Raw genomic sequence first — 53,780 nt, 5'->3', positions numbered from 1 at the left:
GAGCAGCGGCCGCGCCATGGAGCGGCGGCGCGTGGAGCAGCTGCTGGAGCTGGGCCGGAGCTGGGGCCGACGGCTGGGGAGCCGGCCACTGGTGATCGCCGAATGCGTGCCTGGCGGCACCACCACGGCCCAGGCGGTGCTGACGGGGCTGGGGGTGGCCGCTGAAGGCCTGGTGAGCGGCAGCCTGCACCAGCCTGCCCATGCGCTCAAGACACATCTGGTCGCCCAGGGACTGTCCCGAGCCGGACTGGGGCAAGGGCCGAGCGATCCGGTGAGCGTTCTGGCTGCGGTGGGGGATCCAATGCAGCCGCTGGCGGCGGGCCTGCTGCTGGGGCAGCTGGAGGACGTGGGGCAGGTGGGGCAGGGCCTGGGCGAGGTATCCCCATCCCATCCAGCCCATCCTCCGGTGCTGCTGGCCGGAGGCAGCCAGATGGCGGCAGTGCTGGCCATCGCCCTGGCGCTCACACCGGCCGATCAGCGCAGCCGCCTGGTGGGCCGGGTGGCTCTGGGCACCACCGCCTGGGTGGCAGCGGAGGCAGACAGCGATCTGCAGGAGCTTCTGAACCGCATCGGGGCGCGGTGGCAGGTGCAACCCCTGGCCTTCGCCTCAGAGCTGCGGTTCCACAATTGCCACCAGCGCGCCCTGCAGGACTACGAGCACGGCTACGTCAAGGAAGGGGTGGGGGCCGGCGGCCTGGCCATGCTCTGGTCGCTGAGCGGCGGCCATCTGGAGGATCTGGCGGCCGCCTGCGACCAGGCCTGTGGCCTTCTTCTGGAGGAGGGGCGCCTCTAGGGTCGCCGGAATGGGCAACGCAGCAGAACCAACCCCGGCTGCACGGGCTTCCTCGTCGGCCTCCGGCTGGAGCCGGCGCCAGGTGCTTCAGGGAGCCGGCCGGGGGGCCCGCACCCTGGCAGCGGTCTCGCTTCTGGCACCGCTGCTGGCCTCCTGCCAGCGGGGTGATGGACCGCTGCTCCTGTCCGGCCGCGGCGAGCTGCCCGCCGCCTGGTTGAAACACCTGCAGGCCCCCTGGCGCTCGCATCTTCTGGAGGATCCCGCCGCCGTGCTCGCCGCCCTTTCCAAGGCGGCCCTGGTGCAGCTGACCGATGGCTGGGCCACCAGCCTGCCCCCCTCCCGCTGGCAGCCCCTGGCGGCTCCAGCCCTGCTGGCCCGGCTCACACCGGAAGCGGCCCTCGTGAGTCGCCTGTTCCAGGCGAAAGGGGCACCGGCCCTGGCCTATCCCTGGGCCTTCACCCCCTGGGTGCTGGTGCTGCGCAGCCGGCCCGATCTGGCGGCCCGCAGCCGCGAGGGCTGGTCGCTGCTGTTCGATCCCAGCCTGCGGGGCAAGCTGGTGCTCCCCTCCAGCCCGCGGCTGGTGATGCAACTGGCGGCAGGCGGGCCGGAGGCCATCGCCGTGGATCTGGATCGCCTGCGGGAGCTGCGTCGTCAGGCTCTCGCCCACGACGACCGCGACGGCCTCAACCTGCTGCTGGCTGGGGAGGCCGAGGCGGCGGTGCTGCCCGCCCAGCGGCTGATTCCCCTGCTGCGCCGCGATCCACGGCTGCGGATCCTGCTGCCGGCCAGCGGAGCGCCCCTGGCCTGGAACCTGCTGCTGCGCCCCGCCGGCCATCCGGTGGCGCCGCCACTGGAATGGCTGGCGGCGATTCTCGAGCAGCCCCTGCTGCAGAGCCTGCTCATCGCCGGCTGGGTGCCGCCGCTGCCCCGAGCGGCCCTGGAGCCCCTGCTGGCCAAGCTGCCGCGCCCGACCGCTGAGCTGCTTTTGCCTCCGCCGGAGCTGCTGCGCCGCTGCTGGTCCTTGCCGCCCCTGGATGTCCGCCAGAGGCTGATGCTGCAGAACCTCTGGGACGCGTCAGCCCCCTAAGTCGGGCGGCCCCGGACAGAGGAAGCCCCTGAAGCCCTTCAAAGCAACCCTGCGCAACCCTGCGAGGCAGCAGCCTGATGCTGTACCCGGACTCAGGGGATCTTCAACCCCAGAGGCGTCGCCGCGGTGCCGCCGCCAGGCGGCGATGGGTATCCGCCAGCAGATCGGGAATCGGCAGGCCGTGGGGGCAGCGCGGCAGGCAGGCGCCGCACTGGCGGCAGGCCTCGGCGTTGAGGGTTTCCCACCAGTGGCCGGCCCGGCCGATCAGGTTGTAGCGCTCGCTGGCATGGGCGACCATGCCGTGCCCCACCGCCAGGTTGCGCAGCCGCAGCAGTTCCGGGATCGGCACGGCGCTGGGGCAGGGCAGACAGGCCCGGCACTGGCCGCACCGCTCCTCGCCCAGCCGCTGGGCCGCTGAAGCCCGCAGCCGCTCCACAGCCAGATCGACCGGAGTGGGCCCTGAAACGGAACCTGAACCTGGACCTGGATCTGGCGCTGGTTCGGGCCCTGGCTCGGCCTCGTCTGGGCTGAGCTGGCCTCGCGGGCCTGCGGCGGCCGTCAGGCGGCGGGCCCAGACCAGATCCCCGGGCTGGGAGGCCCCCAGGCTCAGGGTGGAGATCCCCTGCTCAAGCAGGACGCGATAGGCCAGTTCGAGCGGTTGGAACGGCGCGCAATCGGCCAGCAGTTCGGGCGGCGGGTCGTAGAGGCGGCCGCCCTTGTCGGCTGGGGAGATCGCCAGCACACCCAGCCCGGCCTCCAGGGCGGCGCGGGCCAGCGGCAACCGCTGCGGATCGAACAGGTGCAGATGCAGGCAGCAGAAGCCGAAACGGCCTGACTCCAGGGCCGCGGCGATCAGATCGTTGCTGCCGTGGCTGGAGAAGCCCACCTGGACCGCCAGCCCTTCCCCCTCGGCCCAGGCGAGCAGCTCGGCCCCAGGCCCGTTCAGGGCCCAGGCCAGATGGTCGGCGGTGTTGAGGCCATGCACGGCCAGGTTGTCGAGCCGGGCGACCCCGAGCCGCTTCAGGCAGGCGCGCAGCTGGGCCTGGGCCGTCGACAGGTCGGGGCCGGGCAGCAGCTTGCTGGTGAGCACCAGGTGGGCGCGAGCCTGGCGATCACGTCGTTCCAGGGCGGCCAGGGCCTGGCCCAGGAAGGTTTCCGCCGGCCCGTAGGCCGGGGCGGTTTCGATGTGATTGATACCGGCCGCCACGGCCGCCAGCAGCACCGTCTCCATCTGGGTAGGGCTGTCCAGGGCCCGCATCGTGCCCAGGGTGAAGGGCGACACCGGCCGCGCCCGCCCGAAGGGCCGCAGGCTGCTTCCACCGGACTCCAGGGACCGGTCAGCGGTGTCAGCCGGCAGAGGGGGCACCGGATCCGCCGGGATCTGTGGTGTCGTCATCGTTCGACCCTCCACCCTCCCCAAGCTGTTGGCCATTGGGGAGGTCGGGCTGGGCGCGGCGGCGCTGCCGCACCAGTTCGGCCGGGCTGGTGGTTTCCAGGAAGCGGCGGAAGTCCTCCTGGTCTTCGGCGTCGGCTTCGGCATCGACCGGAATCGAGGCGTCGGCCACCACTTCCTCCAGCATCCAGATGCCGCTGCCGGTGCGCAGGGCCAGGGCGATGGCGTCGCTCGGACGGGCATCGAGCTCGCTGGCCTCGCCCTCGCTGTCCTGCAGCTTGAGCACGGCCCGGAAGGTGTTGTCTTCGATGGTGTGGATGATCACCCGCTCCAGGCTGAGGCCAGCCACCGCCATCAGGTTGGCCATCAGGTCGTGGCTGAGCGGACGGGGAGGACGCTGCTGGTTGAGGCCCGCCATGATGTTCTGGGCCTGGGCCTGATCGATCCAGATCGGCACCTGGCGGCGGCCGGAGGGATCGCGCAACAGCACGATCGGGCTCCGACTGGCCGCATCCAGGGCGATCCCGGCGATGCGCATCTCCACCATGCGGATGCTTCTCCTGGGAGGATCCTCTGCCTGGGTGATTATGGCCAGCAGAACCGGAGCGGCGATGTTCACCGGACTGGTCCAGGCCGTGGGTCGGCTGCAGCGCTGCCCCCAGGGAGTGCAGGTGAGCTGGCTGATGCAGGCCGGCGCGCCGCTGGGGTCGGTGGCCCTCGGCGACAGCATCGCCGTGGATGGGGTGTGCCTGACCGCGGCCGAACTGTTCGCCGATGGATTCCGCGCCGATGTCAGTGCGGAGACCCTGGCACGAACCGGCCTGGCCGCCAAGGCCGACCAACAGGCCCACGTCAACCTCGAACCGGCCCTGCGCCTGGCCGATCGCCTCGGCGGCCACCTGGTCAGCGGTCATGTCGATGGCGGTGGGCGGGTGCGGGGCATCAGCCGCGAACCCGCCTCCTGGCGCCTGGAACTGGCCTGGGACGACCCGGCCTACGGCCGCTATATCTGTGAGAAGGCCAGCGTGGCCGTTGATGGCATCAGCCTCACGGTGGCGGGCTGCGATCCCGGCGGTGACCGCTTCTGGATCGCCGTGATCCCTCACACCTGGGCCTCCACCACCCTGGCGGAGCGGCGGCTCGGCGACCGGGTCAACCTGGAGGCGGATCTGCTGGCCAAGTACACCGAGCGGCTCCTGCTGGAGGGGGGCAGACCAGCCGCTGCAGCGCCGGCGCAGGATCTCAGCGCCAGCTGGTTGGCGGAGCATGGCTGGGGCTAGGAGCCGGGGACAGAGGCCCTGTCTAAGGTCCGGGAATCTCTTCTGACTCTTCGCCGATGGCGGTCGTTGACCCCCTGCTCTCCGTCGACCGCGGCCTGCGCAGCTTTGCGCTGGCCGAAGGCATCCTGATGCTGGTGCTGGGGCTGCTGGCCCTGTTCTTTCCGGTTGTGGCCTCGATCTGGGTGACCGCCATGGTGGCGGTGGCCTTTCTGGTGGGCGGGCTGGTCGGCTGGATCACCAACCTGTTGCGGGCGCGCCAACTGCGCCGCTGGCTCACCTTCTCCCGCCTGCTGGTCTCCACCCTGTTCGTGGTGACGGGCTTCTGGATGCTCCATCAGATGGGAGCAGGCCCCGAGCGTGCGGCTGCCCCTGTGGCGTCCCTGGCCCTGGCGGTGGGTCTGGTGTTCCTGGTGGAGGGGGCCGTGGGCATCGTGGCCTCCCTGGCCCATCAGCGCCTGATGGGCTGGGGCTGGGGGCTGGTGAACGGCGTGGTGACCCTGGTGCTGGGGTTGCTGATCCTCACGATGAAGTTCTGGAACCTGAGCTGGGTGCTTGGGGTGCTCGTGGGCGTGAGTTTCCTGTTCAGCGGCCTCGATCTGATCACCTTCAGCGCCAGCTTCCACGACGGCGAAGCAGGCTCTGACGTCGGCGGCTGAGGACGGGATCAGGACTCGTCCTGGGCCTGATCAGGGTCATGGGTCTGATCGGATTTCTCCTGCGACTGATCAGCCTGGTCCTCACTGCCATCAAGGGCGACGAGCCAGATCGATCCGGTTTCGGCATGGAGCTGGATGCGGAATTCCTGGCCGGGCACCAGGCCGAGGCGTCGGGTGTAAGCCTGGCCGATCAGAAGATTTCCGTTGCCATGCACCCGGGTGCGGAATTCGGCCTGGCGTCCCTTGCTGCCACCGCCAGCACCACCGCCGCCACCTGGCGTTTCCGGCAGGCGATAACCCTTGGCTTCAACCAGGGCGCGATAAAAACTTTTCTTCAGGACCCGGCCACTGGGCCCCACGTAGCCGCAGGCACGGGCGATCTGCTCTTCCGGACGGTTGCTCAACGAGCGAGCTCGCTCCAGCAGTTCCTTTCCCTTGAGCATGTCCTGGCTCTGGGCGGGTCGTGCGTCCGTTGTGCGGGCCGAGGTAGTTCCGTTCCTGTAGGACATCGGGGCGGGCTTGGTACGGACTGGAGGGCTTCGGCCTGCGCCGATTGTGCCCAGACGGGTGCCCTACCAGCAAGCGCAGGTGAGGCTCAGAGCACGTAGAGCAGACCGAAGAGCACCAGCCAGATCACATCGACGAAGTGCCAGTAGAGCTCTGCTGCTTCGAGCCCAAAGGGTTCGCTGGTGCTCACCCGACCCCGATCGCGGGTCTGGAACCAGACCACAAGAATGCAGATCACTCCCAGGGTCACGTGCAGGCCATGGAAACCGGTCAGCGCGTAAAAGGTGCTGGCGAAGAGGTTCTCGGTGAGCCCGAAGGGCAGGGAGAAGTACTCCACCATCTGGCCGGCCAGGAAGGCACTGCCGAGGGCTGCCGTGAGCAGCAGCCAGGGGCGGCAGCCGCTGCGGTTTCCGGCCAGCAGCTGCTTGCCACCGCGATGGAACGTGAAACTGCTCACCACCAGCAGAACGGTGTTGAGACTGGGCAGCAGCAGTTCCAGTTCGTAGTTCGATCCCGGTGGGAGCGGATTCACCGCACGGAAGGTGAGGTAAGCAGCGAAAAATCCCGCAAAGGTCATGCCGTCCGCCACCAGGAACAGCAGCAGCCCGAACATGCGGAAATCCCCATGACCATGCTCCACCGCATCAGCAGGAGGAGCCAGGCTCGTGGCACTGACGACGGTGGAGGAGGAGGCGAGGCTGGTCATTGGAGCAGGGGCTGCGGAATGGGGAACGGTGGTGGATCAGATCACCAGCATCATGGGCCAGTTCAGAAGAAGGTGCTGTTCAGCAGAAGCTGACCCGTGGGTCTCTCAGCCCCGCCCGCCGCTCCAGAGATCCTTGCCACTGGTGACGTCGAGATCGATCTTGTCGGCAGGGATGCCATAGGCGTAGGGCTCATGCACCAGCGGAGCCGCTCCTACCCAGTTCTCAACCGGAGGCGGCGAGGATGTGAGCCATTCGGGAGTGAGGGCGCGCCAGGGGTTGTCTCCCGCCACGGGGCCGCGGAAGGCACTCCAGATCACGTTGTAAAGCAGGGGCAACGTGCTGACCGCCATCAGCAGGGCGCCAACGCTGCTGGCCTGATTGAGCGTGGTGAAGGCGGGGTCGTACTCGGCGACACGGCGGGGCATGCCATTGAGACCAAGCCAGTGCTGGGGAAGGAAGCAGAGATTGAAACCAACGAACGTGAGCAGGAAGTGAAGCCGCCCCAGGTCTTCGTTGAGCATGCGGCCGGTGAACTTGGGGTACCAGTGGTAGATCGCCGCAAAGATCACGAAAACGGTGCCGCCATAGACAATGTAATGAAAATGTCCGACCACGAAATACGTGTCGTGGACGTGAATATCAAACGGAACCTGGGCCAGGGCAACGCCAGTGATGCCGCCAAAGACGAAGTGAAAGATGAAGGCGCAGGAGAACAGCATGGCGCTGTTCAGGGCAATCTTGCCGCCCCACAGGGTCGCCAGCCAGTTGAAGAATTTGATGCCGGTCGGCACGGCGATGAAGGAGGTGGCGATCGTGAAGAACAGCCGCATCCAGGGCGGTGTGCCGCTGGTGAACATGTGGTGCGCCCAGACGATCAACCCGAGAAAGACAATCCCCAGGATCGAATACACCATCGTGGTGTAACCAAACAGCGGCTTGCGCGCATGGATCGGCAGGATCTCACTCACCAGACCGAAGGCCGGCAGCACCATGATGTAAACAGCCGGGTGGGAATAGAACCAGAACAGGTGCTGATACACCACTACGTTGCCGCCCAGGGCAGGATTGAAGAAGCCGGTGTGGGCGACGATATCGAAGCTGAGCAGGATCAGAGTGCCTGCGAGAACAGGCGTGGAAAGCACCACCAGAATGCTGGTGCCCAGCATGGCCCAGCAATACATCGGTAGCTGCATCAATTTCAGGCCAGGCTGACGCAGCTTCAGCACAGTGGCGATGAAGTTGATCGCCCCGAAGATCGAACTGCCCCCAAGGAGCAACACACTCAGAATCCAGACCACCTGCCCCGCCGCAGGGGTGGTGATGCTCAGCGGCGGATAGGCGGTCCAGCCGGACTGAGCTGCACCCGAGATGAAATAGCTGCTGATCAGAAGGATTCCAGCTGGAGGGATCATCCAGAAGGCCACGGCATTGAGCCGGGGGAATGCCATATCCCTGGCACCTACATAGAAGGGAATCAGGTAATTGCCGAAGCCGCCATTCACTACCGGCACGATCCAGAGAAAGATCATCACCGTGCCATGCAGGGTGAGCACCTCGTTGTAGGTATCCCGGCTGATGAAATCAGAGATGGGGCTGGCCAGCTCGGTGCGGATCACACCAGCCAGAGCACCCCCGATCAGATAGAAGATGAAACCGGTGACGAGGTACTGAAGGCCGATCACCTTGTGATCCAGGCTGAAGCTGAAATAGCGCAGCCACCCTTGGGGTTGCAGGCTGCCCTGGAAGCTTTCGGGGCTGGCGACGGTCATGGAAACAGGGGTGGCGGAATCGAAAGTCGGGAGCCGAGGCCGGTGGGTCTGAAAAAGCTTGATCAGACTTCGTGATCTCAGCCAGTCGGCGGGGCCGCTGCCAGGGCCACCGTGCTGGGCGCCGCCGGGGCGTTCTGGTGAATCCAGGCCTCGAAGGCCTCCTGTTCATGGACCACCACGTTGGTGCGCATGCCGCCGTGGTAAGGGCCGCAGAGCTCGGCGCAGACGATCGGGTAGGTGCCAGGGCGGGTGGGGGTGAACGACATCACGGTGGGCTGGCCGGGGATCACGTCCTGCTTCAGACGGAACTGGGGCACCCAGAAGGCATGAATCACATCACGGGCTTCCATGCGCAGCTGCACGGGACGACCCACCGGCACATGCAGCTCCCCGCTGGTGATGGAGCTGTCCGGGTAATGGAAGATGAAAGCGAACTGCATGGCGGTGAGCTCCACGGGCAAGGCATCGCCCGAGGCAGTGCTGATGCCACCCCAGACGCGTTCCGCTTGAGCCTCGCCCGGGTCATCGGCCAGCAGGGTTGCGCTGTTGTCTGCCCCCTCGTGAAGCAGGGCTGGAGCGGCCAAGGCATCGCCGCCTTGGTGCTGGTGCTCAGCAAGCATCACGGACGAGACATCGCCATGCATGGCTTCATGTCCATTCAGGGGCGTCATGCCGCCCATGCGCTCATAGATGTCGTAGCTGTAGATGCCTACGAACAGCACCACCACGGCGGGGATCGCGGTCCAGAGGATCTCCAGGGGCAGATTGCCTTCGATCGCCAGGCCGTCGCCCCGATCGCCGGGAAGACGACGAAACCGCACCAGGCTGAAAATCAGCAAGCCGGTCACCCCCACGAACAGGATCGTGCCGATGCTGAACAGAACCTGAAAGAGCGCGTCGTAGACCGGGGCATTGCTGCTGGCGTCCACGGGCAGCAGATTGACGTTCTGACCCACCCAGAGGCCACCGAGCACCAGCACCATGCCCAGAACCAGCGTGATCAGGGAGGTGGGAATGGTCACCGGGGCAGATCAGATCAGCAGCCAGCCTATGGGGCCTGGATTGCGGCAGTGGATCCAGTCACTGAATGCAGTCAGTTGATCCAGTCGCCGGATCCGGCAGTGAATTCCGATGCAACGGCGAAACGGGGGTCAGGTGACGTCTGGAACGAAGCGATGAGACGTGAGGGAATCGCAACGCTTTTGAACTGGCTACTTTATGGCTCCCCGTAGGGATTCCTTGATCACATCCCTGGCGCTGCTGCTCTCCCACCTTGTTGTGGCATTGGTGGCCCTGGTCGCCATCGGCGGCGCAACACGGGTTATGGAGGCTGGTCTGGCCTGCCCGGACTGGCCGCTTTGTTATGGCGTGCTTCTGCCTGGTCAGCAGATGAACATGCAGGTGTTTCTGGAGTGGTTTCACCGCCTCGATGCCTTCCTGGTCGGGGTGGCCTTGCTGGTGCTCTGCGCCATAAGTCTGCTGCGCAGACGCCTGCTGCCCGCCTGGCTGCCCTGGTTCAGTGCAGCGGCCCTGCTGATGGTGGCCGTTCAGGGGGCACTGGGTGCCCTCACCGTGACCCGTTTGCTGGCCTCGGACATCGTCACCGCCCATCTGGCCACGGCCCTCGCCCTGGTGGCTCTGATGAGCGCCGGCTATCAGCGGCTGGCAGCCCCAGCTGAGTCCCCACCGATCTGGTTCCGGGTTCTGTCCAGTCTGGCGCTGGTTCTGGTCTTCGCACAGTGCGTTCTGGGCGGGAGCATGGCCAGCCAGTGGGCCGCCGATCGCTGTTTCTCAGCGGGCGATGCCTGCCGCTGGCTGCTGGCCCACCGCATCGGCGCCTACCCGGCCGCCGCTGCGGTGTTGGCCATGGCGATCGGCAGCCTCACCCTGCCGCGACGCTGCCGCCATCTCCAGGGTCTGGCCCTGGGGGCGACGGCCCTGGTGGCCGCCCAGGTTGTTCTTGGAATCCTCACCTTGAGCCAGCAGCTTCAGGTCCCCGGCCTAACCGTGGCCCATCAGCTGGTTGCTGCCTTGCTGGTGGCCGTCCTCGCCGCGATTCTCGGTCGCAGTGCGGTACCGAGCTCCGTTGCAGACGCTCCGGCGGCCTGCGGCATTCCCAATCCATCCCTGTCCGCGAAGGTGGCCCATGGTTAGCGTCATCCCTGAGGCTCTGGCGGCCGTTTCCCGTCCCGCCGTGCCGCGGTCGGTCCGTCTGCCCGCCTGGCTGGAGGTGGCCAAGCCCCGCCTGATTCCCCTGCTTCTGGCCACCACACTGGCGGGCATGGCCCTCTCGGTGGGCTGGCCACTCGATCCGCTGCGGATCATCTGCACCCTGGTGGGCGGTGCCCTCGCTTCTGCCGCCGCCGGTGTGCTCAATTGCCTCTGGGAGCAGGAACTCGACGGCCGCATGCAGCGCACCAGCCGACGGGCTCTGCCCTCCGGTCGGCTCGCCCAGCGCCAGGCCTTCCTGCTGGCCATCCTGCTCACCTCCGCCTCGGTGGCGGTGCTGGTTCTGGGGGTCAACCCGCTGGCGGCCGCGCTGGCTCTGCTGGGGTTATGCAGCTATGTGCTGCTCTACACGGCCCTGCTCAAACCCCGCACACCACGCAATATCGTGGTCGGCGGCGTTGCCGGAGCCATTCCCCCCCTGGTGGGGGCTGCGGCCGCCGGTGGCCTGCCCACCTGGTCGAGCTGGTGGCTGTTCAGCCTGGTGATGCTCTGGACCCCCGCCCATTTCTGGGCCCTCGCTCTGCTTCTCAAGGATGACTACCGCTCGGTCGGCATTCCCATGCTGCCGGTGGTCAAGGGCGAAGCCGTCACCGCCCTGGCGATCGGTCGCTATGCCTGGGCCACCGTGCTGGCGAGTGGCATCGGCGTGCTGGCCCTGCCCAGCGGCGGCCTGCTCTATGGCCTGCTGGTGGTGCCCTTCAACGCACGCCTGCTGCAACTCAGCGGTGCCCTCAGCCGTGACCCCAACGATCCCCAGCGTGCTCGCAACCTGTTTCGCTGGTCGATCCTCTATCTGTTCGGCATCTGCCTGTTGCTGGTGATGGCCCGATCCCCTCAGGCGGAGGCCTTCAGCCTGGTGGCATTCACCCCGCTGCTGGGCCTGGGGCTGTCCTGATGCTCCGGCCTGGATCACTGCTGTGTCGGATGGCCCGTCCGGTTCTCCTTAGATTGGCCAACCATGCGTGGTTTCCAGGAGTGGTGAGCGGGTGATCGAGCTCCAGCACCTCAGCAAGCATTACGGCAGCGTGCAGGCCCTCGACGGCCTCTCGCTGCATGTGCCCCAGGGCTGCCTTTACGGCCTTCTGGGGCCCAATGGAGCCGGTAAGACCACCTGCCTGCGCATCCTCTGCACCCTGCTGGCCCCGGATAGCGGCACTGTCTCGGTGGCCGGAGTCGATGCCCTGGCCCAGCCGCGCCAGGTGCGTCGGCTGCTCGGCTACGTCGCCCAGGAAGTGGCGATCGACAAGATCCTCAGCGGCCGCGAGCTGTTGCGGTTACAGGGCGACCTCTACCACTTGCCGACCAGCGAGCGGGATCGCCGCATCGCCGAACTGATCGACCTGCTGGGCATGGAGGAGTGGATCGATCGTCGCTGTGGCTCCTATTCCGGCGGCATGCGTCGCCGCCTGGACCTGGCCACCGGGCTGCTGCATCGCCCCCGCGTTCTGGTGTTGGATGAGCCCACCGTGGGGTTGGATATCGAAAGTCGCTCTGCCATCTGGCAGGTGCTACGTCAGCTGCGGGATGAAGGAACCACGGTGCTGCTCAGCAGCCATTACCTCGAGGAGGTCGATGCCCTGGCCGATCGCCTGGCCATCGTGGAGGCTGGCCGGGTGATCGCCGAAGGCACCCCCAGCGAGCTCAAGGGCGCCCTCGGTGGCGACCGCGTCACCCTGCGGGTGCGGGAGTTCAGCACAGCCGAAGAGGCCGAGCGGGTGCGCGGGCTGCTGGTGGCCTGTGGCGGGGTGCGGCAGGTGGTGGTGAACCGGGCCCAGGGCTACTCGCTCAATCTGGTGGTGGACGACACCGCCGTGCTCGAAACCCTGCGCCATCAGCTGATGCAGGCCGATCTGCCGGTGTTCGCCCTGGCCCAGAGCCGCCCCAGCCTTGACGATGTCTATCTGCAGGCCACGGGCCGCACCCTGATGGATGCCGAGCTGGCCGTGGCCGGGAGCCGCGATCCCAAGGCCGAACGCAAACAGGCGATGCGCTGACCCCTGGCCGCGAAGCGTTTCCTCCTTCCTCCGTCACTGTTCTGCACCCGGTTCCGTTCTGGTCCGGCTGCCCTGCTTTCCGATCCGCCGCCGATCCGCCGATGACCAGCGCCACGCCTTCCTACCTCTCAGCCGGCACCCCAGCGGAGCAAGAGCCCTCCGCCTTTGCCGAAATCCGTCAGGAAACCCTGGCGCTCACCCGCCGCCTCTTCCTGCAGTTGCAGCGTCGCCCCTCCACCCTGGTGGCCGGCGTTCTGCAGCCGCTGATCTGGCTGATCCTCTTCGGTGCCCTGTTCGCCAATGCGCCAACGGGGCTGCTGCCGGGGGGCGAGAGCTATGGCCGCTTCCTGGGGGCGGGGGTGATCGTGTTCACCGCCTTCAGCGCCGCCCTCAACGCCGGGCTGCCGGTGATGTTCGACCGGGAGTTCGGCTTCCTCAACCGTCTGCTGGTGGCGCCGCTGCGCTCACGCAGCTCGATCGTGCTGGCGTCGGTGCTCTACATCACCAGCCTCAGCCTGGTGCAGAGCCTGGCGATCATGGGCACCGCCGCCCTGCTGGGCTACGGCTGGCCGGGGGGTGCGGGGTTGCTGCTGGTGCTGGTCACCCTGCTGCTGCTGGTGTTCGCGGTGACGGCCCTCAGCCTCGGTCTCGCCTTTGCCCTGCCCGGCCACATCGAGCTGATCGCAGTGATCTTCGTGGCCAACCTGCCGCTGCTGTTTGCCAGCACCGCCCTGGCGCCGCTGGCCTTCATGCCGGCCTGGCTGCGCTGGCTGGCCGCGATCAATCCGCTCACCTTCGCGATCGAGCCGATCCGCGCCGCCTATGCCGGCCAGGTCAGTTTGTCGGCGGTGGTGATGGAGGCTCCCTACGGTTCACTCACCACCACCACCTGCCTGCTGATCCTCACCGCCCTGGCGGCCGGCCTGTTTCTGCTGATCCGCCCGCTTCTGGATCGCAAACTCGCCTGAATGATGACCAGCACTTCCGCCGCGGCCTTCGATCCATTGTCCGTCCGCTCTGTGCCCGGGCGATCCGCTCTGGCGGGCGGCCTGATCGTGTCCGTCCAAGCGCCGGAAGGATCACCGATGCGTGAACCGTCCGTGATCGCAGCCATGGCGGAAGCCAGCCTGGCCCAGGGCGCGATCGGGGTGCGGCTGGAGAGCCCCGAACACATCGGTGCCGTGCGTCGTCGCTGCCCACAGGCCCTGATCGTGGGGCTGTGGAAACGCACCCTTCCCGGCAGCGCCGTGTACATCACGCCACGCTGGCAGGACCTGCAGCAGGTGTGGGCGGCAGGAGCCGATGTGGTGGCCATCGATGCCACCGATCGCCCCAGACCGGAGCACGAAACCCTGGCCGATATCGTTGCGCGGGCCAGGGCGATGGGCATTCCCCTGATGGCCGATGTCGATGGCATCGCCAATGGGCTGAGGGCTGCCGCCCTGGGCTGCCACTGGGTGGGAACCACTCTGTACGGCTACACGGAAGACACCTCCGGACTCAGACCTCCAGCCTGGAATCTGCTGGAGCCCCTGCGCCGCCAGCTTTCTCCGGAGGTGATCCTGGTCTGCGAGGGCGGCATCGCCTCGGCCGAGCAGGCCGCTGAGGCTGTCAGCCGAGGAGCCGATGCCGTGGTGGTGGGCACCGCCATCACCGGAGTGGATCTACAGGTGGCGGCCTACGTGAAGCGCTTGCGCGCCTGAGCGGGAGCTGGTGCACTGACGCTTGGGCCTCAGGAGGGGCGTGGGCCGACTGACCCACACCCACCGGGGCCTCACATCATGCCGGGCATCCCCATGCCGCCCATGCCGGGCATGCCCATACCGCCCATACCGCCCATACCGCCCATGCCACCCATTCCGCCCATGCCACCCATGTCGCCACCAGGGGCGGCAGCAGCGGGCTCGGGCTTGTCGGCGATCACCGCTTCAGTGGTGATCAGCAGCGCTGCAATCGACACCGCATCCTGCAGGGCCAGACGAACCACTTTGGCGGCATCGACGATGCCAGCGGCCAGCAGATCCTCATAGCAGCCGCTGGCGGCGTTGTAGCCCTGACCCCGGCTCAGGCACTCGGAGGTCACCACCGAACCATCGGCACCGGCGTTGACCGCAATCTGACGCGCCGGCTCACCCAGGGCGTGCTGCACGATCGCCACACCGGTTCGAGCATCGCCGCTGCTGCTCGCCAGCAGGCCATCGAGCTCCGAGGCCAGCTGAAGCAGGGTGAAGCCGCCCCCGGGAATGATGCCCTCCTCGATCGCCGCACGGGTGGCATTGAGGGCATCCTCGATGCGCAGCTTGCGGTTGCGCAGTTCGGTTTCGGTGGGGGCTCCCACCTTGATCACCGCCACGCCGCCGGCGAGTTTGGCGATCCGCTCGTTGAGCTTTTCACAGTCGTACTCGGAGTCGGTGGCATCGAGTTCGCGCTTGATCGCGGCCACCCGGTCGACCACCGCCTGGCGGTGATCATCGGTCGCCACAAGAGTGGTGCTGTCCTTGGTGATCGTGATCCGGCGGGCCGTTCCCAGGTCCGCGAGGGTCACCGCCTCGAGGCTCATGGCCCTGTCCTCGCTCACCACGGTGGCGCCGGTGAGGATGGCGATGTCTTCCAGCATGGCCTTGCGGCGATCGCCGAAGCCGGGAGCCCGCACGGCCGCCACCTGCAGCACGCCGCGGTTCTTGTTCACCACCAGGGTGGCCAGGGCCTCACCGTCCACCTCCTCGGCCAGGATCACCAGGGGCCGGCCACTGCGGGCCACGGCTTCCAGCACCGGCACCAGATCGGCGACGCTGCTCACCTTGCGGTCGGTGATCAGCAGGAAGGCATTCTCATAGACGCACTCCAGCCGCTCCTGGTCGGTCACGAAGTAGGGGGAGCTGTAGCCCCGATCGAAGGCCATGCCTTCGGTGATCTCCAGTTCGGTGGCCAGGGATTTCGACTCCTCCACGGTGATCACCCCGTCGGCGCTCACCGTGTCCATGGCTTTGGCGATCATGCCGCCCACTTCGTCGTCGTTGCCGGAGCTCACCGTGGCCACCTGGCGGATGGCGTCTCCCGCCACCGACTGGGCACGGGCGGCGATGCCGCTCACGACCAGGGCAACGGCCTGCTCCATGCCGCGGCGCAGCTGCACCGGGCTGGCGCCAGCGGCCACATTCTTCATGCCTTCCCGCACCATCGACTGGGCCAGCACCGTGGCCGTGGTGGTGCCGTCACCGGCCTTGTCCTTGGTCTTGGCGGCCACCTGCTGAATCAGCTTGGCGCCGATGTTCTCGAAGGGATCCTCGAGTTCGATGTCCCGGGCGATGGTGACACCGTCATTGACGATGTCCGGAGCGCCGAACTTCTTCTCCAGCACGACGTTGCGGCCCTTCGGACCGATCGTGACCCGCACGGCGTCGGCCAGGGCATTGACCCCCCGTTCCAGAGATTCGCGCGATTGATCGGCGAACTGGATCAATTTGGCCATCGGGGAGAGCAGAACAACAGATGGTTCAGCGTCCCATAGCGCACTGTCCAGCCGCAGTGCCTAGGTGGTGGTGAATGCCGAATCAGCCTGCCCGTGCCCCTGTCCCAGCGGCCCCATGGCCAGTAGCGTCAACCAAGGGCAGAGGGCCGGGAGCCTACGCGAGCCATGGAGGATCTGCTGCAGAGCGCACTGGACAGTGCCACCGCCGAGAGTGCCCTGGCCGCCAGCTCCAAGGCCGATGCCATGGTCTTCCTGCTGATCGCAGCCCTGGGCCTGCTGATGGCCCTGGTCTACGTGCCGATCCGGCTGTTTCTCACAATCACCGCCCGCCGCCGCCGGCTTCAACTGCTGCAGAGAATCCGTCGGCTGCGGGACGATCTGGGTCAGCCACTCCAGGCAGACTCCTCGACCACCTCTGACCTCCGCCCCCCAACGGTCTCGACCGCCAACGACTGATCGACCCAGGTCAAGGCACTTCTGCGTCGATCAGTTCACCGCAGCGGCCTTCAGCGCAGCGGCCTTCTTTGCAGCAGGATTCAGCCCGGCACCCTTCAGCGCATCACCATGCCGCCATCCACCTGCAGCACCTGGCCGGTCATGTAGGCACCGGCCGGATCGGCCGCCAGGAATCGCACGGCGCTGGCCACCTCGGCCGGCTGGCCCATGCGCGCCAGGGGGATCGCGGCCAGGATCGGTTCCTTGGCCAGGTCCTTGGTCATGTCGCTCTCGATGAAACCGGGAGCCACTGCATTGACGGTCACACCACGGCTGGCGAATTCGGCGGCGCTGCTGCGGGTCAGACCGATCACGCCTGCCTTGGCGGCGCTGTAGTTCGCCTGGCCGGGGTTGCCCATCAGGCCCACAACGGAGGTGATGTTGATGATCCGTCCGGCACGGGCCTTGAGCATCGTGCGGCTCACGGCGCGGGTGCAGAGGAACACGCCGGTGAGATTGAGGTCGATCACGCTCTGCCAGTCGCTGGTCTTCATGCGCATCAACAGCCCATCGCGGGTGATGCCGGCGTTGTTGACCAGCACGTCAAGCCGCCCTTCCCGCTCCAGCACCGCCTTCACCATCGACTCCACCGCCGCTTCTTCGGCCACGTTGGCCTGATAGCTCCAGGCCTTGCCGCCCTGGCCCTCAATCTCCGCCACCACGGCGGCGGCAGCCTCCGGTGAACTGGCGTAGTTCACCACCACGGTGGCGCCGCTGGCCGCCAGCTCCAGGGCGATGGCCCGTCCGATGCCGCGGCTGGCCCCGGTGACCAGGGCGACCTGGCCAGCCAGGGAAGTGGTGGGGAAGCCGCCGGACATCGCCAATCAGGTCAAGGTGGGCCCGATCGTATGTGCCGCCCACGCCCCCCTCACTCCTGCATGGTCTCGACAGCCTCCAGGGCCGGGCCGAGCAGGTCGGCGAGGGCGCGCAGCTGTTCCTTGCTGCCCAGGGCCACCAGCAGCTGGCCCGGGCCCAGGCGCACATCACCATCGGGATTGGCGATCAGGGTGACCGGCGAGGGCAGGACGGGGGCACCGCGGTAGGTGGGTATTGGCTGACTGGGCGGTTCCGGATTGCGGATCGCCAGCACAAGGGCGCCGGTGCGCCGTCGCAGGGTCAGTTCGGCGAGGGTGCGGCCACTGAGATCGCCCAGCAGGCGGGGATCACTGCTGAGCTGGAACTCCTCCACCTCGCAATTGGAGCCGGCCAGCAGGTCCATGAAGCTCACCGCCAGGGGGCGCAGGGCTGTGGCCGCCATGGTGCGTCCACCCGCCACATAGGGACTCACCACCTGATCGGCACCAGCCAGGCGCAGCTTGCGCTCAGCTTCTTCGCTGTCGGAGCGGGCGATCAGGCGGCAGCCGGGCGCCAGGCCACGGGCACTGAGCACCACGTAGAGGTTGGCGGCATTGCTCGGCAGGGCCGCCACCAGGCTGCGGCAGCGGTGGATGCCGGCCTCCACCAGGGTCTCGTCGAGGGTGGCATCGGCGCTGAGCACCGGCAAACCCCTCTCTTCCGCCTCCCGCTTGCGCTCCTCATCCATTTCGACCACCAGCAGTGACACCCCTTCGCTGCTGATCTGTTCGGCAATCTCCCGACCGATCCGCCCGTAGCCGCAGAGAATCACGTGGTTCTGCATCGTCTCGATCCAGCGGAGAAAGCGGCGCTGGCGCATGCGCCGGAAGTAGCCCGATTCTGTGAGACCCAGCACCCCCTGAATGGTGAGCTGCACCACGATCAGGCCACCGATGATCGAGAGGGCCGTCACCAGACGACCACCCGGGGAGAGGGGCTCCACCTCCCCATAGCCGATGGTGCTGATCGTGATCGCCACCATCCAGTAGCAATCGCCCCAGTCCCATCCTTCGGTCAGGCGATAGCCGAGGGCAGACAGATTGACCACGATCGCCAGGGCGACCATCGGGGTGCGCCAGGGGCGTCGCAACCGGGTGGATGGGGGACGGCGCCGGCGCCGCAGAGCAGGGATCATGGCGCCAGCCCCATCCGGTCTCGGCTCATCCGAGGCCCAGGGCCTGAAGCACCGGGTCGATGGAGAGCTCCTGCAGCTGAGCGGCCTCGCCCAGGCCCGTCACCCCCTGGCGCTGGGGCAGGCTGGCCGGATCGCGGCCCAGGGCCACCAGTGGCACACCGCACAGCAGGGCCAGCTCGATCGTGACGGGATCGCTGGCCAGCACCACGTCGGCGGCGGCCACCTGGGCAGCCCGCCGCCGCAGGGAGCCGGAACTCGGGCTGGGCGCAGTGGGCTCCAGGGTGAGGCTGCGCAGATCGCTGAGGCGGGTCTGGATGCGCTCCGGCAGGGCCTGCCAGTGGGGAGCCGGCCAGTCGCCGGCGCCGCCGGTTGGTGCCAGCAGGAGCATCGGCCCGGAGCCTTGTGGCAGGGCAGCGCTGGCCTTGTCCAGATCCGCCCTGGCGATCGGCAGGCGGTAGGCCGCGGCATCCAACCGCACCCCAACGGGGCCCAGGTAGGCCTCCAGGCGCTGATCGATCCAGCCCTGGCTGGAGGGAACAATCCGTTCGGTGGCCGAGAACCCCGCCGCCGCCACCCGGGTGGGGATGTGGCTCATCGACAGCAGCAGATCAATGGCACGGCCACCGGGTCCGCTGGCCACGAGGTTGATACAGAGCTGAAAATCAGGATCCCTCACCAGGCCCAGCAGGTTGGTCCAGTCGGCCAGGGTGGCCTTGCCATAGGCGATCGGCAGGATTTTCTCCACGGCCGGCAACAGACTCCAGACGGTCCCGGCTTCAGGGCTGCAGGCCACCTGCACCTGGAACCCGAGCTGATCCGCCGCTGCCGCCACCGCCGGCAGAACCTGCAACTGGCTGACGCTGTCGCCTGGAATCAGAAAAAGGGCGCGCATCAGGCGTTGGGCGGGGCATCGCGGCCTGATTGTATGGAGCAGTTCCTGATCTGCCCGTCGTTCCGGGAGCTGCTTGTGCATCTGCTGATCGCCGCCGCCGGCAGCGGCCGCCGTATGGGGGCCGAGGGCAACAAGCTCCTGCTGGCGGTGGCCGGTCGTCCCGTGCTGGCCTGGACTCTGGATGCGGCCCTGGCCTGTCCGGTGATCCGCTGGATCGGGGTGGTGGGTCAGCCCGTGGATGAGGAGGCCGTGGCGGCGATTGTGGCGGCAGCCGGGCCCAGGCTGCCGGTGCAGTGGATCGTGGGCGGCGACACCCGGCAGGAATCGGTGAGCCGCGGACTGGCGGCCCTGCCCGCCGAGGCCGAGGGGGTCCTGATCCACGATGGAGCCCGCTGCCTGGTGGAGCCGGAGCTGCTGAGCCGCTGCGCCGAGGCCGTGGCCGCCGGCGCCGCCGTGATCGCCGCCACCCCCGTGACCGACACGATCAAGCAGGTGGACGATGCGGGCACGATCCAAGCCACCCCCGATCGCAGCGACCTCTGGGCAGCCCAGACGCCCCAGGGCTTCCCGGTGGACGATCTGCGCCAGGCCCATGCGATCGCCGCCACCGAGGGCTGGAGCGTCACCGACGACGCGGCCCTGTTCGAAAAGCTCGGAAAACCCGTCAAGGTGCTGCAGGCGCCGCCGTCCAACATCAAGCTCACCACGCCCTTTGATCTCACGATTGCCGAGGCGGTGCTGGCCCAGCGGGCGGCCGGATGAGTGCTGACCACTGCGCCGCTGACCACTCCGCCGCTGACCACCGCACCACGGCTCAGATCCCACCCACCTCCAGGGTGCCGAGCCGGCCATCCAGCCGGGCCGGTGCCCCGATCGGCAGGGCGGCGTTGCCGGGGGCATGGCCCACCGGCAGGCCAGCCACCACGGGGATTTCCAGATCCTGGGTGCGTTCGCGCAGCACCTGCTCCAGGCTGAAGCGCCCGGCGGCTCCGCGGGCCGCGATCAGGCTGTTGTCTTCGGACGCGCCGTCGTGTTGAGATGCGCCGTTGGCTTCGACCTCGTCGTCTTGTGGTGGCTCTTCGATGGGCTCATCACAGCCCAGGAAGCTGCCGAAGCCGATGCCGGCCAGGCCCTGCAGAGCACCGCAGAGGCGCCAGTGGGTCAGCATCCGCTCGATCCGGTAGGGCGCCTCGCCCACATCCTCAAGAATCAGGATCGCCCCCCGCAGCTCCGGCAGGTGGGCTGTGCCCAGCAGATGGGTGGCAACAGTCAGATTGGCCACCAACAGCGGCCCCTCGGCCACACCGGCTTGCCAGCCCACGCCAGACAGCGGCGGCAGGGGTTCGCCGAACAGCAGGGCCCGCAACCGTTCCTGGCTCCAGCGGGGTTCCGTCGCCAGGGTGGTGAGCAGCGGTCCATGGATGCCGCCACGGTGGCCCCGCGCCTGCTGGGCCCACAGCAGGGAGGTGACATCGGAGAAGCCCAGCAGCCAGCCGTTCGGAAGTGACAGCGGCCGTTCCAGCAGTCGGGCGGAGCCCCAGCCCCCCCTGACGCAGGCCAACAGGGCGGCGGCGGCGTCAAGGTCCGCGGCCCGCTCCGCATCGCGGCCGGCCAGGTAGCCCCAGCGGCGCCCCAGCAGACGCTCCGGCTGGGAGGGCTCCAGCTGCAGCCCCCACCGCTGCAGCAACGCTGCACCTGCCGTGAGCCGGTCTGGGGCATCAGGGCCGATCAGAGCGGAGCTGGCCGCCACCAGCTGCACCCGATCCCCCCGGCGCAGCGGACGGGGCCAGTCCTGCGGCCAGCGCAGCTGGCTCATGCCGGTCCCCGGCTCAGCACGAGGGCCAGCAGCAGCAGGCCGCCCAGCTGGACCTGCCGCAGAAAATGGCGGCCATAGCGGGAGCGGGGCAGGGAGGGGCTGCGCAGGGCCCAGGCCTCACGCTGCATCCCCGCAGCGGCCGCCAGCCAGAGCGGCCAGAACGCCAGGCTGATCGACTGCAACACCGCCGCGATCGCCAGGGTCAGGGCGGTGACCCCGTAGCAGCCGGCCACCACCGCGGGCGCCCGGGCCCCGAGGCTCAGGGCACTGCTGCGGACCCCCAGCACGGCGTCGTCATCGCGATCGGCCATGGCATAAACCGTGTCGAAGCCGAAGGTCCAGCTCACGGCCGCCAGCCACACCAGCAGCAGTGGCGCTCCGCCGGCCAGGCTGCCCGTAGCGGCCGCCCAGGGGATCAGGGTGGCGAAGCCCCAGCACAGGGCCAGCACCAACTGCGGAAAGGCGAACCAGCGCTTGGCGGAGGGGTAGAGCAGCACCGGCGGCAGGGTGGCCACCGCCAGCAGCAGGCAGAGCGAGCGACCATCTGAAGGCAGGGCCAGCACCACCAGCAAGGCCAGCAGCAGGCAGATCAGCAGCAGGAGCACCGCCTCCGGCACCCCGGCACGGCCATCGGCCAGGGGGCGATGGCGGGTGCGTTCCACCAGCGGATCGATGCGCCGGTCCCAGAGATCGTTGGCGACGCAACCGGCACCACTCACCGCCAGACCACCCAACACGATCAACCCCACCAACCCGGGCTCTGGGGGGGCCTGGGGGGTGAGCCAGAGAGCCCAGCCGGCGGGGATCAGCAGGATCAGCCGACCGCTCGGCTTGTGCCACCGCAGCAGCTCGATCCAGGCCCGCAGTCGGTCGGCGATGCCGTGGAAAGCCAGGCGACTGGGAGCCATGCAGCGGTTGTGCTCGCCAGCACCCTAGGTCTGGTGCGGGGTGGCAAAGTGACGCCGCCCCTGTCCCGGCGGCCTTGCCGATGGCCCAGATCCCTCCTGTCGCCTCGGCCGGCCTGCGTCGGGTGGCGGCGATCGACATCGGCACCAACTCGATCCACCTGCTGATCGCCGAGGTGGATCCGGAGCTGCAGAGCTTCAGCGTGGTGCTGGCTGAGAAATCGACCACGCGACTGGGGGAACGGGATCCCGAAACCGGAGATCTCAGTGCGGCGGCGATCGAGCGGGGCTTCCGAACCCTGCGCCACTGCCGCGATCTGGCCGCCAGCCATGGGGCCGAACAGATCGTCACGGCAGCCACCAGTGCCGTGCGCGAAGCCCCCAACGGCAAGGACTTCCTGCAGGCCGTCCAGGAGCAGCTGGGGCTGGAGGTGGATCTGGTCAGCGGCCCCGAAGAAGCGCGGCTGATCTACCTCGGCGTGCTCTCGGGGATGAGCTTCGGCGAGCAGCCCCACATGATCATCGACATCGGTGGCGGCTCTACCGAGTTGATCCTGGCCGACAGCCGTGATTCCCGTGCCCTGACCAGCACCCGCATCGGCGCCGTGCGGCTGCAGCGCGACTTCATCCGTGAGGAGCCGCTGCCGGACGAGCGGCGGAAGTTCCTGCAGGCCTATATCCAGGGGTCCCTGGAACCCGCCGTGGCCCAGGTGAAGGCGGCGTTGCCGGCCGGCAGCAGGCCTGTGCTGGTGGGCACCAGCGGCACCGCCATGGCCCTGGCGGCCCTGGCGGCCGCCGAGGAGGCCAAGCCGCCGCTGAAGTTCCAGGGCTACCGGCTCGATCGCCAGAAGGTCGATCAGATCGTGGCCAAGCTGCTCGCCATGACGCCGGATCAGCGGCGCGCTCTGTCGGTGATCAACGAGCGGCGGGCCGAAATCATCGTGCCCGGCGTGCTGATCATGCAGACCGCCATGACCATGCTCCAGGCCGACGCCCTGGTGGTGTGCGACCGCGCCCTGCGGGAGGGCCTGATCGTGGACTGGATGCTGCGGCAGGGTCTGCTGGGCGACCGGTTCTCGTTCCAGAGCTCGATCCGCCAGCGCACGGTCCGTCATCTCGCCCAGTCGTACGGCGTCGACCGGGCCCAGGCCGATCGGGTGGCCGAACTGGCCGTGAGCCTCTACGACCAGACCCGTGGCCTGCTGCACCACGACCACGAATACGGCGGCTATGGCCGCCAGCTGCTCTGGGCGGCGGCGCAGCTGCACACCTGCGGCAAACACATCAACATCGCTGCGTACCACAAACACACCTGGTATCTGATCCGCCACGGCGAGCTGCTGGGGTATTCCCAGGCCGAACATCTGATGGTGGCGGCGATCGCCCGGTATCACCGCCGCGGGCTGCCCAAGAAGCGGCATGAGTCGTGGCAGCTGATCGAGGGGCGCGACCAGCGCCGCACCGTGGCATCGATGGCCCTGTTGCTGCGGCTGGCGGCCGCCCTGGATCGGCGGCCCGTTCCCGTGATCGCCGGGCTCGAGGTGGTGCCCCTGCGGGATGACGATGGGGTGAACGGGCTGCTGATCAGCCTCAGATCCTTGCCGCCAGCGCCCGGTGAGCCACCGATCGATCTTGGTCTCGAGCGCTGGAGCCTGCGCTCCTGCGCCGAGGTGGTGCTGGAAGCCAGCGGCTTCCGGCTTCGGGTGGCCGGGCCCGATGGCGAGATGGTGCCCTGAGGGCAGCGATGGCGGACCCCGCGACACGCCGAACGATCACGATCCGCTGGCCCGATGGTCGCGTCAGTCAGGCGGCCGTGGGTTGCGACTGGCTGCTGGCGGCTGCTGAGGCGGGCCAGTCGATTCCCACCGGCTGCCTCGGCGGCAGTTGCGGCGCCTGCGAGATCGAGGTGAACGGCCAGGTGGTGCGTGCCTGCATCGCCACGGTGCCGGCCAGTGCCGGCGGCAGCCTGGAGGTGGAGCTGGCCGCTGATCCCTACTGGTGAGCTCCCGGTTGGAGCACCTGGATCAAACCTGGTGAGCCTGGATCAGGCCTCCCCCCAGCACCACCTCACCGGCGTAGAACACGGCCGCTTGGCCGGGGGTGATCGAGAACTGCTCCTCGGCGAACTCCAGCTGGCAGCGATGGGGCCGGCCATGGGCCCCGTCGTCTGGCTGGGCGGCCAAGGGGGTGAGCCTGGCTGCCACGGGGGCGCTGCGGTAGCGCAGTTGCACGTCCACCTCCAGCGCCGCCGCCGGCGGAGCCATGGAGATCCAGTTGATCGCCCCCACGATGCAACGGTCCCGCGCCGCCTCCCGCCGCGGAGCCACCACCACCCGGTTCATGGCGCCATCGAGCCGCACCACATGCAGCGGCTCACTCCAGGCCACCCCCAGACCCTTGCGCTGACCGATGGTGAAATGCTCGATGCCGTCGTGGCTGCCCACCACGGTGCCGTCGGCCAGCACGATCTCGCCCGGGCGGGGCGGCAGGTAGGCGTCCAGAAACGCCCGCATCGAGCCATGGTGGTCGGCGAGGCAGAGGTCCTGACTTTCGGGCTTGCTGGCGGTGCGCAGGCCGTAGCGCGCCGCTTCCAGCCGGGTGTGCGGTTTGGTCAGCTCCCCCAGGGGGAACACCAGCCGCCCCAGCACCTCCTGGGGCAAGTCGTAGAGGAAATAGCTCTGATCCTTGTGGCGATCCAGGCCGCGCAGCAGTTGATGGCGCCCGGCCACGGTCGCGCCCTCTGCAGCGGCGCTGGTGGGAACCGGCAGTGGATCGCCGGCATCGGCATGGCGCACCCGGGCGTAATGACCGGTGGCGATGCGCTCGATGCGGCGGTGCTGCTGCGCCCACTCCAGCATCGGGCCGAATTTCACCTCCCGGTTGCAACGCGAGCAGGGCAGTGGCGTGATCCCGGAGGCATAGCCCTGCACCAGCACATCGACGATCTGTTCGCGGAAGCGCTCCCGGGCATCCACCACGTGGTGGGGAATGCCGAGCTGCTCGCAGATGCCGGCCGCATCGACCAGGCCCTCGGCGCAGCAGGCCCCCTTGCCGCTCATCAACCAGAGGGTGAGCCCTTCCACCTGCCAGCCAGCCTCGACCAGCAGGGCCGCCGTGAGGGAGCTGTCGACACCACCGGAGAGGCCCACGGCCACCCGATGCTCTCCCGGCCAGCGGCGCAGGCGCTCAAGCGCCTCAGCTCCGGCAGGGGTGACCGGGGCGGCCACGGCTCGGAGGGCGGTATCGGCTGACGCAGTCACGCCTTCAGCAGACAGCGGCGCAGGCAACGGCGAAGACAGTGGAGCGGGATGGACGGTCAAGACCTGGAGGCAGTACGCGGCTGTCGGCGGGCCGCAGGCTTTCCATCATGAAACCGTGCCGCCATCACCGCCTTGTCGCCCCTCCCCCCTGCGCCCTGCTGGCCCCGGCGCGATGCGGATCACCTGCTGGTCAGCGGTGCCCAGATGGCTGCGCTGGAGCAGCAACTGTTCGCCTCCGGCCTGCCGGTCGAGGCCCTGATGGAGAAGGCTGCCCTGGCGGTGGCTGAGCGAGTGCGCACCGGTTCTGCCTGGCGCGGGCGGGCCCGCAGGGCCGGCGTGCTGGTGCTGGTGGGGCCGGGCCACAACGGAGGCGATGGCCTGGTGGTGGCAAGGGAACTGCATCTGGCCGGCTGGCCGGTGCGGATCTGGTGCCCCTGGCCGCGGCTCAAACCGCTCACCGAAGCCCATCGCCGCCACGCCGCCTGGCTGGGCATAGCCGCCCTGGAAGGAGAGCCCGACCCGGCCGATGGGGCCCTCTGGATCGATGCGTTGTTCGGGGTGGGCCAGACCCGCCGGCTGGATCCAGCCCTGGAGCAGCTGCTGGCGCATCGCCAGCAGCAACAACCGGCGCAGTTGCTGGCGATCGATGTGCCCAGCGGACTCTGCAGCGACTCCGGACGCTGCCTGGGGGACGGGGCTGCCGTGGCCCACACCACCTTTTGCATCGGACTGCGTAAGCAGGGCCTGGTGCAGGATGCGGCCCTGCCCTATGTGGGGCGGTTGCGGCGGATCGACCTGGGTCTGGCTGCGACTCTGCTTGGCTCCCTGCCGCCGAGCCAACTCCTCGGTATCGGTGGCGCCATGGCTGCTTCCGATCTGGGTGCCCTCCCCTGGCCCCAGATCGATCCCACCGCCGCCAAGTACGGCCGTGGTCGCCTGCTGGTGGTGGCTGGAAGCCAGACCTTCCGCGGTGCTGCAATCCTGGCCTTGAGTGGCGCCAGTGCCAGCGGTGTCGGCAGCCTGCGGGCGGCGCTGCCCGAGGCGGTGGCGGAGCGGCTCTGGCTGGTGCAGCCCCACACCGTGTTGCAGGCCAGCCTGGGCAGCACTGCCCAAGGTGGACTGGCGTTGGGGGGGCTGGGCGCCGGGGCGCTGGATCGTCTCGATGCGGTGCTGCTGGGACCGGGGCTGGGAGCGGCCGCGGCAACCGCAGAAGCCAGGCTGTGGCAGGCGGAACAGAGTTTCTGGGATCAGCTGCAGGCCTTCCCCGGGCTGCTGGTGCTTGATGCCGACGGCCTCAACCGGCTCGCCGCATCCAGCGGTGAGCCGGGCGAGGCGCCTGGGATTCTCTGGCTACGAGGACGCGGCGGACCCACCTGGATCACGCCCCATCGCGGTGAATTCAACCGGCTGTTTCCCGATCTGGGCGACCTGCAGCCACTGGAAGCCGCCCGGCAGGCGGCGGCTCTGGCGTGCTGTTCCGTGCTGCTCAAGGGTGCTCGCAGCGTGGTGGCTGCGGCTGATGGCCGCTGCTGGCAGCTACTGAAAGCCTGGCCTGGCGCAGCCAGGGCTGGGCTGGGCGATGTGCTGGCCGGCTTCGCCGCTGGGGTGGGGGGCAGAGCGCTGGCGGCCGGAGCAGACCTGGAAGCGCTGCCGGTCCTGCTGGCCGGCGCGGCCCTGGCCCATGCCGAGGCCGGTGGCCTGGTGGTGCGTCAGCAGGGGGAGGGGGCCGCCACACCGGAAGCGGTGGCGGCAGCGTTACCGACAGTGAGGAAAGTCAAGAAATCCGCACACTTGCGAGCCGCACAACAGCATTAACCACGGCAAGATTGATTTGAGACTGGACTAACGATTCGACTGTGTGGTTTTGCTGTCACAACCTGAAGGGTTGTTGAAAGTACAGCCCCTTTTCATCCTTTTCGTGGATAGTCGACATTCCAGCCTCCGACCCTTCCCCAATGGCGACCTCATCCCTGAAGACGGGGGACTCCAGTCGCCGGCGTGGCGGTGATTCGATCAGCTGGTATCTCGCCACGATCGGTCGCGAGCCTCTTCTCACCGCAGCCGAGGAGATTGAACTGGGCAACCAGGTGCAGGCGATGATGCATCTGCTGGAGCGGGGCGAACGCGACTGTGAGCCAGAGCCCGACGCGGAAACGGAGAAGCAGCGTCGGATTCTGCGTCTGGGGCGTCGTTCCAAGCAGCGCATGATGAAAGCGAATCTGAGGCTCGTGGTGAGCGTCGCCAAGAAATATCAAGGCAGGGGCCTGGAGTTGCTCGATCTGATTCAGGAAGGTTCCCTCGGGCTCGAGCGCGCTGTGGAGAAGTTCGATCCCACTCGGGGGTACAAGTTCTCCACCTATGCCTTCTGGTGGATCCGTCAAAGCATGACCCGGGCAATCGCCTGCCAGTCGCGCACCATCCGTCTGCCGGTTCATCTCAGCGAAAGGCTCACCACCGTGCGCCGTGTGAGCCTGGAGCTGGCCCACAAGTTAGGCGCCATGCCCAGTCGCAGCGAAATCGCTGAGGCGATCAATATGCCACTCGAGGAGCTCGACTCCTTGCTGCGTCAGGCGCTCACTACCTCAAGCCTGGATGCGCCTGTCAGCGGTGACGAAGGTCGCAGTTTCCTCGGCGACTTGATCGCCGACATCAGCAGTGAGGAACCGCTGGATCGGGTCGAACGGGGGATGCACCAGGAACAGCTGGGGCGTTGGCTCAGTCAGCTCACCGAGCAGGAGCAGGAGGTGTTGCAGCTGCGCTTCGGCCTTGAAGGCGAAGAGCGCCACACCCTGGCCGAGATCGGGCGCCGGCTCGATGTCTCCCGCGAGCGGGTACGGCAGGTGGAGCTCAAGGCCCTGCGCAAGCTGCGGAATCTCACCCGCCGATAGCCCCCAGGTTATTGACCTGCGAGCACTCAGTGTCGGCAGTGCGGCTTTTCAGTCTTCCGCCCAGATGTAGCGGGTCAGTTCGGTTGGATCGGGCTCGGGCGCATCCAGTGCAAAGGAAACGCAATCGCTCACCTCGGCATCGATCTCTTTTTCAATCGCCTTGAGATCGTCCCCACTGGCTAATCCCTGGCTGGTGAGATGAGCAGCCAGCTGCTTGATCGGATCGCGCTGAGCCCAGAACTGCTTTTCAGCTTCGGCACGCAGCTCGTCTGGATCGGCGAGGGAGTGGCCACGGAAGCGATAGGTGAGGCACTCCAGCAGGGTCGGGCCTTCGCCGGCCCGGGCACGCTCCACGGCGCGTTGAGCGGCAGCCCGAACGGCCAGCACATCCATGCCATCAACTTCCTCACCGGCCATGCCGAAGGAGGCCGCTTTGCGCCAGATCTGAGGATCACTGGTGGCACGGTCATGGTCCATGCCGATGGCCCAGCGGTTGTTCTCCACCACAAACAGGATGGGCAACTTCCAGAGTGCCGCCATGTTCAGGCACTCGAAGAACTGGCCGTTGTTGCAGGTTCCGTCGCCGAAGAAGGCTGCTGTGACCGAATCACTGTCGGTATCGCCGAGGGCATCACGCTTGTAGCGGCTGGTGAACGCGGCACCGAGCGCGACGGGAATGCCCTCGCCGATGAAGGCATAGCCCCCCAGCAGATGATGCTCCTTGGAGAAGAGGTGCATCGAACCGCCACGGCCCTTGCTGCAACCTGTGGCCTTGCCGAACAGCTCGCTCATCACCTCACGGGCAGGAACACCGGCGCTGAGGGCATGCACATGGTCGCGATAGGTGCTGCAGAACCAGTCGTGCTGGGCTTTCATCGCCTTGATCACGCCCGTGCTCACAGCCTCCTGGCCGTTGTAGAGGTGCACGAACCCAAACATCTTGCCCCGGTAATACATCTCGGCGCACTTGTCTTCAAAGCGCCGCCCCAGGGTCATGTCGCGGTAGAGCATCAGACCCTCTTCGCGGCTGATGCTGAGATTGCCTGAGGGGTAAAGGGAGGACAGGCGCTCGGCATGGCTGCCGGCTCCGGAGGGGATGGCACTGCCCATAGCGGTGGTCTCTGCGGCCATCTCCTGCGTCATGACGGTCCCGGATGCTGAAGCGTGTTGCTGACTGTACGGGGTCCGACATCGAAAGGCTGTCCAGATTGCTTCTCCTGCTTACAGTCGGCTCCCAGGAGCGGATGCCTGGTTGGAACTGCCGATCGATCACTTCCGTCTGCTCGGTGTCACCCCCACCACAGACGCCCAGTCTGTGCTCCGTACCCTGCAGCAGAGGCTCGATCGGGCTCCCGACCAGGGTTTCACCCATGAGACGCTGGAAGCAAGGGGTGAGCTGCTGCGCGCCAGTGCCGATCTGCTCACCGATGAAGACAGACGGCGCACTTACGAATCCCATCTCACGTCCCTTGTGGGCGACGACGCCCAGGCCATGGCAGCCTTGGAGGTGTCCAGTTCCCACGAGGTGGGCGGGCTTCTCCTGCTGTTTGAAGCCGGTCAACCTCTGGAGACTTTCGAGCAGGCTGAGCGGTGCCTGCAGCCCCCTCGGGCACCCTCTCTTGGCAGCGGCCGCGAGGCGGATCTCACGCTGCTGGCTGGGCTGAGCAGCCTGGCAGCCGCAACCGAATATCGCCGTCAACGCCGCTATGAAGCCGCTTCCCAGACCTTGACTCGTGGCCTGCAACTGCTGCAACGCATGGGCCAGTGTGCAGCCCTTCGGGACCAGATGGCCACGGAGCGCGATCAGCTCCTGCCGTACCGGATCCTCGACCTGCTCAGCCGTGACCTGGCCGCCGTGGCTCAGCGGAATGAAGGTATGGCTCTGCTGGAGCAGTTGGTGCAGCAGCGCGGTGGTATGGACAGTGAAGCCAGCACGATGCTCAGCCCCCAGGAATTCCTGGCGTTTCTGGCCCAGATCCGTTCCTTCCTCACCCTGCAGGAGCAACTCGATCTGTTCGAGCGCTGGTCACGGGCGGGGTCGGCCCGCGCCGAACTTCTGGCCTGCAAGGCTCTCACTGCCAGCGGCTTCGCCCAGCGCAAACCCGAACGGATCGCCGCGGCCCTGGAGCGGCTGGCCATCCGAGGTGCGCCACCCCAGCAGACCGATCAAGCCTGTCTGCTGCTCTTGCTTGGAGACGTGGATCAGGCGGAGGCGCTGTTCTCCAGCACAGCGCCTCAGAACCCACACCACGCCATTGATGGGGAGGATCCACTCCTGGTTCGGCTCTGCGCCGTGTGCCGCGACTGGCTGGCCCGGGAGGTGCTCACCGGCTACCGCGACCTGGACTCCGAACCTGACCTGGACGCCTATTTCAATGATCGTGACGTGCAGAGCTTCGTGGAACGCCAGGACCGTCGACGTCGCCGGGCCGAAGCCGAGCATCCCAGGCCTGCGACCGAGCCAGTGACGGCCACGACATCTGCGGCATTGTCCCCGCCAGCCACCGCGACCGGCGGAAGTCCGGCCTCGACGCCTGTGAATTCCCCTGGCTCCTCCATGTCCCCAGCCACTCCTGCTGCTTTGTCCGCCGCCGGAAGCCTGTTCACCGGTGCTGCACCCCTTCCTCCACTGGCTGAGTCGATGGCGCCAGGCTGGGACCTCACCCGCGATCCTCACCACCCCTTTCCAGAAGAGCTGTCCCGGGCATCAATGACCCCCCAGTTCGAACAGAACATGGAGGCGGAGGATCCAGACCAGCAGGAAGTGCCGCTCCTGCGCTGGTCCGATCTCCATCCCGCCCAGCTGCGGTCCAACCTGTGGGAGCCAGCGGTCTCCAGGATCTCGACTGAGCTGGCCGCCTTGCCCCGGCCCCTGCTGTGGGGTGGGGCCTTGGCGGTGGGGGGGGGGCTGCTGGCGACTGGCTGGTGGCTCTGGAGTCCCCACGTGGCTGATCAGGGTCGACAGGATTCTCAAGTTGCAGCTCCTCAGAAGACTCCGGCCCCAAGCTCCACTGCAGCGCCGACACAACCCCAGACACAGCCCTCCGCAACCATGCCGACGCCAGCCCAGGCTCTTCCCCTGGAGGCGGCTGAGCCCAGCGAAGCTCAGATGCGTGCCTTGCTCGAGGGGTGGCTGGCTGCAAAAGCGGCGGTACTCGCCGGTGACAAGCCGGCAGTTGCCCTCGAAGCGGTGGCTCGCTCCAACCAGGCCGCTGTCGTTGAGGGCGAAAGGCGACGGGACCAGGCTCGTGATCGGCGCCAGGTGATCGACACCAAGGTGCTGGATCTGCGGATTACCGAGCAGTCGCCCCGGCGGGTCGTGCTGGTGGCTGAGCTGCGCTACTCCGATCAGACCCTGGCTGCCGATGGCGCCGTGATCGAGACCACCCCTCCCTTCACACTGACCAACACCTATGTGTTTGGCCGTGAAGACGGTCCCTGGCAGCTGGTGAGCTTCCACCGAGGGGGCTGATCTTCCCATCCGCGGCAGAGGGGAACGCTCCACCGGGAGATCACCACCGACGCTGAGTTTTTACGATCGCAGGCACTGGAGGCCCCGACTCCGGCCGCGTCTTCCATCAGCCTGCTTCCGTCAGCCCCTTCCGCCAGCCCTTCATGTTCGACGAGCTTTCCCAGCGTTTTGAAGACGCCGTCAAGAGCCTGAGGGGTCAGGACAAAATCACCGAAACCAACGTCGAGGGGGCCCTCCAGCAGGTGCGCCGTGCCCTGCTCGACGCCGACGTGAGCCTGCCGGTGGTGCGCTCCTTCGTGGACGAGGTGCGCAGCCGGGCCGTGGGGTCGGAAGTGGTGCGGGGCATCAGCCCCGATCAGAAGTTCATCCAGCTGGTGCATGAACAGCTGGTGGAGACCATGGGGGGCGAGAACGCTCCCCTGGCGGCAGGCGGCACGGAGGGGGCTCCCACGGTGATCCTGATGGCCGGCCTTCAGGGCGCCGGCAAGACCACCGCCACCGCCAAGCTCGGCCTGCACCTCAAGGACCAGGGCCGCAAGGCGCTGCTCGTGGGAGCGGACGTCTACCGCCCGGCTGCCATCGAACAGCTCAGGACCCTGGGCGGCCAGATCGGCGTGGAGGTGTTCAGCCTGGGCACCGAGGCCAGGCCTGAGGCCATCGCCGCAGCCGGTATCGCCAAAGCGCGGCAGGAGGGCTTCGACACGGTGCTGGTCGACACGGCCGGCCGCCTTCAGATCGACACGTCGATGATGGAGGAGATGGTGCGGATCCGCGAAGCCGTGCAGCCCGATGAGGTGCTGCTGGTGGTGGATTCGATGATCGGTCAGGAGGCGGCCGAACTGACCCGCGCCTTCCACGAGCAGGTGGGCATCACCGGCGCCGTGCTCACCAAGCTCGACGGCGACTCCCGAGGCGGGGCAGCGCTTTCGATCCGCAAGGTGAGTGGTGCCCCGATCAAGTTCATCGGTACCGGCGAGAAGGTGGAGGCGCTGCAGCCCTTCCACCCGGAACGGATGGCCAGCCGCATCCTCGGCATGGGTGATGTGCTCACCCTGGTGGAGAAGGCCACCAAGGAGGTGGAGCTGGCCGACGTGGCGCGGATGCAGCAGAAGCTGCAGGAGGCCACCTTCGACTTCTCCGATTTCGTGCAGCAGATGCGCCTGATCAAGCGCATGGGCTCGCTGGGCGGCCTGATGAAAATGATCCCGGGCATGAACAAGATCGACGACGGCATGCTCAAGCAGGGGGAGCAGCAGCTCAGGAAGATCGAGGCGATGATCGGCTCGATGACCCAGCAGGAACGGGAGCAACCCGATCTGCTGGCCTCCCAACCTTCACGCAGGCGGCGCATCGCCTCCGGCAGCGGTCACAGCCCCGCCGAGGTGGACAAGGTGCTCACCGATTTCCAGAAGATGCGCGGCTTCATGCAACAGATGAGCCGGGGTGGCATGCCGGGCATGGGAGGCATGCCTGGGGGATTCCCTGGCATGGGGGGCTTTCCCGGCATGGGCGGCATGCCAGGCATGGGTGCGCCGGCGGGCCGGGGCGGCGCACCGAAGCCGGCCAAGCCGGCCAAGAAGCGCAAGGGCTTCGGGCAACTCTGAGGGCCTCTTGCGGGGGGTGAAGGTCTGAGAGGTAGATTCGACCTTTGGACACCTAGCGGCACAGCCTCGATGATCAAGCTCCGCCTGAAGCGGTTCGGTAAGAAGCGGGAAGCGAGCTTCCGCCTCGTGGCCACCAACAGCACCTCACGCAGGGATGGCCATCCCCTCGAGGAACTCGGTTTTTACAATCCCCGCACCAAAGAGACGCGCCTCGACACCGAGGCGATCCGCAAGCGCCTCAGCCAGGGTGCCCAGCCCACGGACACCGTGCGCTACCTGCTGGAGAAGGGTGGTCTGATCGAGAAGACGATCCGCTCCGCCGAGGTGGTGGGCAAGGCCAAGCAGGCCACCGCCCGTGAGGCCGCTGCCAAGCAGGCCGCCGCTGAAGCCGCTGCCAAAGCCGCTGAGGCGGCGGCAGCGGCCTCTGAACCCGAACCCGCCGCCGTAGAAGCCTGATCGGCAGCCCCATGGCCGAAGCGGCGGGGCTCCAGACCTTCTCCATCCCGCTCCCCTCCCCCGAGGCAGCCCTTGCCTTGGCTGGGGAAGCCGAGTCGAGCCTGCGGCACCTTGAGTCCCTCACCGGGACGCTTCTGGTGTTGCGCGGGCTCGACCTTGTGTTGCAGGGGCGGGCCTCCCAGCTGGAGCGCACCTCTGCCCTGGTGGAGTTGCTTCGCCCGCTGTGGCAGGAGGGACAGGCGATCACCCGGGTGGACGTGCAGACCGCGCTCAAGGCTCTGGATACGGGCCGGGAGCAGGAACATGCGCGCCTCAGTGATCAGGTGCTGGCCCGCAGCCAGAGCGGCAAACTGCTGCGCCCCCGCACCCTCAAGCAGAAGGCCTACGTGGACGCCATGGAGCGCCACGACCTCACCCTGGCCCTCGGCCCTGCCGGCACCGGCAAGACCTTCCTCGCCACGGTTCTGGCGGTGAGGATGCTGCACGAGCGCAAGGTGGAACGGCTGATCCTGACCCGGCCCGCTGTGGAGGCCGGAGAACGGCTCGGCTTCCTGCCCGGTGATCTGCAGCAGAAAGTGGATCCCTATCTGCGGCCTCTGTACGACGCCCTCCATACCCTGCTCGGCAGCGAGCGCACCGCCACGCTGCTCGAAAAGGGTGTGATCGAGGTGGCACCGCTGGCCTACATGCGAGGCCGCACCCTGGCCGATGCCTTTGTGATCCTCGATGAGGCGCAGAACACCACGGCGGGTCAGATGCGGATGGTGCTCACCCGGCTCGGTGAGAATTCGCGCATGGTGGTAACCGGCGACCCCACCCAGGTGGATCTGCCCCCTGGGGTCACCAGTGGCCTGGCGGAAGCCGCCCAGGTGCTGCAGGGGGTCGAGGGGGTGGCGATCTGCACCCTCACCGCTGCCGATGTGGTGCGGCATCCACTGGTGCAGCGGTTGGTGCAGGCCTATGCCCGCAGGGATGGGGCGCCCTCCGGCTCCAGCAGCCGACGATAGGGAGATCCGCACCAACGCATCAACCGGCCCCCGTCACTGGCTGGCAGGATGAGTCAGTACGCAGAACTGGTGAGCCATGCCGGCCAGCAGCAATTTCCAGGAAGCGATCCGCGAGGCCAATTCCAGCGCCCTCGTTGGGCCCAATGTCGTCAGCAAGGCGCTGCCCTACGTAGGTGGTGGCATGGTGCTCACCGCTGGCGGGGTGCTGGGTGGGCTTTCGATGATGTCGAGCCCGTTGTACATGCCCCTGTTCTGGGTGGCCCTGATCGGGAACTTCATCCTGTTCTTCGTGGCCCAGAATGTGGCCTCCAAGGGCAATAACAGCACTGCCCTGCCGCTGCTGGCCGCCTACAGCCTGATCACGGGCTTCACTCTGAGTGGCATCGTCGGCTACGCCGTTGCCTCTGCAGGTATCGGTGCCGTAGGCACAGCCGCCCTGGCCACTGGCATCACCTTTGTGGTGGCGTCGGTGCTGGGACGCCGCATGAGCGACAGCATCGGTCAGGCCCTTGGAGCCGTGGTGGGTCTGGGTCTGCTCGGCCTGATCATCGCCATGGTGGTTCAGGTTGTGGGCAGCATCTTTGCCCCGGGCATGTTCAGCACCGGTGGTTTTGAACTGATGATCGCCGGTTTCGGCACCGTGCTGTTTGTCGGTGCCGCATTCCTGGATTTCTACACGATGCCCAGGTCCTACACCGACGACCAGTATCTGGCCGGTGCCCTGGGGATGTACCTCACCTACATCAACCTCTTCATCTTCATTCTGCGCCTGATCATCGCCTTGCAGGGTGGTGGCCGTCGCGACTGAATCCCAGCACGATTGATCCCAAGGCCTGAAAAGCAGTCATTGCTGATCTTTCCTCGAATCTCTTCTGCGCCCCTAAAGGGGCGCTTTTTCATGGGACGTGCCCGAACTGGGGGGCACTGATTGATTCAGCAGTGTCAATTGTGTGCCTTTCTGTGAAATAACGTGCTTGCCTGGCTGCTGGCTGGCCAATTAACTGTCTGGCTCGCGATCAGTCCTCGGCCACCGCCTCGATTGCCTCGGCAATGGCCGCGCGCTGCTCGGTGTCGTAGCCCCAGCGATCCAGAAAATCCACATCGGTGCCGGAGCCGTTCCGGGCGGCCGCCAACAGGATCTCCAGACGGGTCTTCACCGCCAGGGGTTCCAGCAGGCGGATGAGCTCGGTGCAGCGTGCCGCCACCCGCCCGGAGGCGGCACGCTGCTGATCATCGCCGGCGCGCCTGTGGTGCAGGGTCATGGCGGTGCTCATCGCCAGGTTGCGGGCGGTGAGATCCACCACTCCATCGCCGGCGGCCCGCAGCTGCAGCACCAGCGGCTCGGGCAGGCGGTCCATCAGAGGGCAATCGCCCGCCAGCGCCACTACGAAAAAGCCACGGGCTCCGTCGCGGCTGGCCACCAGCTCCCCCACCCGATCGGCCAGCACCTCGTCGCTGAGCTCGCCGCTCTCCCACAGCCCCAGCCATTGGGCCGTGATCTCCATCGCCTGCGGGAAGGTGGGCTGGGCAAGGGGGGTGGACGTATCCATGGGGTCGGCACCGTCTGCTGGCAGTGTTGAGGTTATGGAGCCAAGTCACCCCGGCGATCCGTCGTCGCCCCAACCCAGCCCCGAGGGCACCGCAGCAGCAGGTGGGCGTCTGCTGCCGATTCCCCAGCCCCCGGCCGCCGGGGGAAGCAGCTTCGGCCTGGCCCCCGAGGGCTTCCGCTCCGGCTTTGTGGCCCTGATCGGTCGCCCCAACGTGGGCAAATCCACCCTGCTCAACCAGCTGGTGGGGGAGAAGGTGGCGATCACCTCGCCGGTGGCTCAGACCACCCGCAACCGCCTGCGGGCCATCCTCACCACCCCCAGCGCTCAGCTGGTGTTGCTCGACACGCCCGGCATCCACAAGCCCCACCATCTGCTCGGCGAGCGGCTGGTCCAGAGCGCCCGGGGCGCGATCGGGGAGGTGGACCTGGTGCTGCTGCTGGTGGACGGCAGCCAGCCCGCGGGGCGAGGCGACGGCTTCATCGTCGAATTGCTGCGCCACGCCCGGGTGCCGGTGCACGTGGCCCTCAACAAGAGCGATCTGGTGCCGCCCGAGCAGGCCCGGGAGCTGGCGGAGACCTACCGGCAGCTCCTGGCCGGCGACAACACGCTTGGCGCCAGCCCTGGGGACGACGTCGGGCCAACCGCTGCGCCACGGCTGGACTGGCCCCTCCATCCGGTCAGTGCCCTCACGGGAGTCGGCACGGCGGAGCTGGTCGAGGCTCTGGCCGCCGATCTGCCGATCGGCCCCCACCTCTATCCCCCCGATGCCACCAGCGATCAACCGGAGCAACTGCTGCTGGCCGAGCTGATCCGCGAGCAGGTGCTCTGCCACACCCGCGAGGAGGTGCCGCATTCGGTGGCGGTGCAGATCGATCGCATCGTCGATGACGGCCCCCGCACGGCCGTACTGGCCACGGTGCTGGTGGAACGGGCCAGCCAGAAGGGCATCCTGATCGGCAAGGGGGGCAGCATGCTGCGCCAGATCGGCCAGGGGGCTCGGCTGCAGATGCAGAAGGTGTTCGACGGACCAGTCTATCTCGAGCTGTTCGTCAAGGTGGTGCCCAACTGGCGGCGCAGCGCGGCACGGTTGGCGGAACTGGGCTATCGCGGCGACTGAGGCGATCGGGAGGGCGGCTGAGAGGATGGGACGATCGTGCACCGATCCGCCTTGGTCGACGCCAGCCCCGGCGCCAGCGCTGCCGCCTCCACGCCTCCTGTCCCGGCGGCGTCAACGGATGCTCCCTTTCCGCCCAGTGATCTGACGGCTTTCCTGCAGCTCTGTGCGGGCGAATGGATGAGCCTGCGCAGTCTGTTTGGCCTGGGGCAGCTGGAAGAGGGCGCCAATGGTGATGAGTGGCACAGCTCCGAGCGCGGCGAGCTGGTGGTGACCTACCTCAGGGCCGAGCACCCTGCGGAACCCGGTGGGCTGCTGATCGCCCCGAAGGGGCACCCCGAACGCAGCCTGGTCTTCGATCGGCAAGGTGGATTCCGGGCTTCAGCGGCAGCCTCCGGCACCAGCCCAGCGGGACATTGGCAGCTGTGGCCGGACGGGAGCCTGGAGCTGCGGCTGGAGAGCGGCGGCACGGAGGTGCGCGAGCGCATCTGGTTCACCAAGCCCAACCTGCGGCTGCGCAGCACCGTGGAACACCGCTCCGATGGCAGCCCCGGCCGCGCCAGCTTCAGCTCCGAGATCCGGCGGGTCAGCCGTGCGGCCGCGCCTGGCGCCACGGCGGTCTGAAGCCGATGGCCATGCGCCTCGATGTGGTCAGCCTGGCCCCGGAGGCCTTTGCGCCGCTGTTGGGGCTGGGGGTGATCGGGCGAGCCTTCGCGGCCGGCATCGCCGAGCTGCACGTTCACAACCCGAGGGATTTCGCCACCGATAAGTACCGCAAGGTCGATGACATCCCCTACGGAGGCGGGGCTGGCATGGTGCTCAAGCCGGAGCCGGTGTTTGCGGCCGTCGAGGCGATTCCGGTTGTGCCGCGGCGCCGGGTGCTGCTGATGAGCCCCCAGGGCAAGCCGCTGACCCAGGCCGATCTGCGCCGCTGGGCCAGCGACTACGAGCAGCTCCTGTTCCTCTGCGGCCACTACGAAGGCTTCGACGAGCGCATTCGCAGCCTGGCCGATGAAGAGGTGTCGATCGGCGACTTCGTGCTCACCGGCGGCGAACTGCCGGCGGCGACGATCATCAACGGGGTGGTGCGGTTGCTGCCCGGCACCGTGGGCACCGAGGCCTGCCTGGAGGAGGAAAGCCACAGCACCCTCCTGCTGGAGCATCCGCACTACACCAGGCCGGCCGACTTCCGCGGCATGGCCGTGCCGGCCGTGCTGCGCAGCGGCGACCATGGCGCCATCGCCCGCTGGCGGGCTGAGCAACAGCTGCAGCGCACCGCCGCGCGGCGGCCGGATCTGCATGCCCGCTGGCCCGTGCAGGAGGCTCCGGCAGGACAGACTGGCGGCCACCATGGGCGCTCCATGCAGCTGCGGATCGGCAACGGCTACGACATCCATCGCCTCGTGCCAGGACGCCCCCTGATCCTGGGGGGGCAGACCCTGGAGCATCCAGCCGGCCTGGGCCTCGACGGCCACAGCGACGCTGACGTGCTGGTCCATGCCCTGATGGATGCCCTGCTCGGTGCCCTGTCCCTGGGGGACATCGGTCTTTATTTCCCGCCGGACGACCCGCAGTGGAAGGGCGCCGACAGCCTGCAGCTGCTCCAGCAGGTGGTGGCTCTGGTGGCGGAGCGGGGCTGGCGTGTGGGCAACGTCGATGCGGTGGTGGTGGCTGAGCGCCCGAAGCTCAAACCCCACATCACGGCGATGCGTGCCGCGATCGCCACCTGCATGGGCCTGGATCCCGACCAGGTGGGCATCAAGGCCACCACCAACGAACAGCTCGGCCCCACCGGCCGTGAAGAGGGCATCGCCTGCCATGCGGTGGCTCTGCTGCAGCGCCCCAGCGCCGGCTGATGGGCTCTCGCCGACCCCGTGTCTGGCTCCTTAGGGTCCTCAGCACCATTGGGCTCCTCATCGTGCTGCTGGGCTCCCATCCGCAGGTCAGCATTGCCGCCTTCGCCGATCCCGAGGGTGGCTATGACGTGGCGATCGTGGAGCAGCTGCGCGTCAAGGTTCCGGCTGATGGCCAGCAGGCCTGGCTGGAGGCGGAGCGCGGCAGCTGGGAGCCCTGGTTGCGTCAACAGGATGGGTTCCTGGGCCGTGATCTGTTCTGGGATCAGGAGCGGGAGGAGGGTCTGCTGTTGATTCGCTGGGCCAGCCGCGAGCAGTGGAAGGCGATCGCCCCCCAGGAGGTGGAGGCGGTACAGGAGCAGTTCGAGCAACTGGCCCGCTCGGCCACCGGACAGGCCGCGGGTAATCCCTTCCCACTGGTTCAGGAGGGCGAACTGCAGATCCTGCGCCCATGAGCGGGCTCAGCAGCGAGATCTGGGCCCGCCTCGACTTCGAGCGGCGCGGACGCCTCGGCATGGTGGAGGCGATCTGGGGGGAACACAAAAGCGCCGAGCAGATTGTGACCCTGCTGCGCCGATTCCACGACCAGGGCGAGCTGGCCCTGGTGACACGCGTGGCCCCCGACAAAGCCGAGGCCATTCTGGAGAGCTTCGTTGGCCAAGGCCAGGAGACAGACCGGCCGCTGCACCACCCAGAGGCCCGCTGCCTCACCCTGCCGGCACCGCCGCCGCCCGATCCGGAGCTCGGCCGCGTGATCGTTCTCACCGGTGGCAGCAGCGACCTGGGTGTCGCGGCCGAGGCTCACCTTGCCCTGGCCTGCCATGGCGTGCCCGTGGAGCTGGTGCTGGATGTCGGGGTAGCCGGGCTGCACCGTCTGCAGAGCCAGCTGGAACGGCTCCAACAGGCGACCGTGCTGATCGCCTGTGCCGGCATGGAAGGAGCCCTGCCCACGGTGCTGGCCGGGTTGCTGCCGCAGCCGGTGATCGGTGTGCCGGTCTCGGTGGGCTACGGCGTCAGCGCCGGAGGGATGGCAGCCCTGCACGGCATGCTGGCCAGCTGCGCCCCAGGAATGAGCGTCGTCAACATCGACAACGGCTACGGCGCCGCTATGGCGGCGCTGCGCATCCTGCGGATCAGAGGTGCTGCAGATCTGGATAGGCGGTGAGCAGCTCCTCGGTGCTGAGCACGTCGCCAGCACCATCAGGCTGCCAGATCACTTCGAGGGCCAGAAGATCTTCAATGCCCACGGCACCCAGCTTCTGAAAGGTCTGGCGCAGGTCCTCGGCGGTATCGGAGCCCTTCAGCGCCAGCTTGGTGCGGGTTGCCACCAACAGGGTGATGGCGATGAAATCACTGGTGGCGTCGCTGTCGCCAGCTGTCATGCTGCTGTCGCTGAGGCGCTGACCGCCGACATTGCTGGTCACCTCGCGTGACAACTTGCTGCGCTCGGCCATGGAAAGGCGGTTGAACGTGGATTCGGCGCTGGCAAAGGGCACCTGACCCACATCGCTGTGGGCATAGACCCAGAGATCCGGATGGCGCAGCAGGGCCAGGGTGGTCTCCTGCAGGGCCCGTTGCAAGCCAGCATTGGTCCCCGTATCCACACTGGCGGCCAGCCTGCGGAGATCCTGCTGCAGTTGCCGAGCCGTGGCCAGAAGACCGACCTGAACCTGGGCGATCGTGACGGGACCATCCGGGCGGGACGGGTAGGCAACGCCGTTGCCACTGCCGAGGCTCGGGCCATTCCCCATGCCACGGACGGCGTTGAGCAGAACGCCGACCACCGCCATCAGGATCAGGAAACCAAACAGGCCCCCTCCGCCGAAGCCGAAGATCGGAATCAGGAAGGGAAAGCCGATGCCGCCGCCGAAACCTCTGCCGTAACTCCCACCGCGATAACCGCCACCGCCGAGATTGCCGCCGCCATAGCTGCGAGGCACCGAGGGGGCAGAGCGGAAGCTGCCGCCGCCGATGCGGCCGCCTCTAGCGGCCCAGCTGGGATCCGGATGGGCCAGCAACAGCCCCGCCACGAGCAGGGGAATCGCCAGCCAGCTGAACAATCGCCGCAGGGGGCGTTGGCCGGGTCTGTTGCTCCGAAGGGGCTGGTTTGGTCGCGGGGAGAACACCAGGGACGCCGTTTGCGGGTGAAACGAATCTAGGAACCGCCTCCCACGATGGTGACGACCTCCAGCCCATCGGTTTCCACGACCCGGTGCTCCGGCCACTGCCGGCGCGGCAGGATCTCACCATTGAGCTCCACCACCACGAGCTGGGGCCGGTAGCCGAGGGCGACGAGGGCCTGCTCGAGATTGAGGCCGGCCGGGCAGCGTCGCTCCTCGCCATTCACCTGCAGCCGGATGAGCTCCTGGGGCTCCGGCGGCGTGGTCACGAGGGGATCTCCTGGTGCTTCAGGACCCGATGAGTATGGGTGTCGGCTGGCCCGCCCACGTCCAGCTGATCGAGCAGATGCCGGGCGGCGGCAGCCGGATCCTCCGCTTCGATCACGGCCCGCACCACCGCCACCCGACGGGCACCGGCGGCCAGGACGGCGGGCAGATGCTCTGCCGTGAGCCCCCCGATTGCGAAGAAGGGAATCGAACTCTGGGCTGCCGCCTGACGCACGTAGGCCAGCCCGACGGGCTCGCGGCCGGGCTTGGTGGGCGTCGCCATCACCGGACCGACCCCCACGTAGTCGCAGCCGTCAGCGACGGCCTGCTCCAACTGCTCAAGGGCATGGGTGCTGCGCCCGATCAACCGCTCCGGACCCAGCAGCCGCCGAGCCAGGGGGACCGGCAGATCGCCCTGGCCGAGATGGACGCCATCGGCCTCCACCGCCAGGGCCAGATCGATCCGGTCATTCACCAGGAACAAGGCACCGTGCTGACGGCAAAGGTCACACAGAACCTGGGCCTCCTGGAGGCGCCGCTGGTCATCCAGCCCCGGTGTGCCCTCCTTGGCGCGGTACTGCACCAGGCGCACACCACCCCGCAGGGCGGCCTCCACCACACCGGCGAGATCGGGCACCGGTGCGGTGACCAGATAGAGGTTGCAAGCGGCGAGGCGCTGGCGCCGCGAAGCGGCTGCGTCTGGAGTTGGGGCTGTGGCTGAAGCTGGGTCGGCTGTGGGCTCTGAGGCCTGGAGCAGTTCCACTTCCAGGTCGTAGAGGAGATAGCGGATCGCCGCAGCGTCCTGGGCCAGCTCAGGATCGCCGGCGCGAGCGAATTCCTCGATCACCCGCAGGGCCTCCTGCACCCGTGCCGCATTGGCACCGATCACCTGATCCGGGGTGCGGCGCTGCTCCTGGGCGGGATGGCCCAGCCCCGTGGACGGATCGGTCGCGGTGCGGCGGGCCAGCTTGTAGTGATCGGCATGGCGCTGGCCCAGCCGATGGCGCAGGTCCTTGGTGCGGACCACCAGATCCCCGCGTTCCAGGGCAAAACGGCACCAGTCCTCGAGCACCCGCAGGCCTTCGCGCGCCCGGTCGAGGTTGGCGTCGATCAGGCGATGAATTGCCACCTGATCCGGCGCGGGAGAACCCGCCATGGGTGCGACCTGGGTAGGGTGGGGAGAGCCTAGGAACCAGTCGAGATGGAGCAGGGCGGCAGCGACAACCCGATGCTGGTGCTGGTGTCTGGAGTGCTGCTCCTGGGGGGCATCGCCGCCTTCATCGGCTGGGGGCTCACCCACGCCTATCCGGCCGGCTGAGAGCTTCAGCCATCAGCATTCCAGGGGTCTGGGTCGGGCACGATCGCCGCGCAGATCTGACGTGCCTGGTCAGCGTCCCTGCCGATCTGCGCCACCAGTTCCTCCAGACCACTGAATCGGCATTGGCTGCGCAGCAGGCGCAACGGCTCCACCGTCAGAGCGAGGCCGTTGAGGTTGAGCTGGCGATCCAGCAGGTGCACCTCCACGGCGGAAGGGGCCTGGGGATCCACCGTGGGCTGGGGACCCAGGTTCATCACCGCCGCCATCGCCTCCCTGGGGGCCTCTGTCCCGGCTCTGGCAGCTCGCTCCGCCAATGCCCCTGTGTTGCCGTCTGCCTGATCGCTGCCAGGCTGATGCGCCCAGGCCCAGGCGGCATAGACCCCTTCGGCGGGCAGGAACTTGCGCCCGTCCACCTGCAGATTGGCCGTGGGCCAGCCCAGGGTCCGCCCCAGACCGCGGCCGCTGCCCACCTGGCCGCAGAAGCGGTAGGGACGATCCAGCAGACGTCGGGCTTCGTCGAGCTCTCCGGCCGCCAGAGCCCGGCGGATGCGGCTGCTGCTCACGCGCTCGCTGCCATCCCAGAGCATCGGCAGCACCGCCACCGCCACACCATGCCCGGCGGCGATCCGGGCCAGGTCCTGGGCGTCGCCGCGGCGGCCCGCCCCGAAGCGGAAGTTGTCCCCCACCGCGATCCGGCGCGCCTGCAGCTGATCGACCAGCACCTGCTCGACAAAAGCTTCAGGACTGAGGCTTGCCAGAGCGCGATCAAACGGAATCAACACCAGCTGTCTGACCGCCAGGGGCTGGAGCAGGGCGAGCTTCTCGGCGGGCAGGTCCAGCCTCAGGCGGGTGTCGCCATGGAGCACCTCCCGAGGATGGGGCCAGAAGCTCACCACCGTGGGGGTGCAGCCACTGGGGCAGTTCTGGCCTGTGATCGCCGCGATCACCCGTCGGTGGCCCTGATGCAGGCCGTCAAAGCTGCCCAGGGCGATGCTGGAAGGACGAAAGGCGTCCTGGGGGGATCGCAGAGGGATCAATGCGTCAGGCGTCCGGAACGTGGGGGCAGGGCGACAGGGCCGATTCCAGGACAGGGGCTGATCTTCCCATGGCAAGTTTGGGGAGCTTCGGTGCCGCTCCATGGCCGACCCTCTTGATCTCCAGCGCATCTCCGCGGCCCTGCGGCGGGTGGGCTGGGTGCGCTTCTGGACCCAGCTGGTGCTGGGGGTCGTGGTGGTGGGGGTGCTGCTGTTCAACAACATCGGCGGTCAGATCGCGGCCCGCGCCGACAAGGCCCTGGGCCTGGGGCCCGGCCTCTCCCTGACCACGCTGTCGTTCTTTGCATTGCTGTTCAGCCTCTGGCAAGGCTGGTTGATCGTGCGCTGCGGCCGCGCCCTGGCCAGTCCGGTGCGGCCCAGCCGCGGCGAAACCGCCCGTCTGATCAAACGCGGGCTGCTGGCCGATCTGGTCGGACTCACCCTGGCGGCGGTGGGCTATCAGGCCCTGGCGGGCAGTCTGTTCGTGCAGGCCTCGATGCAGGCGGGTTTCGCCTTCGGCGGGGTGATGAGCACCCCGAATGGGCGGATCACGAACTATCCGATCACCTCCCTGGAAATGCTCTCGGTGCTGAGCAACACCCAGGTGCTGTTCGCCCATCTGATCGGCCTGATCTTCACCCTCTGGATGCTGCAGCGCATCTCCCGCACGGCCTGAACGGCAGGTGACCCCGCACGGCGGCACGGTCTCACCAGGAGGGTTCAGTCGAGCTTGCGGCTGGGCCGCAGGCTCTCGCAGGGCGGCAGGGCTATGGCATCACCACGCCAGAACAGCTCGGGTTGCAGGGGCGTCAGTGACGCGCCCCCCTCGGCCACATGGGCCACGTCCGTCGGCCACTCGCCCGGCCCCGCCGCCGTGGCCTCCAGATCGTTGGCCACCTCACCTGCCAGCCAGTAATAGGTGCGGCCGCGGGGATCGATGCGCTTGTCGAACTGATCGGTGTAGCGGCGCACGGCGGTGCGGCACCAGCGCAGCGCTCCGATCCGCTCCGGCGGCAGCGCCGGCACATTGAGGTTGAGCAGGGATCCCTGGGGCCAGCCGTCTGCCAGCATTGCCTCGACCACGTCCAGGGCCAGTTCGGCGGCGGGTTCGAACTGGCGCCACTGGAAATCAGCGCTGCTCACCGCCAGGGCGGGCAGGCCCTCGATCGTGCCCTCCATGGCCGCACTGACGGTGCCCGAGTACAGCACATCGGTGCCGAGGTTCGGGCCGTGGTTGATGCCCGACAGCACCAGATCGGGCCACTGATCCAGCAGGCTGAACAGGGCGAGCTTGACGCAGTCGCTGGGGGTGCCGCTGCAGGCCCAGGCGGTGATCCCCTCGGCGAAGAGTTCATCGGCCCGTTCCGCCCGGATGGGGGTCTGAAGGGTGAGGCCATGGCCGGTGGCGGAGCGCTCCTGGTCCGGGCACACCACCGTGACCTGGTGCCCCCGTTGCGCCGCTGCCGCGGCGAGGGTACGGATGCCGCCGGCGAAGACCCCGTCGTCGTTGCTGATCAGGATCCGGAGCGGTGCCATCGGTGTGCTCTGGCTGCTGTGGCTGCTGGCAACCTAAACAGGGTGCCTCCTTACAGTCGGCCATCCCCATCACCCGTGCCGTGACTGCCGTGAGCGCCCCCGTCAGCCTGCAGGAGCTCGTAGGCCAGCTCGATCGGCTCGAGGCGGAGGCGGCCGACGCCATTGCCTCGGCCGCCAGCGCCGAGGCTCTCGAGGAGCTGCGGGTCGGTCTGCTGGGGAAAAAAGGACGCCTGTCAGGGGTGCTGGGGGCCATGGGCAAGCTGCCCGCTCCGGAGCGTCCGCTGGTGGGTCAGCGCGCCAACCGGCTCAAGGAGCAGGTGCAGGGCCTGATGGCCGAGCGGCTGCAGGCGGTGAAGGGGGCCGCCCTGGCCGAACGGATCGCCCAGGAGACGCTGGATGTCACCGCCCCGTGCAGCTTTGTGCCGCCGGGCCATCGCCATCCCCTGATCGCCACCGTGGAGGAGATCGTCGACCTGTTCGCCGGGCTGGGCTACCGGGTGTCGGAAGGCCCCGAAATCGAGACCGACTATTACAACTTCACCGCCCTGAACATTCCGGAGCACCACCCGGCCCGGGACATGCAGGACACCTTCTATCTGCCCGGCGACCGTCTGCTGCGCACCCACACCTCACCGGTGCAGATCCGTCACCTTGAGAACAACCCACCGCCGGTGCGGATCGTGGCCCCCGGCCGCGTCTATCGCCGCGATGCCGTGGATGCCACCCACTCGCCGGTGTTCCACCAGGTGGAGGTGCTGGCGATCGACGAGGGGCTGGATTTCAGCCACCTGCGCGGCACCGTGACCACCTTCCTGCAGCAGTTCTTCGGCGATCTGCCGGTGCGCTTCCGGGCCAGCTACTTCCCCTTCACCGAGCCCTCCGCCGAGGTGGATGTGCAATGGCGGGGCCGCTGGCTGGAAGTGATGGGGTGTGGCATGGTCGACCCTGCGGTGCTGCAGGGTCTGGGTCTCGACCCGGAGCGTTGGAGCGGTTTCGCCGCCGGCCTGGGGGTCGAGCGCTTCTGCATGGTGCGCCACGGCATCGACGACATCCGCCGACTGTTCACCAGCGACCTCCGCTTCCTTGAGCAGTTCTGAGCCGTTGCCTTGATCCGGTGCTCTGCCCTTTCTGAGGCAACAGTGGCTCGGCCGGCTGAGGGGGCGGCTGCGCCTTGTGAACGGGGCCCGTCAGCGGCCGGACGGCGCCCATAAACTCGGCTTGCCACTTGCCTGCGATCGGTGCCCCGGGTCGGACTGATCGTCAACGACGGCAAGGACCTGGCCATCACCACGGCCAACGCCATCGAAGAGCGCCTCCAGAACGGTGGCTTCGAGGTGGTGCGGGTGAGCAGTTCCGGCGGCATGGTGGGCTTCGCCAACCCCGACCAGCACCTGCGCAGCCTCGGCTATGCGGCCTGCGTTCCGCCCCTCTTCAACGCGGACATGGAGCTGGCCGTGGTGCTCGGGGGCGATGGCACCGTGCTCTCGGCGGCGCGCCAGACCGCGCCGATCGGCGTGCCGATCCTGACGATCAACACGGGACACCTCGGCTTCCTGGCCGAGGCCTACCTCAAGGACCTCGATGCCGTGATCGAGCAGGTGATCGAACGCCGCTGGACGGTGGAGGAGCGCACTCTGCTGGTGGTGAGTGTGATGCGCGGTGAGCAGCGGCGCTGGGAGGTGCTCTGCCTCAACGAGATGGCCCTGCACCGCGAACCACTCACCAGCATGTGCCACTTCGAGATTGCGATCGGCCGCCATGCGCCGGTGGACATCGCCGCCGATGGCGTGATCCTCTCCTCACCCACCGGCTCCACGGCCTATGCGCTCAGCGCCGGTGGCCCCGTGATCACGCCGGACTGCCCGGTGCTGCAGCTGACGCCGATCGCACCCCATTCCCTGGCCTCCCGCGCCCTGGTGTTCAACGATCGGGAGCCGGTGACCGTGTTTCCAGCCACACCGGAGCGCTTGATGATGGTGGTGGACGGCAGCGCCGGCTGCTATGTGTGGCCGGAAGATCGCGTGCTGATCCGTCGCAGCGACCATCCGGTGCGCTTTGTTCGGCTGGCCGACCACGAGTTCTTCCAGGTGTTGCGCAACAAGCTGGGCTGGGGTTTACCCCACGTCGCCAAGCCGGGGTCGGCACCGGAGCAGGGACGATGAGCTCCGCCGTTCTGCTGCTGGGTCCTGAAGCGGTGGCCCTAGCGGAGCGGCTGGCGGCCTCGGGCTATCAGCCCCTCACCGCCCTGGATCACGATTCCAACGTGGACGCGGCCCTGCTCTCCTCCGATCAGGCCCCCCAGATCCAGGAGCTGCGGCGCCGCTGGGGTCCGATCCCGGTGTTGCTGGATATCGCAACGGATTCGGTGGAAGGCCGTTCCCGCTGCCTCACCGCCGGCGCCGACGACTACTGGCTCTCCAGCAGTCCACCCAGTGATCTGCTCACCCGCCTGCGGCTCCATCTGCAGCTGGCCACCCGCAGCACGACGCCCTTGCCGGTGCTGCAGGTGGCCGACCTGCGGGTCAACCCCAGCGGCCGTCAGGTGAAACGCGGCAACCGGTCCGTTGCTCTGACGGCGCGGGAATACCAGCTGCTGCTGCTGCTGCTGCGCCATGCCGGGGAGGTGGTGAGCCGCGAGGAGATCCTGCGGGAGGTCTGGGACGACCAGCAGGCCACGGCCAGCAACGTGATTGAGGTGTACGTGCGCTATCTGCGCCAGAAACTGGAAGAGGGTGGCGAGCGGCGCCTGATCCACACCGTGCGGGGCCGTGGCTACTGTCTCGCCGAGCGCCTGCCGACGCTGGAGGGCCGTGGATGAGCATCCACCGAGAACACTCCCTGCGTGGACTTCGCCTGATCGGAATGACGGTGTTGGTGCTGGCCGCTGGGTGTGCCCGGGCTGGCACTGATCCCCCAGCCACCACCCGCCCCCCTGCAACGGATTCCGCCCCCAAGGCTGCGCCGCAGTTTCTGCCGATCGAGGCTCGCTGGTGCCTGGAGGCCGATCGCTGCATCGACCTGGAGGTGGCTGATGCTCCCCGCGAGCAGGCCCTCGGCCTGCAGCTGCGTCCCCCCTTGCCGCCCCTGCGGGGCATGTGGTTCCCCTACGACCCCCCGGCCCTGGCCCGCTTCTGGATGCACCGCACGCCCGAACCGCTGGACATGCTCTTCGTGCGTGATGGCCAGGTGATCGCGATCGAGACCAACACGCAACCCTGCCCCCATCTTCCCTGCCGGAGCTACGGCCCCGACCAGGCGGTGGACGGGGTGATCGAGCTGGCGGCGGGCCAGGCGGAAGCCCAGGCCATTGTGATCGGGACCCGCGTCCAGCTGGAGCCCCTTCCCTCTGGACCTTCCTTGTCTCCCTAGTCGCCCTCCGTGGCAGCAATCAGGTGTCACCGGCTGCCCCAGTCCGTTTTCAGCCGGGATCGCTACTGTTCCGCTTCCGTCCCGGCTGTCCCCCGGGCCACCTGATCGCATGGAAGCCTTCCGGCTTCTGGAACTTCTGATTCTCCTGGCCGTGCTGGCCGGACTGGTTGGCTTGCTGCTGCGGCGCAACCTCTTCCTCAAGGTTCTCGCCATGGATGTGATGGGCAGTGCCGTTGTGGCGCTGTTTGTGCTGTTGGCAGCCCGCTCGGGCCTGCGCAGCCCCATCCTCGGACGAACGCCGGATGGGGCCATCCAGGCGCTGGGGGTGTCGGCCTGGGCCGATCCGATCCCGCAGGCGGTGATCCTCACGGCCATCGTGATCGGCCTGTCGATCCAGGCCCTGCTGCTGGTGGTGATCTCGCGTCTCTCCCTGCGCGATCCCTGCCTCGATCTGGCCAGCTTCGACATCAAGGAGACGCAGTGATCGCTGCCCTCTCCCCTGAAACGATCCTGACCGCATGGCTGCTGCTGCCGTTCCTGGCGGCTTTCCTGGCCGCCCTGCTGCCGGCACTGGCTCGCTGGCTGGCCCTGGGCTGTGTGCTGGCCACTGCTGCCATCGCCGCGGCGATTGGGCTTCAGGCCATGCCGGCCACGCTCCTGCTTCTTGGCCCTGAAGGGGTCGCGCTGGCGCCCGATGCCCTGGCTGTTCCCTTCCTGTTGCTCAATGCCCTGGTCTGCGGCGCGGTGCTGCTGGATGGCTGGCAACGGCCGAGCACAGGGCCGTTTCTGCTGCTGATGATGGTGCTGCAGGGCGGCCTCAATTCAGCGTTCGTCAGCGTTGATCTGATCAGCCTGTATGTCTGCCTGGAGGTGGTGGGGGTCAGTGCCTTCCTGCTCGTGCTCACGAGCCGATCGGATCGTTGCCTCTGGGTGGGGCTTCGCTATCTGCTGATCGGCAACACGGTGATGACCCTGTATCTGATCGGTGCCGCGGTGATCTATCTCCAGCAGGGCAGCTTCCGCTTCGAAGCGGTGGCCCTCACCAGCGGTGGTGGTGCCCTGGCCCTGCTGCTGGTGGGCCTGTTCACCAAATCCGGTCTGTTCCTCTCGGGCCTGTGGCTACCGCGCACCCATGCCGAGTCGCCGGCTGAGGTGTCTGCCCTGCTCTCCGGCGTAGTCGTCGCCGGCGGACTTTGCCCCCTGGTGCGTCTGATGGATGTCGTGCCATCGCTTTCGGCCGTGATGGTCCCGGTCGGCCTGGCCAGTGCGGCCCTCGGCATCCTGTTCGCGCTGGTGGAGACCGATGCGAAGCGCCTGCTGGCCTGGAGCACCCTCTCCCAGGTGGGCTTTGTGGTTCTGGTGCCGGCCGCAGCTGGTCTGTATGCCCTGGCCCATGGGTTGGCCAAGGCCACTCTCTTCCTGTTGGCACGGCGTTTCCCCAGCCGCCAGCTGCTGGGTTGGGTCAGTCGGCCCCTGCCGGCTGCAGTCGCCTGGCCCCTGTGGATCGCGTCCCTCTCGATCGTGGGGGCGCCGCCCTTGCTCGGATACCTCGCCAAGCAACAGCTGGACGAGGCGATTGCCGGGCCAACGGCCCTGGTCACCACGGTGCTGATGGTGGGCACAGCAGCGGTCTATGTCCGCCTCTGGGGCACCCCCTTGTCAGCGGCTCTTCCCCATGATCCAGCCGCACCGGACGCCGCGCTGGAGCAAGCCCGATCGGGGGCCTCCTGGTCTGCCGGGGTCGTTCTGTTGCTGGCGGCCTTGCTGCTGTTGACTGTGCTTCTGCCCATCGCCGGGTGGGGTGGGTCGGCCTCCTTGGTTGGTTCGACAGCCTCGATGGCTGATCTGTCCAGCTCGATCCTCAAGGGTGCCGCCAAGACCGCCCTGGTTCTGCTGGCGGCCCTGATCGTCCACCGCACCCTGGAGCCGCTGCGCCGACTGGGCCAGCTGAGGCTGCCAGACCTGGAACGTTTCCAGGATCTTGTCGGCAGCGTCGGGATTGTCGGGGCCTCCCTGATGGTGGCGCTGCAGCCATGAGAAGACTCCTCCCCCTGTTCTTGAGCACCGGCTTCCGGCTGCTGCTCTGGTGCCTGCTCACGGCCGATCTCGGTCGTCTCAATCTGCTGATCGGTGTGGCCGTGGCCCTGGCTCTGCCGAGAGCCCGATCGCGGCCGCTGCCCCTGCGAGAGTTGGTGCGCGCCCTCTGGCTCAGTCTGGCGGCCGTCCCCCAGGCCTACGGCGAGGCCCTGAGGCTGATGGTGGCCGTCGATCTGGAGGAGCGTCTGATCCAGGAACCGGTGACGAATCGAAGCATTCCGCTGCTGATTTTCCTGGACGTGTTCCGCATCACCCTCACGCCGTTCACGATCGCCCTGGGGTTGGAGCCCGATGGCCAGCATTACCGCGTCCATGCCTTGCTTCCCCGGCGGCAGACGCTCAGGCCATCAGCCGAGGAGACGCCATGACCGTGCTGCTCTGGGGCATGGTGCTGGCCCTGCTGATTCCGATTGCCGTTGCCTGCCGCCAGCAGGACGTCTGGCACCGGCTGGCCGCCTTCGCGAGCATCGCCTCGAAGGTGGCCCTGATCATCCTCGTTGTCTCGGTGGTGAGGAGCGACTGGATGCTCGGCCTGGTGGGGGTGATCGTGCTGAGCGCCGGCAATGCGGGCATGCTGCTGCTCGCCAATCTGCTGCGGGAGGAGCGGTGATGGGCCTGGCTGCCATCAGCGAAACCGCCAGCCTGCTGCTGCTCGGCACCGGCCTGGTGTTCTGGTTCTGGGGAACCTGGCCCCTGCTGGAGACCTCCAGCTATGCCCGTAAGCTGCATGCCCTTTCGGTGGCCGACACCCTCGGCTCGGCCCTGATGCTTCTGGGTCTGCTGCTGCGCATTCCGCGGCAGTGGCCGCTGCTCACCCTGGGGCTGCTGGCACTGATGCTGTGGAACACGATTTTCGGCTATGTGCTGGCGACCTGTTCCCAATCGCGCAGAAGGCCCACGGGCTTCTCCCGCAACCCGCAGGGGGAGCCGCGATGAACCAGGTCTTCACCCTGGCCAGCGATCTCGATCTGTTGCTGCCGATCACGGCCCTGCTGCCACTCACCGCCATCCTGCTGGTGAGCCAGTCCAACCCCTACCAGACCCTCGTGTTGCGCGGAATCCTGGGATCGGTGGCCACCCTGCTCTATGCCTTGCTCGGCGCTCCCGATGTCGCCCTGACTGAGGCACTGGTGGGCACCTTGCTCTCGACAACGCTCTACGCCGTGGCCCTGCGTTCCTCGATGGCGCTGCTGCTGTCCGTGCCCGAGGGCGAGCCCCTGCAGGAGGAGCGGATCCAGCTGTTGCGCACCTGGCTGGAGCCTCTGCACCTTCGTCTTCGCCTGCTCTCCAGGTCTGAGGCCAGCGCCAGCGGACCCATGCCCTGCCACGGCCGCATCGAGCAGGGGCAACGGCTGGTACTCGGCAACCCCCAGCTGGCGGCGAAGTTGCGGGCTCTCGAGGGCTTCCAGCGCTGGCAGGACGACGGCGGTGAGCTGGTGCTGGAGCCGCGGCCATGACCTGGCTCTACCTGCTGGCGGCGATCGCGCTCTGCCTGGCGCCCCTGAGCTCGCCCCTGCCCGTGGCCGAGCCGCTGACTTCCCTGCTGGCTGGCATCACCTCCCAGACCGGCGTTCCCAACCTTGTGTCGGGCGTGATTCTCCACACCCGGCTCTACGACACGGTCGCCGAAGTGGTGGTGTTCACCCTGGCCTCGCTCGGCGTTCGCTTTGTTCTTGCCGGCGAAGTCGCCGCAGCACGGGTCCGCTCCCTCGACGACCCCCCATCGGTGACGCTCTGCCGCCTGGGAGCGACGATCTCAGCCCTGATCGGGGTGGAACTCGCCCTGCGGGGCCATCTTTCCCCAGGAGGAGGCTTCGCCGCCGGGGTCGCCGGTGGCACCGCGATCGGATTGCTGCTGATCAGTGGATCCGCCGCCGCCTTCGACCGTCTTTACAAGCGCTACCGGGCCGATCTCTGGGAAAAGGCCGCCGTGATCGCCTTCGTGCTGTTGGCGTTCCTCGCCCTGGATGGCCTGGCGCCGCCGCAGGGGGCTTTCGGCAGCCTCGCCAGCGGTGGCTGGATTCCCCTGCTCAATATTCTGGTCGCCCTCAAGGTGACGCTGGGCTCCTGGGCGATGGTGCAGCTCTTCGTTCGTTACCGCGGTTTGCTCTGAAGGGCGGGCTTGACTCCGGTCAGCACCAGCACTGGATTGAGCGGCGCCAGGCGGGTGCCCTCGGCCAGGGGAGCGCCGCGCCAGGCCTGATGCTGGCTGACGCTGAGGCAGAAACCGGCCTGCTCCAGCCGGGGCCGCAGGTCCGCCAGGGCTTCCAGGGTCGCCAGGGGAAGCACCACTCTGCCGCCGGGCCGCAGGCGCCCCATCACAGCCTCGAGGATCGGACCGCGATCTCGGCCGCCGCCGCCGATCAGCACCCGATCGGGATCGGGCAGCTGTTCCAGCACCGCCGGCGCTCGGCCTTCGAGGATGGCGGCCGGTCGGACGCCTAGCCGTGCCGCGTTGGCTTCGATCAAGGCGCTGGATCCACTGCGGCTCTCCACGGCCCAGAGCTGCAGAGCCGGCCGCAGCCGCAGCGCCTCCAGTCCGATCGTGCCCACCCCCGCCCCCAGGTCCCAGAGCACACCGCTGGTCGGCAACTCCAGATCGGCCAGCAGCTGGATGCGCACCTCCCGTTTGGTCATCAGACCCGGCCGGTCGTCGTGCTGCAGCCAGAGCCCATCGGCCAGCCCGAACAGGGGCAACGCCAGCGGATCCGGCGGCGGCGGCGCCTCCGCGAGCAGCACCACCAGGTGCAGCGGATCGAGATCCTCCGGCAGGGCCGCGGCAGGCGCCAGCCGCTGCACCCGCTCGGCTGGATGCCCGAGCCGCTCGCAGACCCACAGGCCGTAGGCCGC

General features: G+C 67.9%; 56 protein-coding genes and 2 pseudogenes. 37 read left to right on the top strand and 21 right to left on the bottom strand.

The features are described from left to right. Both VB716_RS04880 and VB716_RS04875 read left to right on the top strand, forming a co-directional pair. Window positions 1–793, top strand: a pseudogene (locus VB716_RS04880) (NaMN--DMB phosphoribosyltransferase); the annotation flags it as partial. An 82-nt stretch (window positions 794–875) separates the two neighbouring features. Continuing rightward, complete coding sequence (locus tag VB716_RS04875; RefSeq protein WP_323269887.1) at window positions 876–1,880, top strand: twin-arginine translocation pathway signal; 1,005 nt, start codon at window positions 876–878, stop codon at window positions 1,878–1,880. Between the two features lie 103 nt (window positions 1,881–1,983). On the opposite strand, the gene VB716_RS04870 is transcribed toward VB716_RS04875, so the two are convergent. Both VB716_RS04870 and VB716_RS04865 read right to left on the bottom strand, forming a co-directional pair. Beyond that, window positions 1,984–3,138 carry an aldo/keto reductase gene (locus VB716_RS04870; protein WP_322758865.1) on the bottom strand — a complete coding sequence of 385 codons (1,155 nt, stop codon included), beginning with the start codon at window positions 3,136–3,138 and terminating at the stop codon, window positions 1,984–1,986. An 88-nt stretch (window positions 3,139–3,226) separates the two neighbouring features. Continuing rightward, the gene (locus VB716_RS04865) at window positions 3,227–3,820 is read right to left on the bottom strand and encodes a bifunctional nuclease family protein (RefSeq protein WP_197159112.1); all 594 of its coding nucleotides are present in this window, start codon (window positions 3,818–3,820) and stop codon (window positions 3,227–3,229) included. 64 nt (window positions 3,821–3,884) lie between these two features. Between VB716_RS04865 and VB716_RS04860 the strand changes: the two genes are divergently transcribed. Together VB716_RS04860 and VB716_RS04855 are read left to right on the top strand one after the other, a co-directional pair. Further along, window positions 3,885–4,553 carry a riboflavin synthase gene (locus tag VB716_RS04860; protein WP_323269886.1) on the top strand — a complete coding sequence of 223 codons (669 nt, stop codon included), beginning with the start codon at window positions 3,885–3,887 and terminating at the stop codon, window positions 4,551–4,553. 56 nt (window positions 4,554–4,609) lie between these two features. Next, window positions 4,610–5,209 (top strand): HdeD family acid-resistance protein, encoded by a 600-nt coding sequence (locus VB716_RS04855; protein WP_197169631.1) that lies wholly within the window; start codon window positions 4,610–4,612, stop codon window positions 5,207–5,209. An 8-nt stretch (window positions 5,210–5,217) separates the two neighbouring features. On the opposite strand, the gene VB716_RS04850 is transcribed toward VB716_RS04855, so the two are convergent. From VB716_RS04850 to VB716_RS04835, 4 genes are all read right to left on the bottom strand, one after another. Next, on the bottom strand, window positions 5,218–5,652 hold the full coding sequence (locus tag VB716_RS04850; RefSeq protein ID WP_197159113.1) for an AbrB family transcriptional regulator: 435 nt from the start codon (window positions 5,650–5,652) through the stop codon (window positions 5,218–5,220). 152 nt (window positions 5,653–5,804) lie between these two features. Further along, window positions 5,805–6,422: a cytochrome c oxidase subunit 3 gene (locus VB716_RS04845; RefSeq protein ID WP_197153815.1), complete on the bottom strand. Its 618-nt coding sequence runs from the start codon at window positions 6,420–6,422 to the stop codon at window positions 5,805–5,807. Between the two features lie 105 nt (window positions 6,423–6,527). Further along, complete coding sequence (gene ctaD, locus VB716_RS04840) at window positions 6,528–8,192, bottom strand: cytochrome c oxidase subunit I (RefSeq protein ID WP_323269885.1); 1,665 nt, start codon at window positions 8,190–8,192, stop codon at window positions 6,528–6,530. Window positions 8,193–8,269: 77 nt separating this feature from the next. Next, the gene (locus tag VB716_RS04835) at window positions 8,270–9,214 is read right to left on the bottom strand and encodes a cytochrome c oxidase subunit II (RefSeq protein ID WP_197153817.1); all 945 of its coding nucleotides are present in this window, start codon (window positions 9,212–9,214) and stop codon (window positions 8,270–8,272) included. 217 nt (window positions 9,215–9,431) lie between these two features. On the opposite strand from VB716_RS04835, the gene VB716_RS04830 reads away from it, so the two are divergent. From VB716_RS04830 to VB716_RS04810, 5 genes are all read left to right on the top strand, one after another. After that, window positions 9,432–10,346, top strand: coding sequence for a COX15/CtaA family protein (locus VB716_RS04830; protein ID WP_231597740.1), 915 nt, complete (start codon window positions 9,432–9,434; stop codon window positions 10,344–10,346). Next, window positions 10,339–11,316 carry a heme o synthase gene (locus tag VB716_RS04825; RefSeq protein ID WP_322757520.1) on the top strand — a complete coding sequence of 326 codons (978 nt, stop codon included), beginning with the start codon at window positions 10,339–10,341 and terminating at the stop codon, window positions 11,314–11,316. The genes VB716_RS04830 and VB716_RS04825 overlap by 8 nt, the downstream gene beginning before the upstream one ends. A gap of 67 nt (window positions 11,317–11,383) precedes the next feature. Then, window positions 11,384–12,415 carry an ABC transporter ATP-binding protein gene (locus tag VB716_RS04820; protein ID WP_370594740.1) on the top strand — a complete coding sequence of 344 codons (1,032 nt, stop codon included), beginning with the start codon at window positions 11,384–11,386 and terminating at the stop codon, window positions 12,413–12,415. A 101-nt stretch (window positions 12,416–12,516) separates the two neighbouring features. Then, window positions 12,517–13,383 carry an ABC transporter permease gene (locus VB716_RS04815; protein ID WP_322757519.1) on the top strand — a complete coding sequence of 289 codons (867 nt, stop codon included), beginning with the start codon at window positions 12,517–12,519 and terminating at the stop codon, window positions 13,381–13,383. A gap of 3 nt (window positions 13,384–13,386) precedes the next feature. Beyond that, entirely contained in the window at window positions 13,387–14,118 is a 732-nt protein-coding gene (locus VB716_RS04810; protein WP_322757518.1) for an N-acetylmannosamine-6-phosphate 2-epimerase, read from the top strand. Between the two features lie 71 nt (window positions 14,119–14,189). Here VB716_RS04810 and groL read toward each other — a convergent pair whose 3' ends face one another. Next, a complete protein-coding gene (gene groL, locus VB716_RS04805; protein WP_323269884.1) occupies window positions 14,190–15,887 on the bottom strand; it encodes a chaperonin GroEL in 1,698 nt (565 codons plus the stop codon). A gap of 165 nt (window positions 15,888–16,052) precedes the next feature. Between groL and VB716_RS04800 the strand changes: the two genes are divergently transcribed. Next, entirely contained in the window at window positions 16,053–16,343 is a 291-nt protein-coding gene (locus VB716_RS04800) for a hypothetical protein (protein WP_370594609.1), read from the top strand. A gap of 95 nt (window positions 16,344–16,438) precedes the next feature. On the opposite strand, the gene fabG is transcribed toward VB716_RS04800, so the two are convergent. The 3 genes from fabG to VB716_RS04785 are packed head-to-tail and all read right to left on the bottom strand — an operon-like array spanning window position 16,439 to window position 19,264. Continuing rightward, window positions 16,439–17,200 carry a 3-oxoacyl-[acyl-carrier-protein] reductase gene (gene fabG / locus VB716_RS04795; protein WP_197169636.1) on the bottom strand — a complete coding sequence of 254 codons (762 nt, stop codon included), beginning with the start codon at window positions 17,198–17,200 and terminating at the stop codon, window positions 16,439–16,441. Window positions 17,201–17,250: 50 nt separating this feature from the next. Beyond that, on the bottom strand, window positions 17,251–18,372 hold the full coding sequence (locus VB716_RS04790; RefSeq protein WP_197153824.1) for a potassium channel family protein: 1,122 nt from the start codon (window positions 18,370–18,372) through the stop codon (window positions 17,251–17,253). 25 nt (window positions 18,373–18,397) lie between these two features. After that, entirely contained in the window at window positions 18,398–19,264 is an 867-nt protein-coding gene (locus VB716_RS04785; RefSeq protein ID WP_323269883.1) for a lipopolysaccharide heptosyltransferase family protein, read from the bottom strand. Window positions 19,265–19,297: 33 nt separating this feature from the next. On the opposite strand from VB716_RS04785, the gene ispD reads away from it, so the two are divergent. Continuing rightward, window positions 19,298–20,026: a 2-C-methyl-D-erythritol 4-phosphate cytidylyltransferase gene (ispD, locus tag VB716_RS04780; protein ID WP_323269881.1), complete on the top strand. Its 729-nt coding sequence runs from the start codon at window positions 19,298–19,300 to the stop codon at window positions 20,024–20,026. A 52-nt stretch (window positions 20,027–20,078) separates the two neighbouring features. Here the strand turns inward: ispD and VB716_RS04775 are convergent, their stop codons facing one another. Continuing rightward, window positions 20,079–21,080, bottom strand: coding sequence for an LD-carboxypeptidase (locus VB716_RS04775; RefSeq protein ID WP_323269879.1), 1,002 nt, complete (start codon window positions 21,078–21,080; stop codon window positions 20,079–20,081). Further along, entirely contained in the window at window positions 21,077–21,988 is a 912-nt protein-coding gene (locus tag VB716_RS04770; protein WP_197169638.1) for a 4-hydroxybenzoate polyprenyltransferase, read from the bottom strand. The genes VB716_RS04775 and VB716_RS04770 overlap by 4 nt, the downstream gene beginning before the upstream one ends. An 80-nt stretch (window positions 21,989–22,068) precedes the next feature. On the opposite strand from VB716_RS04770, the gene VB716_RS04765 reads away from it, so the two are divergent. After that, a complete protein-coding gene (locus VB716_RS04765; RefSeq protein WP_322757514.1) occupies window positions 22,069–23,721 on the top strand; it encodes a Ppx/GppA phosphatase family protein in 1,653 nt (550 codons plus the stop codon). Between the two features lie 8 nt (window positions 23,722–23,729). Next, window positions 23,730–23,987, top strand: a complete 258-nt coding sequence (locus VB716_RS04760) for a 2Fe-2S iron-sulfur cluster-binding protein (RefSeq protein ID WP_197169640.1) — start codon at window positions 23,730–23,732, stop codon at window positions 23,985–23,987. A gap of 22 nt (window positions 23,988–24,009) precedes the next feature. Here the strand turns inward: VB716_RS04760 and mnmA are convergent, their stop codons facing one another. Beyond that, window positions 24,010–25,212 carry a tRNA 2-thiouridine(34) synthase MnmA gene (gene mnmA / locus VB716_RS04755; RefSeq protein ID WP_323269888.1) on the bottom strand — a complete coding sequence of 401 codons (1,203 nt, stop codon included), beginning with the start codon at window positions 25,210–25,212 and terminating at the stop codon, window positions 24,010–24,012. A gap of 165 nt (window positions 25,213–25,377) precedes the next feature. On the opposite strand from mnmA, the gene VB716_RS04750 reads away from it, so the two are divergent. Continuing rightward, the gene (locus VB716_RS04750; protein WP_322757513.1) at window positions 25,378–27,060 is read left to right on the top strand and encodes an NAD(P)H-hydrate dehydratase; all 1,683 of its coding nucleotides are present in this window, start codon (window positions 25,378–25,380) and stop codon (window positions 27,058–27,060) included. A 140-nt stretch (window positions 27,061–27,200) separates the two neighbouring features. Further along, the gene (locus VB716_RS04745) at window positions 27,201–28,133 is read left to right on the top strand and encodes an RNA polymerase sigma factor, RpoD/SigA family (protein WP_197169641.1); all 933 of its coding nucleotides are present in this window, start codon (window positions 27,201–27,203) and stop codon (window positions 28,131–28,133) included. 48 nt (window positions 28,134–28,181) lie between these two features. Here VB716_RS04745 and pdhA read toward each other — a convergent pair whose 3' ends face one another. Beyond that, window positions 28,182–29,276 (bottom strand): pyruvate dehydrogenase (acetyl-transferring) E1 component subunit alpha, encoded by a 1,095-nt coding sequence (pdhA, locus tag VB716_RS04740; protein WP_323269877.1) that lies wholly within the window; start codon window positions 29,274–29,276, stop codon window positions 28,182–28,184. Window positions 29,277–29,385: 109 nt separating this feature from the next. On the opposite strand from pdhA, the gene VB716_RS04735 reads away from it, so the two are divergent. The 5 genes from VB716_RS04735 to VB716_RS04715 all read left to right on the top strand — a co-directional run bounded on the left by VB716_RS04735 (window position 29,386) and on the right by VB716_RS04715 (window position 35,480). Further along, window positions 29,386–31,605, top strand: coding sequence for an IMS domain-containing protein (locus VB716_RS04735; RefSeq protein ID WP_323269875.1), 2,220 nt, complete (start codon window positions 29,386–29,388; stop codon window positions 31,603–31,605). Window positions 31,606–31,748: 143 nt separating this feature from the next. Next, on the top strand, window positions 31,749–33,209 hold the full coding sequence (ffh, locus tag VB716_RS04730) for a signal recognition particle protein (RefSeq protein WP_323269873.1): 1,461 nt from the start codon (window positions 31,749–31,751) through the stop codon (window positions 33,207–33,209). Between the two features lie 69 nt (window positions 33,210–33,278). Next, the gene (gene rpsP / locus VB716_RS04725) at window positions 33,279–33,665 is read left to right on the top strand and encodes a 30S ribosomal protein S16 (RefSeq protein ID WP_323269871.1); all 387 of its coding nucleotides are present in this window, start codon (window positions 33,279–33,281) and stop codon (window positions 33,663–33,665) included. An 11-nt stretch (window positions 33,666–33,676) separates the two neighbouring features. Then, window positions 33,677–34,672 (top strand): PhoH family protein, encoded by a 996-nt coding sequence (locus tag VB716_RS04720; protein ID WP_323269869.1) that lies wholly within the window; start codon window positions 33,677–33,679, stop codon window positions 34,670–34,672. A 76-nt stretch (window positions 34,673–34,748) separates the two neighbouring features. Continuing rightward, window positions 34,749–35,480, top strand: coding sequence for a Bax inhibitor-1 family protein (locus tag VB716_RS04715; protein WP_197153837.1), 732 nt, complete (start codon window positions 34,749–34,751; stop codon window positions 35,478–35,480). Between the two features lie 208 nt (window positions 35,481–35,688). On the opposite strand, the gene VB716_RS04710 is transcribed toward VB716_RS04715, so the two are convergent. Then, entirely contained in the window at window positions 35,689–36,222 is a 534-nt protein-coding gene (locus VB716_RS04710; RefSeq protein WP_197153838.1) for a hypothetical protein, read from the bottom strand. A gap of 34 nt (window positions 36,223–36,256) precedes the next feature. Here VB716_RS04710 and era point away from each other — a divergent pair, with 34 nt between their 5' ends. Genes era through larB form a run of 5 tightly spaced genes read left to right on the top strand, consistent with a single transcriptional unit; the run spans window position 36,257 to window position 40,354 of the window. Then, on the top strand, window positions 36,257–37,339 hold the full coding sequence (era, locus tag VB716_RS04705) for a GTPase Era (RefSeq protein ID WP_197153839.1): 1,083 nt from the start codon (window positions 36,257–36,259) through the stop codon (window positions 37,337–37,339). Window positions 37,340–37,390: 51 nt separating this feature from the next. Then, the gene (locus VB716_RS04700; protein ID WP_231597741.1) at window positions 37,391–37,960 is read left to right on the top strand and encodes a phycobiliprotein lyase; all 570 of its coding nucleotides are present in this window, start codon (window positions 37,391–37,393) and stop codon (window positions 37,958–37,960) included. Window positions 37,961–37,971: 11 nt separating this feature from the next. After that, complete coding sequence (gene trmD, locus VB716_RS04695; RefSeq protein WP_416238084.1) at window positions 37,972–39,192, top strand: tRNA (guanosine(37)-N1)-methyltransferase TrmD; 1,221 nt, start codon at window positions 37,972–37,974, stop codon at window positions 39,190–39,192. After that, complete coding sequence (locus VB716_RS04690) at window positions 39,192–39,644, top strand: TIGR03792 family protein (protein ID WP_197153841.1); 453 nt, start codon at window positions 39,192–39,194, stop codon at window positions 39,642–39,644. The genes trmD and VB716_RS04690 overlap by 1 nt, the downstream gene beginning before the upstream one ends. Continuing rightward, complete coding sequence (larB, locus tag VB716_RS04685) at window positions 39,641–40,354, top strand: nickel pincer cofactor biosynthesis protein LarB (RefSeq protein ID WP_322757507.1); 714 nt, start codon at window positions 39,641–39,643, stop codon at window positions 40,352–40,354. Before VB716_RS04690 ends, larB begins: the two co-directional genes overlap by 4 nt. On the opposite strand, the gene VB716_RS04680 is transcribed toward larB, so the two are convergent. From VB716_RS04680 to VB716_RS04665, 4 genes and pseudogenes are all read right to left on the bottom strand, one after another. Further along, window positions 40,323–41,258, bottom strand: a complete 936-nt coding sequence (locus VB716_RS04680; RefSeq protein ID WP_197159119.1) for a DUF1517 domain-containing protein — start codon at window positions 41,256–41,258, stop codon at window positions 40,323–40,325. The two genes, larB and VB716_RS04680, sit on opposite strands and share 32 nt — an antisense overlap. 86 nt (window positions 41,259–41,344) lie before the next feature. Further along, window positions 41,345–41,578: a sulfur carrier protein ThiS gene (thiS, locus tag VB716_RS04675; RefSeq protein WP_197153843.1), complete on the bottom strand. Its 234-nt coding sequence runs from the start codon at window positions 41,576–41,578 to the stop codon at window positions 41,345–41,347. After that, the gene (locus VB716_RS04670) at window positions 41,575–42,732 is read right to left on the bottom strand and encodes a thiamine phosphate synthase (RefSeq protein WP_322757506.1); all 1,158 of its coding nucleotides are present in this window, start codon (window positions 42,730–42,732) and stop codon (window positions 41,575–41,577) included. Before VB716_RS04670 ends, thiS begins: the two co-directional genes overlap by 4 nt. 206 nt (window positions 42,733–42,938) lie before the next feature. Further along, window positions 42,939–43,931, bottom strand: a pseudogene (locus VB716_RS04665) (bifunctional riboflavin kinase/FAD synthetase); the annotation flags it as partial. 100 nt (window positions 43,932–44,031) lie between these two features. Here VB716_RS04665 and VB716_RS04660 point away from each other — a divergent pair. After that, window positions 44,032–44,604 carry a DUF3611 family protein gene (locus VB716_RS04660; RefSeq protein ID WP_197153846.1) on the top strand — a complete coding sequence of 191 codons (573 nt, stop codon included), beginning with the start codon at window positions 44,032–44,034 and terminating at the stop codon, window positions 44,602–44,604. Window positions 44,605–44,648: 44 nt separating this feature from the next. Here VB716_RS04660 and surE read toward each other — a convergent pair whose 3' ends face one another. After that, the gene (gene surE / locus VB716_RS04655; RefSeq protein WP_322757505.1) at window positions 44,649–45,464 is read right to left on the bottom strand and encodes a 5'/3'-nucleotidase SurE; all 816 of its coding nucleotides are present in this window, start codon (window positions 45,462–45,464) and stop codon (window positions 44,649–44,651) included. An 89-nt stretch (window positions 45,465–45,553) separates the two neighbouring features. On the opposite strand from surE, the gene pheS reads away from it, so the two are divergent. From pheS to VB716_RS04600, 11 genes are all read left to right on the top strand, one after another. Then, window positions 45,554–46,561: a phenylalanine--tRNA ligase subunit alpha gene (gene pheS / locus VB716_RS04650; protein WP_197153848.1), complete on the top strand. Its 1,008-nt coding sequence runs from the start codon at window positions 45,554–45,556 to the stop codon at window positions 46,559–46,561. A gap of 141 nt (window positions 46,562–46,702) precedes the next feature. Further along, window positions 46,703–47,626, top strand: coding sequence for an NAD(+) kinase (locus tag VB716_RS04645; protein WP_197169654.1), 924 nt, complete (start codon window positions 46,703–46,705; stop codon window positions 47,624–47,626). Beyond that, the gene (locus tag VB716_RS04640; RefSeq protein ID WP_322757504.1) at window positions 47,623–48,282 is read left to right on the top strand and encodes a response regulator transcription factor; all 660 of its coding nucleotides are present in this window, start codon (window positions 47,623–47,625) and stop codon (window positions 48,280–48,282) included. Before VB716_RS04645 ends, VB716_RS04640 begins: the two co-directional genes overlap by 4 nt. Before the next feature lie 44 nt (window positions 48,283–48,326). Then, a complete protein-coding gene (locus VB716_RS04635; RefSeq protein WP_197169656.1) occupies window positions 48,327–48,833 on the top strand; it encodes a DUF192 domain-containing protein in 507 nt (168 codons plus the stop codon). Between the two features lie 109 nt (window positions 48,834–48,942). Further along, window positions 48,943–49,317: a cation:proton antiporter subunit C gene (locus VB716_RS04630; protein WP_197169657.1), complete on the top strand. Its 375-nt coding sequence runs from the start codon at window positions 48,943–48,945 to the stop codon at window positions 49,315–49,317. Beyond that, on the top strand, window positions 49,314–50,870 hold the full coding sequence (locus VB716_RS04625) for a proton-conducting transporter membrane subunit (protein ID WP_322757503.1): 1,557 nt from the start codon (window positions 49,314–49,316) through the stop codon (window positions 50,868–50,870). The genes VB716_RS04630 and VB716_RS04625 overlap by 4 nt, the downstream gene beginning before the upstream one ends. Before the next feature lie 20 nt (window positions 50,871–50,890). Next, entirely contained in the window at window positions 50,891–51,298 is a 408-nt protein-coding gene (locus tag VB716_RS04620; protein ID WP_231597746.1) for a Na+/H+ antiporter subunit E, read from the top strand. Then, on the top strand, window positions 51,295–51,540 hold the full coding sequence (locus tag VB716_RS04615; protein WP_197153853.1) for a hypothetical protein: 246 nt from the start codon (window positions 51,295–51,297) through the stop codon (window positions 51,538–51,540). The genes VB716_RS04620 and VB716_RS04615 overlap by 4 nt, the downstream gene beginning before the upstream one ends. After that, window positions 51,540–51,866 (top strand): monovalent cation/H(+) antiporter subunit G, encoded by a 327-nt coding sequence (locus VB716_RS04610; RefSeq protein WP_197153854.1) that lies wholly within the window; start codon window positions 51,540–51,542, stop codon window positions 51,864–51,866. The genes VB716_RS04615 and VB716_RS04610 overlap by 1 nt, the downstream gene beginning before the upstream one ends. Beyond that, entirely contained in the window at window positions 51,863–52,387 is a 525-nt protein-coding gene (locus VB716_RS04605) for a hydrogenase subunit MbhD domain-containing protein (protein WP_197169658.1), read from the top strand. Before VB716_RS04610 ends, VB716_RS04605 begins: the two co-directional genes overlap by 4 nt. Next, the gene (locus VB716_RS04600) at window positions 52,384–53,043 is read left to right on the top strand and encodes a Na(+)/H(+) antiporter subunit B (RefSeq protein WP_197169659.1); all 660 of its coding nucleotides are present in this window, start codon (window positions 52,384–52,386) and stop codon (window positions 53,041–53,043) included. The genes VB716_RS04605 and VB716_RS04600 overlap by 4 nt, the downstream gene beginning before the upstream one ends. Here the strand turns inward: VB716_RS04600 and cbiT are convergent. Then, window positions 53,025–53,780 (bottom strand): precorrin-6Y C5,15-methyltransferase (decarboxylating) subunit CbiT (gene cbiT, locus VB716_RS04595; protein WP_323269866.1); only part of this gene is annotated, 756 nt, incomplete at its 5' end. The two genes, VB716_RS04600 and cbiT, sit on opposite strands and share 19 nt — an antisense overlap.

This window comes from Synechococcus sp. CCY9201 (assembly GCF_034931105.1).
Lineage (GTDB): Bacteria > Cyanobacteriota > Cyanobacteriia > PCC-6307 > Cyanobiaceae > CBW1002.
This window is presented reverse-complemented; position numbering and strand designations above follow the sequence as displayed.

Excerpts from the sequence above, each read along its gene's own strand:
- VB716_RS04635 (WP_197169656.1), top strand. The coding sequence starts at position 48,327 with ATGACGGTGTTGGTGCTGGCCGCTGGGTGTGCCCGGGCTGGCACTGAT.
- groL (WP_323269884.1), bottom strand. The coding sequence starts at position 15,887 with ATGGCCAAATTGATCCAGTTCGCCGATCAATCGCGCGAATCTCTGGAA.
- ispD (WP_323269881.1), top strand. The coding sequence starts at position 19,298 with ATGGAGCAGTTCCTGATCTGCCCGTCGTTCCGGGAGCTGCTTGTGCAT.
- VB716_RS04600 (WP_197169659.1), top strand. The coding sequence starts at position 52,384 with ATGACCTGGCTCTACCTGCTGGCGGCGATCGCGCTCTGCCTGGCGCCC.
- ctaD (WP_323269885.1), bottom strand. The coding sequence starts at position 8,192 with ATGACCGTCGCCAGCCCCGAAAGCTTCCAGGGCAGCCTGCAACCCCAA.
- pdhA (WP_323269877.1), bottom strand. The coding sequence starts at position 29,276 with ATGACGCAGGAGATGGCCGCAGAGACCACCGCTATGGGCAGTGCCATC.
- rpsP (WP_323269871.1), top strand. The coding sequence starts at position 33,279 with ATGATCAAGCTCCGCCTGAAGCGGTTCGGTAAGAAGCGGGAAGCGAGC.
- VB716_RS04870 (WP_322758865.1), bottom strand. The coding sequence starts at position 3,138 with ATGCGGGCCCTGGACAGCCCTACCCAGATGGAGACGGTGCTGCTGGCG.
- VB716_RS04630 (WP_197169657.1), top strand. The coding sequence starts at position 48,943 with ATGGAAGCCTTCCGGCTTCTGGAACTTCTGATTCTCCTGGCCGTGCTG.
- VB716_RS04670 (WP_322757506.1), bottom strand. The coding sequence starts at position 42,732 with ATGGCGGGTTCTCCCGCGCCGGATCAGGTGGCAATTCATCGCCTGATC.
- ffh (WP_323269873.1), top strand. The coding sequence starts at position 31,749 with ATGTTCGACGAGCTTTCCCAGCGTTTTGAAGACGCCGTCAAGAGCCTG.
- VB716_RS04765 (WP_322757514.1), top strand. The coding sequence starts at position 22,069 with ATGGCCCAGATCCCTCCTGTCGCCTCGGCCGGCCTGCGTCGGGTGGCG.
- VB716_RS04860 (WP_323269886.1), top strand. The coding sequence starts at position 3,885 with ATGTTCACCGGACTGGTCCAGGCCGTGGGTCGGCTGCAGCGCTGCCCC.
- VB716_RS04815 (WP_322757519.1), top strand. The coding sequence starts at position 12,517 with ATGACCAGCGCCACGCCTTCCTACCTCTCAGCCGGCACCCCAGCGGAG.
- VB716_RS04760 (WP_197169640.1), top strand. The coding sequence starts at position 23,730 with ATGGCGGACCCCGCGACACGCCGAACGATCACGATCCGCTGGCCCGAT.
- VB716_RS04710 (WP_197153838.1), bottom strand. The coding sequence starts at position 36,222 with ATGGATACGTCCACCCCCCTTGCCCAGCCCACCTTCCCGCAGGCGATG.
- VB716_RS04850 (WP_197159113.1), bottom strand. The coding sequence starts at position 5,652 with ATGCTCAAGGGAAAGGAACTGCTGGAGCGAGCTCGCTCGTTGAGCAAC.
- VB716_RS04785 (WP_323269883.1), bottom strand. The coding sequence starts at position 19,264 with ATGCGCGCCCTTTTTCTGATTCCAGGCGACAGCGTCAGCCAGTTGCAG.
- larB (WP_322757507.1), top strand. The coding sequence starts at position 39,641 with ATGAGCGGGCTCAGCAGCGAGATCTGGGCCCGCCTCGACTTCGAGCGG.
- VB716_RS04720 (WP_323269869.1), top strand. The coding sequence starts at position 33,677 with ATGGCCGAAGCGGCGGGGCTCCAGACCTTCTCCATCCCGCTCCCCTCC.
- VB716_RS04855 (WP_197169631.1), top strand. The coding sequence starts at position 4,610 with ATGGCGGTCGTTGACCCCCTGCTCTCCGTCGACCGCGGCCTGCGCAGC.
- VB716_RS04770 (WP_197169638.1), bottom strand. The coding sequence starts at position 21,988 with ATGGCTCCCAGTCGCCTGGCTTTCCACGGCATCGCCGACCGACTGCGG.
- VB716_RS04745 (WP_197169641.1), top strand. The coding sequence starts at position 27,201 with ATGGCGACCTCATCCCTGAAGACGGGGGACTCCAGTCGCCGGCGTGGC.
- VB716_RS04790 (WP_197153824.1), bottom strand. The coding sequence starts at position 18,372 with ATGATCCCTGCTCTGCGGCGCCGGCGCCGTCCCCCATCCACCCGGTTG.
- era (WP_197153839.1), top strand. The coding sequence starts at position 36,257 with ATGGAGCCAAGTCACCCCGGCGATCCGTCGTCGCCCCAACCCAGCCCC.
- VB716_RS04775 (WP_323269879.1), bottom strand. The coding sequence starts at position 21,080 with ATGAGCCAGCTGCGCTGGCCGCAGGACTGGCCCCGTCCGCTGCGCCGG.
- VB716_RS04610 (WP_197153854.1), top strand. The coding sequence starts at position 51,540 with ATGGGCCTGGCTGCCATCAGCGAAACCGCCAGCCTGCTGCTGCTCGGC.
- fabG (WP_197169636.1), bottom strand. The coding sequence starts at position 17,200 with ATGTCCGGCGGCTTCCCCACCACTTCCCTGGCTGGCCAGGTCGCCCTG.
- VB716_RS04715 (WP_197153837.1), top strand. The coding sequence starts at position 34,749 with ATGCCGGCCAGCAGCAATTTCCAGGAAGCGATCCGCGAGGCCAATTCC.
- VB716_RS04845 (WP_197153815.1), bottom strand. The coding sequence starts at position 6,422 with ATGACCAGCCTCGCCTCCTCCTCCACCGTCGTCAGTGCCACGAGCCTG.
- VB716_RS04810 (WP_322757518.1), top strand. The coding sequence starts at position 13,387 with ATGACCAGCACTTCCGCCGCGGCCTTCGATCCATTGTCCGTCCGCTCT.
- VB716_RS04825 (WP_322757520.1), top strand. The coding sequence starts at position 10,339 with ATGGTTAGCGTCATCCCTGAGGCTCTGGCGGCCGTTTCCCGTCCCGCC.
- VB716_RS04800 (WP_370594609.1), top strand. The coding sequence starts at position 16,053 with ATGGAGGATCTGCTGCAGAGCGCACTGGACAGTGCCACCGCCGAGAGT.
- trmD (WP_416238084.1), top strand. The coding sequence starts at position 37,972 with ATGCGCCTCGATGTGGTCAGCCTGGCCCCGGAGGCCTTTGCGCCGCTG.
- VB716_RS04615 (WP_197153853.1), top strand. The coding sequence starts at position 51,295 with ATGACCGTGCTGCTCTGGGGCATGGTGCTGGCCCTGCTGATTCCGATT.
- VB716_RS04640 (WP_322757504.1), top strand. The coding sequence starts at position 47,623 with ATGAGCTCCGCCGTTCTGCTGCTGGGTCCTGAAGCGGTGGCCCTAGCG.
- VB716_RS04690 (WP_197153841.1), top strand. The coding sequence starts at position 39,192 with ATGGGCTCTCGCCGACCCCGTGTCTGGCTCCTTAGGGTCCTCAGCACC.
- surE (WP_322757505.1), bottom strand. The coding sequence starts at position 45,464 with ATGGCACCGCTCCGGATCCTGATCAGCAACGACGACGGGGTCTTCGCC.
- VB716_RS04865 (WP_197159112.1), bottom strand. The coding sequence starts at position 3,820 with ATGGTGGAGATGCGCATCGCCGGGATCGCCCTGGATGCGGCCAGTCGG.
- VB716_RS04605 (WP_197169658.1), top strand. The coding sequence starts at position 51,863 with ATGAACCAGGTCTTCACCCTGGCCAGCGATCTCGATCTGTTGCTGCCG.
- VB716_RS04660 (WP_197153846.1), top strand. The coding sequence starts at position 44,032 with ATGGCCGACCCTCTTGATCTCCAGCGCATCTCCGCGGCCCTGCGGCGG.